This is a genomic window from Candidatus Buchananbacteria bacterium CG10_big_fil_rev_8_21_14_0_10_42_9, from assembly GCA_002773845.1.
In the GTDB taxonomy this organism is placed as follows: domain Bacteria; phylum Patescibacteriota; class Patescibacteriia; order Buchananbacterales; family 21-14-0-10-42-9; genus 21-14-0-10-42-9.
Map to the genome: position 1 here is coordinate 1 of PEZZ01000035.1, position 50555 is coordinate 50555.

Genomic DNA, 50555 nt, shown 5'->3' on the forward strand with positions numbered 1-50555 from the left:
TTGGGCATTCGGGCGCTGGCAAATCAACAATCGTAAATTTGTTGTTGCGTAACCATGACTTAGGCCACGGCAATATTAAAATTGATAATCAAAATATCCAGTCTGTCACGCTAGAGAGTTTATGGCAGAACATAGGGTTAGTTTCTCAAGACCCGATTTTATTTCACCGAACCTTGCGCGAAAATATTCGGTACGGCAAGCCAAAAGCCACTGATGGAGAAGTGGAGCGCGCGGCGAAGTTGGCACATAGCCACGAATTTATCATGGAGATGCCCGAAGGGTATGACACATACGTCGGCGAGCGCGGCGTGAAATTATCTGGCGGTGAACGCCAACGCATTGCGATTGCCCGCGCGATATTAAAAAACGCGCCGATTTTGGTATTGGATGAAGCAACGTCAAGTTTGGATTCGGAATCCGAACATTTAATTCAGGAGGCGTTGCAGGTTTTGATGAAAAACAAGACCGTGATTGTCATCGCTCACCGTTTATCAACAATTATGAAAATGGATAGAATCGTTGTGCTTCAAGAAGGGCAAATAATTGAACAGGGGAGCCACCAGCAATTAATTCGTAAGAAAAAAGGCGTATACAAAGCGCTTTGGGAACGCCAAGTCGGCGGGTTTATAGAATAATGCTCCGATTGTCATCCTGAGGAGCCCGCCAGAGGTGGGCGACGTAAGGATCTCAGGCCTGTCTATTGCCAGAAGAGATTGCCACGTCGTTCGTTTCACTCGCTCCTCGCAATGACCAAGTTTTACTTTAATACATCTAAAAGACGAGAATGAATCCGCGTGCCGTTGCTGGCTATAAATTGCGGGTTAAGGTCATCTAAATCTTCCTGTCCGTCAAAAGTTGTGATTTTAGCGCCGGCTTCGCGGGCAATTAATTTTCCGGCGGCAAAATCATAAATTTCATTGCCGTAGTTTATGATGCCGTCAATTTTTCCAGCCGCGAGCATACCGTAATCTAGCGCCGGCGACCAGTTACTTAAAATACGTTTAACATCCTGAGCATAAAGAATTGTATGAATTTTTTGGATGGTCGTTTCAGGGGTATCGTAATAAGCTTGCGTCGCAATTGTGGCCCGGGGGATTTCAACGGTATTGCTGACAGTAATTTTTGAATTGTTCAAAAATGCACCTTGGCCTTTCACCGCGTAATATGTGTTATTTAAAATAGGCTGGTGCGTGACAGCGTAATGGGCTGCTTTATTTTTAAGCAATACAATATTGACTGAGAAATGCGGTAGCCCGATGACAAAATTATTGGTGCCGTCAAGCGGGTCAATATAGAAAGTCCATTCAGAGTTATTGTCATGCAAGCCGTTTTCCTCACCGTGGATATTGTAATTAGGAAAATGCTTTTTTAAAACTTTGGTAACTGCTTCTTCTGATTCCAAATCAGCTTTAGTTTGAAAATCAGCCGCCATAGATTTTTCTTTCAACTCCAACTCTTGGCCAAAGTATTTTTTCAACACTTTGCCTCCAGCCCCCGCCGCTTGAATGATATATTTGATTGTGGTACTCTTATCCATTACTATTATTGGAGTTTTTGACGGGGTGTAGCGCAGTTGGCTAGCGCGCGTCGTTCGGGACGACGAGGTCGCAGGTTCAAGTCCTGTCACCCCGACATACTAATTTAAAAGCAAGATGCGTTTGCCCCATACCAAGCTATGCTTTGGTGTGGGCCACACCCCGCAAAGGTTATTATAGTATAAGAATAATCTAAAAAAGGGAAGCCGCCGGCGCACGGAGTGCCGGCGGACTGGTGAACTCATTGCCACTTGGCGTTTAAGGCGCTAAGGGCAGCCACCCCAATGACGCAGCACATTAGTGCTGCGGCCCCAAGCCAAAAACGTTGCCAGTTGGTATGCATCCCAAATGAGCTAGTCATGATGGACGCAGAAACTAACATGGCTAAAAGCAGAGCGAGCGCCAAGCACCTTATCACCCTCCCTTTGGTTTTGGTACTCATAGCCACCCCCTAGGTTGGTTTATTTATTTTCCAGTGATTAAGTGTTTTTGTCAATAAATCAGAACGCCGCGCAGCTTGTAGCCGGCGGCGTAGACCTACCTTTCTATGCTCTCGACTTCTTGCCGAGTTTTATCGGCTACTTGAGCGCAGCCGATGAAGCATGCAGCAATAACTAGAAAAATTGCCCATCCTCCATGCCCCGTGGCTTTGATGACCACGCAGCTTATCCAACCTAGTAATGTCAGTCCTAGGCAGGACATAAAACCTGTGATCCACAGACGGATCACTTTCCAGTGTTTGGCATCCATCTGTGGCCTCCCTTTGTAGTTTCAGGTTTATACTTTTAAATTGTTTTTGTCAATAAAAAGGGAAAGGGCCGTGTCGATCGCAATGAAAGACACGGCCCTGGAATCAACCGAAGGACAGTGGCTGGCGGGCACGACATACTTGGCCGCCATCCTACGGTTGACCCTGGCTACTTGAGCCAGGTTTTGGCAAACTGCTTGTCTCGCGCGCGCGTTAGCTTGCGCAAGATCCAAATGAGGACTCCCACCACAAGGGCAGGAACAAGCAGCTTGTTGTACGTCTCGTACTGCGCCGTGATGGCACAGAAGGAGCAAGCCGCCCCTACAAGAAGCACAACGATGAACGCCACGCTGAGAAACGGCGGGTACAACTTAGCTGCCAGCTCCTCTCGGCGGACGTCCTTAATGGTTCGCATTTGGGCTTTTCGTGATGGGATCACGATCTTTCCTCCTGCGGGCACCAATAAATAAATCATACCATATTTTTGAGAAAATGTCAATCCCGTTAGAAGTAAATGTGAAATTTGCATTTTAATTAGCTTTTTCGACTAAAACTTTTAACGGGATCAATAGTTTGATAAGAAACTTAAATAGGCGTAAACTGTAGAGGTTATGCTCGATTTATTTGACCACAAATTAGTTCAAAAAAGGGGTGATTTTGCGCCTTTGGCAGACAAGATGAGGCCTACAACCTTTGACGATTTTGTGGGCCAAAAAAAGGTGGTTGGCCCAGGCACCATGCTTCGCAATGCCATTGAAAAAGACCAAATTCCTTCAATTATATTTTGGGGGCCGCCAGGGGCTGGCAAAACAACTTTAGCCAGGATTATTGCTGAGGCGACTAACTCAAACTTTGTAAAATTTTCGGCTGTAACTTCCGGCGTAAAAGAACTTCGCGAAGTAATTGCCCAAACCAAAGAGCGTTTGAAGTTTAAGAGCCAGCGAACGATTTTATTTATCGACGAAATTCATCGCTGGAGTAAGTCTCAGCAAGATGCTTTGTTACCGTACGTGGAAGATGGAACGGTTGTACTAATTGGCGCCACAACTGAAAATCCTAGTTTTGAAGTCATTTCAGCCTTACTTTCCCGGAGCCGCGTTTTTGTGTTGGAGCAACTAACTGAAAAAGATTTAAAAACAATAATCGCACGGGCCATTAAGCATGGATTTGAAAAAATTGAGATAAAAATTGCCGAAGATGATGTAGCGTTTTTAGCCAAGATGGCAAATGGCGACGCGCGGGTAGCTTTGAACGCGTTGGAGTTTGCGGTTAAATCTGACGGTGGGAATAAAGGAGTAATTACAATTGATCAAAATGCGATTAAGGAGGCCTTACAAAAATCTCACATGCTGTATGATAAAACCGGCGAGCAGCATTACAACATAATTTCGGCGCTACATAAAAGTTTACGTGGTTCTGACCCAGATGCTTCTTTGTATTGGTTAGGACGAATGTTGGAGGCCGGCGAAAAGCCAGAATATGTGGCCCGCCGTTTAGTCAGATTTGCCTCTGAAGATATCGGTATGGCGGACCCGAACGCTTTAACACAAGCAGTAGCCGCTTATCAAGCTTGTCATTTTATTGGCATGCCAGAATGCGATGTAATTTTAGCCCAAGCGGTCGTATATTTAGCTAAGGCGCCAAAATCCAATGCTTTATATTCAGCCTACAAGCAAGTACAAGAAGATGTTAAAACGAGTTTAGATGAACCGGTGCCGCTTCATCTGCGCAATGCTCCCACAAAATTAATGAAAAATCTTGGCTATGGCAAAAATTATAAATATAATCCCAACTATGAACCTGACGACGAGGAAGTATTGGGGCAAGAATATTTGCCGGAAAAATTAGTGGGCAAAATTTATTATGAAGATTAAAAAACAAACAGCGGTTGGCTTCGTAGTTTATTTACCGACTGAGCCAGAAATTAAATATTTACTTTTACGCCACGGCGAACAATGGTTAAGAGTGTTAGACCGAGCCGGCATTACCGAATATTGGAATTTTCCCAAGGGTCGCATTGACGTTAAGGATGCTGACAATTTATCGACTGCCTACCGTGAGCTGGAAGAAGAAACCGGGCTGACAAAAAATGACGTTGAGCTGGATAAAGATTTTGAATATAGGTACGATTATTCGTTCAAGGTACAAGAAGATGAGGGTATTTTCAAAGTTAACAAAACTGCTATTTTTCATATCGCCAAAGCTAAAAGCGATCACATCACCATTTCGCCGGAACATCAAGACTACGGCTGGTTTACTTATGATGAGGCATCTAAAAAGATTAATCGCCCGCAAATTCAGCAATTATTGGACAAGGCGCGAGATCACATTTTGAAAAAGCAGTAGGATTGGTGTAAGATTAAACGATAAGCCCTCGACTGCGCTTGGGCAACAAATAATTAATATGTCATTTCCGTGAAAACGGGAATCTAGAAATCTTGGATCCCCGATCGGGGTCGGGGATGACAATGCGTATGACTGAAGACCGTTGGAAAGAAATTATTGATTTGGTAAACGAGAAATTTGAACTCACCGCCAGGGAAACTCAAGAACTGCCCGAGGAAGACGGAGGCGGTACGATGGAGTATTTAGAATTCACCGGACCAATGGGGCAGATGCGCTTAGAGTTTACCGTTAAGCCTTTAGTGCTGGACAAAAAGGTGATTGGCTCAAAACGCATTGGCAGTGAGTCAACGGTACAGTATACTTATTCAGATACTGAAAAGGCACACATTTTTAAAGTTTACCGTAAACAAGGTGATGAGTGGTCAGAAATGGAGATGCCCAAAGGTGATTTTATATTTTAAAATTAAAGAAATGAAAATATGTATTTTGCCCTAGCCATAATTTTAACCATCATTATTGCAAGCATTCGTCAAATTAATGAATACGAACGCGGGGTTAAATTTCAACTCGGTAAATATAAGCTGATCATGCGTCCTGGTTGGCGGTTGGTTTGGCCGGTTATTCAATCCATGAAGAAGATTGACATGCGCGTGAAGGCGGTCGATGTTCCGGACCAAGACGCAATTACTAAGGATAATGTTTCGGTTAACGTTAACGCTGTTTTATACTATAAAGTTCAAGACGCTAAACTCGCAGTATTAGAAGTTGAGCAATACATGTTTGCCGTGTCACAGCTAGCCCAAACTACAATGCGCGACGTAGTGGGTGAAGTATCTTTGGATGAGTTGTTGTCTAGCCGAGATGAAATATCAAAACGGATTCAAGTTATTATCGACAAGGCGACTGACCCTTGGGGTTTAAAAGTCGTTTCGGTTGATTTAAAACATATTGAACTTCCCGAAGTCATGAAACGAACTATCGCTAAACAAGCCGAAGCTGAACGGGAAAAAAGAGCCGTTATAATTAAGGCAGAAGGGGAGTTAGTGGCCGCAAAGAATTTAGCCAAGGCGGCTGATTTGATGGCCAATTCTTCCGGAGCGTTACATTTACGAACTTTGCAGTCAATTAATGATTTATCTTCAGACCAATCTAACACGGTTATTTTCGCGATTCCGCTGGAGGTGCTAAGAGCGCTTGAAGGGTTGGGTAAGAAGATGGGTAGGTAAAAAATTTCTACCTTAGTTAAAATTCACCTTTGGAACGCCAGGCGTCCCTTTGGCGGACAAAGGAGGTAAATTAAAAAGTAAATATGTTCAAATCAAAAAAAGCTCACCCCAAAGACAAGCTCATGTTGCGTCTGATTGCGCTAGTTTTAATTTTGCTTTTCTTTATTCACTTTTTTACTGATATTGATTTACTTTCGCCGTACAGTTTCTTTATTAACTAAATTCAAAATTTATGGGCAAGAAAATTGTCTGGGTGTTGGTAGCTGTTATCGTACTCGCGGCGGCCGCGGCATTCTTTTTTAATCGTTATTATAAAACACAAACCCCTGATACTTCCTTACCAGATTCGCTGACCGTAACTTTGGGCGAGCTCAATCAGTCTAACGAGTTTGGCGTGGCCACCATAACTGAGCAAAGTGATAAGACGGTAGTTAATGTCAATTTAGAAGGTGAAGTACCAAGTGGCGTCGTTCAACTAGCTCATATTCATAATGGCAGTTGTGACAATCTTGGCGATATCTGGCAAGGGTTAACTTCAGTCATTGATGGGCAATCACAGTCTAATTTAGAAATATCAATGCTAGATATTGCAAATAATTTACCGCTGGCAATTAATGTCCATAAATCTGCTGAAGAACCGCAAGTTTTTGTCGCCTGCGGAAATATATCTTTTTAAATATGCCCGAAGGTGAAAAACCACATCAACCAAACATAGAAAACCCAGATTTTGATTTTGCTAAAGAAAGGTCCAATAGGTCTAAAGAAGCCTTTGCTTCAAGCGGTATCTCTACCATAGATGCTTTGCTAGAAGAAGTCAGGGGCATGGATATGTCTGATAGTTTTGATCCTGAAGAAATTCCTTCAGAGAATCCAAGTTCTAGATTAAGTCACCCAAGCACCACAGCAAGAATGAGGGGCAAGAATGCACCTGAGGCTCAGCGAGAGAGCTTAATCATCCGATTGAAGAGCGCAAGGAATGATTTAGTGAGGTTGGCTGCCAGAGTCGAAGGTATTGTCATGTTAATGGAGACCAGCAAGAAAAGAGAGTAAATTACAACTTACCTAAAAATATCTCAAGGTTGATTTCTTCGCCGTCGCGTACAACAGTTAAATTAATTTGATCGCCGACGCGGTGATCTTGGACCAATAAAGCTAAATCGTTTTGGGCGTCAACTTCTACGCCATTAACTTGCGTAACAATGTCATTTATCTCAATGCCGGCTTGGTCGGCGGGCGATCCGCCGGCAGGACTGCTAGTAATTAAGGCACCTTTGGAGCCAAACTCTAAGAGGCCAATAGTAGTAGCCAAATTTTGGTATTGAACGCCAAGTTCCGGGCGCTCAATAATTTTATCTTTTAAGACAGAAGGAATTTTGTTGATAAAGTAATTGGGGGGTATGGCGACAGACCGATTTTGAATCGTAGTCAGTAGGCCAACGACGGTTCCGCCAAGATTATACACCACAGCACCATCAAAATTTGAATTCGCGTTATCTCTTAAAGCAATATAAACATCAAAGGTTTCAGTATTTCTATTAGTGGCTGGGTCGCTATCCCACATTTTGTTTTCAATATTGGTGACTAAAGTATCGTTAAATGCGTTTATGGCAACCACAGCCTGACCGGCGAACAAAACTTGCCAGTCATTGAAAGTCACGACAGGCAAATTTTGTTTATTTATTTTTAAAAAGGTGGCCCCAGTTAAGCTGTCGCTAGCTAATTCTTCAACCGCGAACGCCTCGTTTTTATAAATAACTTTTAATTGATCGGTAGCCAAATTGCCAGTTACGTCTTGATGGCTAAGCAGCCAGCCATCGCTAGTCAAGATAGTACCATTACCTAAAAAGCTAGATCGGCCAAAAGAAGCACTGGCGCGGTAAATTCCGACGGTTGCTTCCTTGGCTTTATTAACGACTTGATTAACTAAAATATCATTATCCGTGCCGGTAAACTCAGATGACCGCTTAAGTTCCGGAATTGATTTGACTTGATCAGTTGGAGAGTCGGGAAAAATTTCAATCAAAGGTGAGATGTAAGCATCGGCTAAAATTTGCCCTACCACGCCGCCGATAAGGCCAAAAAGTAAAGCGACTAATGTTACTTTAAAGTAGGTTGTCATAGATATTTACTAAAAGCCATTATACCTTAAATCCACTTAGCCGTCACGAGTATAAGGAACAAAGCCGCTAGTGAAATAATTGAATATCGTCTAACAACCTTCTTTTCTAATCGATTAAGCCAAGCATTTCTAACTACTCCCATGGTGGTGTAAAAAACTAAACTTAGTATTGCCGCATTAACAAAAATGCTAGTTGGCATAAAGCTTACGGCAATAAAAGCTTGGGCTAAAATATAAGGCACGGCGATTAAATAACTGGCGCTGTCATCAAATGACATCTCTGTTACCCAAGCTATGTGGTAGGTGGCGGTTAAGGCGAAAAAAATAGTCGGTATGATAAACCAAAGTATCGGAGCGTTAAAAAAAATAATGAACCCGAAACCCGCAGAAAATAAGCCATACAAAGCAATCAAGATTATATAAATTGAAATATTTTGGAGCGAGTAACGTTGAAATTTAGCCGGACGATACAAAAAGACATAGACTTGCTCTAAATAGATGTATAAAAGTAAAGTCGCGCTTATAATAATTAGCTGTCTCAAAATCGCGCCCTGAATAAACACTAAAAAAGCGTACGTTGCCCAAATTACCAGTAACGGCACAACAGATAAGGCGCTAGTTTGCCCCGGTCTAATTTTTTTAATATTTAGCAGCCATACCGAAACAGCAACTATGACTGAAATCGTGGTGGCGATTATAACGATGTGTTTGGGAAAGCGCAGTAGTAATTCTAAACTTAAGCCAAAAATTACAGGCACGGTGTATGGAATGAACAAGTTAATTACCCTCATTAAAGCGTGCGTCCGCTAATAGTTAAGGTGTCTTGGGAAATTTCAATATTATCTATTTGGGCCGAATCGCCCAACTCATCATTAACTGATTTAAGTTGCTGTTCAATCAGATTATTAACTAGGGCACGGACTAGAAATGACGGAATCGAAACCTCACCGACGGAAAATTGTTGGACTTCAATTCCTAATTCATTTTCTTTGATAATTGGTATTGCTTCAAGGGTAAAGTTAGTTGAGAACGGCTTTAGCATCAGCCCTGTAATGCCGATGGTTGATTCTTTGATATCTACTTCGATGTTGGAAAATGACGGGTCAGTTTGACCTTCTGAATAGCCGCTAGCTAAGTCAGTTAACGTCTGTTCGCTAAAGCTTAAGCTAAACGCATTTTGAGCGTTAGTTTCTGAAGGCGCGGTTGAAGTAGCAGTTTCGGTCGGCGCTGATCTGGTGCCTTTGTTTAATAACGGTGTCAAAATAGGAATTTGAACTAAATTGCTTTTAGCCAGCACTCCGGCAATGATGAGCAAGATTAAAATCCAAAATAACAAAAAGCAGGAGCATCTAAACACCATCCAACATCCGTACCGCCGCCGTCTTTTTCGTTTTCTTACCTTATCATTGGATTGGCGCTCTTTAACGCGCTGCAACCGCCGGTATTCAGGCGTGTTGGTGATATTATCTGACATTATTGTAGCCAAGAATTTTCAGATCGGATTTGCTGTAAGCGTTCCAAGGCTAACTGGGAGCCTGTTTGTTCATATTCCAGCATGGCTTGAACAATCGCTAGATGTAGATTTTGATATTCGAAAGGTAAAGTCAAAGCCAATAAATCATTAACTGTGTTTGGCCGATTAGTATTAGCCCAAAATTCGTCGAGTATATTTTTTAAATTATCTTGGTAGTCTTCCGGCCGGTATGACGAAGTCACTCCGTTAATCGCCGGGGCAGTAGTCACAGTTGTGCCAGGCGCAATTGCGCCATTACGATCAGATATTTTTTGGCGGTTATAAAATAAAAAGAACCCTCCAGATACAGTAACTATTAAAATTACGGCCAAGACAATTAATTTTTTTGAGTTCATGATATTATCAAATAGTAGGTTCATTATAGCATAGCTAGTTACTTGGCGGCCTGGGTGAGTAATGTTTGTTAGTAATTTTCCATTTATCCACATACTGTCCAATACCATTATTAGCTAACTTATTGCCAACCTTAACTTTAGTTTGTGACCAGCGCAGTAAGCTTTCAAAGTTTATTTTGTAACGTCCCCGTACTACAATATAGCGTAGCTCGTCTTGGGCAATTGCCCGACGGATAGTTTTTTGGCTCACACCCATTAAGCGGGCGGCCTCGTTGACCGATAGACGGATTAAATTTTCATTTGCCATATAAGTCTAGAAAAGTATGTACATTGCATTAAGAATATTTAGTATAGAGCAAAACTATTACTTTAGGCAAGGTGGCTAATTTTAGCTATATTTATTTAGCAAAATTATATTTACATTAATTACCTTTGACAAAAATAGCATAAAATGACTATAATATGGCCTTAAACTGTAACATTTATAATAAATCAACGTCATAGTAGATGAGCAAGATTAAAGAACAAGTTTTGCTAATTCGGGCGAAAAACGGAGACACGGAAGCTTTTGGCGAGATCTACGACCTGTACGTTGATAGAATTTACCGCTTTATCTTTTTTAAGATATCGTCGCATGAGGAAGCCGAAGATTTAACGGCTGAGGTTTTCCTCAAAGCTTGGCGATACATTCAAGATGAAGCTACCCGGGCAGTTGGAAACTTGAATGCTTTACTGTACCGCACCGCGCGTAACTTAGTGATTGATCATTACCGTACCAGTAACCGCGAGATCTCACTTGAGGCTGAGGAAGTATTAGATGTCTTAGACACTTCTAGCCAGCCTAGCTTGCTAGACCAAGTAGAGGTGCTATCCGAAATTGCTCAGCTAGAAAAATATTTAACCCAATTAAAAGACGAATATAGAGAAATTATTATTTTGCGCTATATTGACGAGCTAGACACAGCTGAAGTAGCCGAAATAATTGAGAAATCTAAAGGAGCCACGCGCGTATTATTACATCGATCACTCGCACAGCTCAAAAAATTGATTGAAGATGACCGATCAAAAACTGATTCAAAAACTTAAGCAATTACGATCCGTTAAGCCCCGATCTGAATGGGTTCATTTAAATCGGGATTTTTTAATGTCTGAAATTCAAGTTTCAGCCAAAACCAAAGCCGGCTTGGGCAAATCTTTGGAAGCTATTTTGGAGGGCGTGTTAGGACAATTTCGCCATGTTATTATGCAGCCGGCAGTAGCAATGTTGGTGATGTTGGCCGTTTTTACCAGTTCAACTTTGGCTGTCAACGGCGCGTTTTACAGTTTGCCGGGGGATAGCCTGTATCCGGTAAAGTTAGGTTTGGAGAAATTGCAGGTTGCCGTCAACATTGCCGATGAAGAAAAAGCGACACTGCGTTTGGAATTTGCCCGTAACCGTTTAAATGAACTGGATCGTTTAGTTGCTCAAAATGATAACGGCGAGTTAGATCAACACGTCAACGCGCTTTTGAGCCGTTTCAATCAAGACATTAGTTTGGTGCGCGCGCATGTTGAACGCCAAAGTGAGCAAGGTAATGTTTTAAAACTAGCGCAATCAGTTGACTCTAACAGCACCGAATTTGCCAAAAAATTAAAAGCAAATAAAAGTAAGATTGCCAAATCATCCGAATCCAAATCAGTCCTAGACCAAGCTACTGCCGAGGCTGAAAGCACAAGCTTGGCGGCCTTGAGGGCTGTAGTTGACGATTCTAGTGACGGCACTTTAGCTATCGCGATGGTTGGGGGCCGGATTGATACGGTCGCGGCCGAAATTGAGGCACTGGCGGCGAGCAATAATTCTGCTAGCGCGCAAGCGGAAATTGACGCGGCGAGATTATTATTGGATGAGGGCGATGTTGACGGCGCGTTGGATAAGTTAGAATCAGCCAGTAAATTAGTTAATCAGCCGGAAGAGGAATTGGATGAAGGCGTATCTGAAGGATCAGAAGATGCCGAAACTGAAACAGAAGTTAATCCTGAATTGGAAGCCGCGGCTGATGTTATTCAACAAGCTACCAGCACCGACATTGAAATTCCGGAGGAAGTAGTTTCTGAAACCACTGAAGAGTTGATTGGTGAATAGGCTAGTTTGCCCACGCCATGCGTGGTTTTGACAATTTTCGCCCAAAGGGACGTCAGACGTCCCAAAGGGCGACCACCCTTTGTGGGTGGAGTAATCCAGGAAGGGATAGCCTTTAGCTGAACCGGCGGTGAGCCCAAATTAATTTTGTTATTAGAGTATTGGCCGGCTACTTTGTAAGCAATGCATTGCTAATACTTTAATAAAAACCAAGTTCCTTAACAGTAGTAACTTTGAACACTCTTGGGTTAAGCACCTTGAGATTATTTAGGAAAGGTCGAAGCTCATGCGGGCTGGCTAGATAATTTCTAGGTCGTATTAAGCTTATTCAACAGCCAAAGTCACTCGTTAACGAACTATAATAAGTAACAAAAACACATGGATAGATTAAAAAAGATTATCGGCTACAGCGTGACTGTTACCACAATTATGTGGTCAGTTGGTTTGTTTGCGATGCCATTAAGTGTGTTTGCCGCCAACCCTGGCGACCTGATTAAAAAGTCAGGCTCTTCGTCAGTCTACTATTTAGGGACTGACAACAAGCGCTATGTCTTCCCGTCAGGTGACGTCTTCTTTACGTGGTACGACAACTTTAATGGTGTTAAAACCTTATCCGACGCTGAAGTAGATGGTTATCCTTTAGGTGGTAACGTTTCTGTCCGCCCTGGTACCAAATTGGTCCAAGCGGTCACGAACGACACCCCTTGGGTTGTGTCAGATCCAAAAGTGTACGCTGTATCTAAAAACGGCACCCTTCGACACATTACCTCAGCTTCTTTAGCTGAAACATTGTTCGGAGCCAACTGGGAAACAATGATTGTTCCAGTTGTGGAAACCGTTTTTGTCGGCTACAACACTGGCAGCGCCGTCAATACTTCGGCCGATTATAATGCGGCTTCAGAAATGAGCGGTGCCACAACGATTAGTGAAGATAAAGGTTTGGGTTCAGGTTCATCTGTTTCCACCGGTTCTTCATTAACTTTGGCATTAGCTCCTGATACGCCAGCAAGCACGTTGGCTCCTAGCAACGCAGCGCGCTTACCTTTCACTAAGGTTAACGCGACCGCTTCTTGTGACGGGGACATTGTGATTGACAGCGCGAAAGTTAAATTAGTTGGTGGTATTGGTAATTCTTCCAAAAACGCCTACAGTGGCGTTGACATTGTTGACGGAAGAACGATGTTGCCGTTTGACACCACCAGCAAGACTTTCAACGCTGACAATATCGCATCCTTTTCTCGTGACATTACCATTCCATCTTGTACCACGGTACCGTTGTACTTAACCGGTTCGTTTGGTTCAAGCAATGGTTCATACGCGGGTGAAGCGCATGCCTTACAGCTTGATTCGGTCGTGTTGAAAGGCGGTGCGGTGATTGGCTCATTGCCAATTGTGGGTAACCCACACACCATTAACGGAACCATTACCATTGCCTCAGCTACCGTTCAACGCGGAGCTTTCAGTAATGCTACTGATTCTTCGTTAGAAGTCGGCACAACCGACTACACCTTCTTCTCATTCAAGATTACGGCTGGTTCGTCTGAAGATGTTAGATTCAATAACATTCGCGTTTACCAAGAAGGTACCGCGAGCTTCTCTGACATCGACAATATAAAGTTGTATCAAGACGGCACTTTCTTGGTCAGTGGAACCGTTGATCCGAATGACAGCAAGTTCATGAATTTTACCTTACCAAGCGGTATTACCATTAATAAGGGTCAGACCGCTCAATTCCAGATTAAAGGTGATGTTGTTAGCGGTTCAGCTAGAACTATTCAATTAGCTATTTACCGCACAACTGATCTGTTAGTTCAAGGACTTGATACTGGCTATAACGCCGTGCCTACTTATACCGGCACAGGTTACATTGGTTCAACTACCGCTAACCCAACCTTGAATGATAATCAATTCACGATTGGTAATGGTACGTTAGTAGTGTCTAAGAGTAATGATGTCCAGGCAGGTAACATTACTATTGGCGACAGCCAAGCTCTTGGCGCCTTCAAATTTAAAGTCGAAGGTGAGCCAATTGAAGTTACCGCTTTGACGTTAACAGTTGCTTCAACTGACGCAACCGACATTACTGTCACTGACGCTACCCGTGGTTACAGGTTAGTCAACTCTAACGGACAAACCGTGGCTGGCCCAACCGACTTAACCACCCATGCCCTAACCGTGGCTTGGACCGACACCTTTACACTGCCAGTTGGTGAAACTGTGTATAAGGTTGTAGCAGATATTGCCAGCAACTCTGGGTTTAGTTCAAACGACACTTTAACTGTATCGTTTAACCCGGGCTCAGCTTTAACTGCCCGCGGGGAAGTAACCGGTAATACTATTACCGCAACTCCATCGGCTAGCATTTCAGCTAACGCTCAAACGATTAAAGCCGCTACCTTGCAGGTGACTCGCGATAGTTCACCTTCATCTAGCACTTTAATTGCCGGTGCGTCACAAGCAACCTTTGGTTCTTGGACCTTTGACGCCACCGACTCGGGTGAAGATGTCCGGGTGACGTCATTGGCAATTGCCGCTTCAGCAACCAACGTTAATAACTTAACGTTGTATGTTGACGAAGTCGCGCAAACCCCAATTAACACTGACCCAGCATCAGGCGGCAGCCGTAACACGACAACTTTCGGCCTTAGTAGCCCAATGGTTGTGACTAAGGGCTCTAAGACAGTAGTTAAGTTGCGCGGTGATATCAGCTCCAGCGCTTCAGCTGGTGAAGTAAGCCAATTCGGCATTACTTCTAACGCGGCCGTTACTGCCACTGGCTTATCCACTGGCAATAGCGCCACTGTTACAGTCACCGCTGATGACGGTGCTGAAATCACGTATGCTGGCCAAGGTACCTTAACGATTGCTAATCACAACACACCTGAACAATCTATTATTTTGTCAGGTACAACTGATGTGACAATCAATAGTTTGCGGCTATCATCGGTGAACGAAGCAGTCGTCTTAGATGACTTAACTGTTCGTATCGCTAATGGAGGCTTAACTGGTACCGGAACTGGTAACTATGCTGATGTGACTAACGTGGCTATCTATAACGGTAGTACAAAGTTAGTTGAATCAAACATTGGTGCTACTGGTAGCTTTAAGTTCAACTTCTCACAAAACTCATCTGCTACGAACTACGTTAAAGTTCCGAAAGATGGTAATGTGACGTTGACAGTGAAGGTTAATACAGCGGAAATTTCAAGCCAAGGAACCGACAACCCTGGTACCCCAAATGCGTCTTTCCAGATTGGATTTGGCGGTGCTAATAGCATTAAAGCTACGGGTGAAGATTCCGGGGCAGCCGCAAGTGAAACTTACAATAGCTCCACTAGTACTGCGCACATCCTGCATGCATCTAAACCTACGATTACCTTGCCGTCTACATCAAATCGGCTAGGCGCTTCGTCAAGTTTGAGCAATGGGGATCTAACGATTTACGCCTTTGATGTCACTGCTGACTCATCCCAAGGCCGACCGGTTATGTTGTATCGTTTCTCATTCCGTGTCGCCACTTCAGGTTCAGCTACCGTCGGTAGCCCGCTATACTTGAAGCAGGATGGCGTAAGTAATAAAGTCTCAAGTGCTGACGCTTCCGCCCTAGACCAATACTATGAAGGTGCTGGCGTCGGACGTGTTTCTTTCATCTTCAATAGCCCTGACTATAGCGAGGGTGATGTCGGTGAACAGCTTGAAGTTTCTTCAGGCAGCACAAAGAGATTCTATCTACATGGTAATATCTCTGGTGCAGATAGCTCTGACTCGGTGACGGTTAACCTATTAGGTGACACCGCTTCAACGATGACCGGTCAATTGACTGGTACCACTGCCTCAGCTTTCGGCGCTAATGACTCTGGCTTGTTCGTTTGGTCAGATGACCACACCAACAAGTCTGGTAGCCAAGACGCCACTGCTGAAAGCACTTGGTTTAACGGCTACTTAGTTGATGGCCTTGAAAAGACCGTGACGACAACTGGTTATACTATTTCTAACTAAGTTGTTCGTCTAGCTGGACAGGTTTCAAATCTGTCCCTACAACTAACGGAAAGGCCCCGCTTCGGCGGGGCTTTTCTATTGAATTTAATCGATGGTTATGGTATAGTTTGATGGCAATTAAATTAAAACTTATGAAAAAATTAAGTTACTTTTTAATACTAGTTTTTGCTTTTAATTTCTTAACGGTAGTTAAAAATACAGCCGCCGCCAACTTAGGTTCATTTATCAAACGTCAAAACAGCAGTGCAATATATTACCTTGGCCAAGACGGCAAGCGCCATCCTTTTCCGTCAGCGGATATTTTTTTGACTTGGCAAGCTGATTTTTCAAATGTGGTAGCGGTCAGCGACGCGGAAGCATTAGGCTATCCGTTAGGGGCGAATGTACCGGTTCGCCCAGGCACAAAGTTGATTCAGGCAGTAACCAATGATACTCCATGGGTCGTTGCCGACCCTAAAGTTTACGCTGTTTCCAACGGTCAAACTTTGCGTCACATCAGTTCCGCTAGCGTTGCCGTTGAACTTTATGGCGCCAATTGGGAGACAATGATCGTGCCGGTGGTTGAGACTGTTTTTACTAATTATCAAATCGGAGAACGCATTGATTCCAAGGCTGATTTTGACCTAACGAATGTTACTAATGTAGCTTCTAGCGTTGAAGCTGAATTGACTTATACTCCAGACCAAACTCCAGAGCCTGCTTTGGAACCAGAGCCAGAACCTGGTCCAGTGGTAACGCCAGATAATTGGCCACAATTTGAACTAGCCAGCGGCCTTAGCCAAGCCATGCAGCCAACGGTTATAACTTTAGATGATAGTTTTGGCGTGAGTTGGCTTGGCCAGAATTCATCAACCAATCAATATGATATTTACTACTCCGCTTTTAACATTGCTGGCACTCAAACTGTTAACCCAACTTTAATTGCAACCAGTTCTGATACAATTAATGAGGTTACCATGGATAGAGGTAGTGATGATTTGGTTTTGGCTTGGGTAACCGACGATGGCGCAGGGCACGGGACGATAATGACAGCTAGAATTGACGCGGCCGGTTCAATTGTCAGTGGGCCGACCGTGGCACTTGATGGCCAATTTGACGTTGTGCCTAATAGTTTATCAGTTCAGTATAATGGAAAGAATTATGGTTTATTGTGGTCAGCCCTAAAGACAGATGAGCCATATAGCCAGATTTATTTTTTGCTTTTAAATTCTTCGGCCGAACCGATTCGTGCAGTTTACCAAGTTAGTGATAGGAGCGAAGATAATATTGAGCCAGACATGACTTGGAACGGATCAAGTTTTGGCGTCGCTTGGAGGTCAGCAAATGAAATAGAATCAAATATATTTTTTATCCCCCTTGATGATTTTGGGGAAAAAACTTTGTCTTATAATGAAACGCAAATAAACAACGGAAATTTCTTACACCCCAGTCAACCTTCCATTACAGGACATTACAACGAGTTTGTTATCAGCTGGTATGATTTTATCACTATTTCTGGAGGCCAGCGTCAGCAAATTTTATTGGAGAGGGTAGGCGAAAATTTGGTTACTTATCTTGATGACTTTGAGCTAACTGACTACGATCAGTCATTTGACGGATTTGAACCGCAAGTTTTTTTGGCTGATGCCAAAAATAATATCGTATGGCGCCGTGACGACACTGATATATTCTTTTCAAGTTACGCCGATGATTTGACCTATAGCCGTTTTCGTGAAAAAATTGCCACTGGTAACGGCATTCACGATTTATCCGTTAGTAATTTAGGTGAAACATATGCCGTCGCTTGGACTGGTAAAGAGGGGAATAATAACCAGGTTTACTATACCTTAGGTAAGTAGTAAATTATGACAAAACTTAACCAAGTTAAAAATCTAAATACATTAATTTTTATTGCCAGCGTCGTCGTAGCAATTGCTATTGTCGCTGTCGTGTTATTTTTTTCTGACGCTCAAAAAGCCAGCACTTATACGGTTGCAGATTTTCCTGACGCGGCATCCGTGGTGGGCGATCCTGAGGTTATCCAAACACGGGTGGATAAAATTAATGAATATTATTCGCAATTAGGAAGTAATGGGGGCGCCGATGATTTTATTTATTGGATGAATATTGGATTGATGAAAAGAAATTTAGCTGATTACCGCGGTGCTGAAGGGGCTTGGCAGGAGGCTTTGAATCATGGTCGCAATTCGGTTGTATTTGGCAATTTGGCCAGTCTTTATTTTTATGAATTTAAAGAACCGGTGAAGGCGATTGAGTATTATAACGAGGCCATTAGAATTAACCCCCACAACTTTAGTTACTATCAAGATTTGGCCGGAGTTTATCGCTATGAGCTTAATCAATTTGACAAGGTGGAAGAAGTGATGCTGGAAGCCGCCCAAAGAGACGTCGCCCAAGATAATAATTATTATTTGTATTTAGTTGATTTTTACGATGAGCAGGGTAATGAGGACAAGTTTCAAGAGTATTTGAATAAAATTTTGAGTAATAATCCAAATCAAAATATTTTAGATTCGCTAGAAAGTAGCGGCTATACCAGCACATAGAGATGACTTCACAGCTTGAGAAAACCTATCTTCGTTTGTTGAATTTAGGTTTTTTTATAATTTTGTTTTTGATGCCACTAGTGGTTACTAATAAGTTTTATTTTCCATTCACGTTTTCAAAAGCCACCCTGTTCCGCCTTACCGTTGAATTAATGCTTCTTATTTACCTTTTGCTCGCGTATAGCAGCAGGCAGTATCGGTTAAGAATTACCCCGCTGACGTGGCTGTATGCAATTTGGATAGGATTTACCTTTATATCTTCACTTTTAGGAGCAAATTTTTATTTAAGTTTTTGGGGTGACTTTGAGCGTAGCGAGGGGATATTATTACATTTACATTTGCTGGTATTTTTAATAATTTTAACCTCGGCCGTTAAAGAAGGGCGGCACTGGAAGATGCTGCTTAATTTTTTGTTTGGCGCGGGGATTTTGTCGGCATTCATTGCCATGGGGCAGTATTTTAATTTGAGTTTTATTTTAAATACGCAAGGAGAAAGGTTGTCAGGCGCTATCGGCAATCCAGGATTTTTTGCCGCCTATTTAATATTTAACATATTTTTCGCACTTTATTTGGCCAGCCAGACTGGTAATCGTTATTTAAAAATTATTTATGTTTTAACTTCTTTAGTTTTTGTCTTTTTAGTTTATGCAACCGCTACCCGCGGCGCGATGGTCGCTTTGATTTTAACTTTTATATTAAGTGGGCTGTTTGTCGGTTTTAGCCGCGGCCGCAGTCGTAGGTTTAAGATTGGCTTTAGTGTGCTTTTACTTTTATTTATAGTCACGAGTATTTTTATCAGGACTCAAAAAGATAGCGATTGGATTACCGCCTACGGCCCTTTGCATAGAATTGCTAGATTATCATTTCAGGAACGTACAGTCCAAACTCGTTTGATGGCTTGGGAAATATCAGTCAAGGGCTGGAAGGAGCATCCGGTTTTAGGTAACGGCTTAGAGAATTTTAATATAGTCTTTAATAAATATTTTAACCCTTTGTTTTATCAAGATGAGGGGTCAGTAGTTTGGTTTGATCGGGCCCACAATGTAGTATTTGAGCGTTTGGTCACCGGTGGTTTAGTTGGATTTATCTCATATTTTGCAATCATTGGTTATGCGCTTTACTTTTTAACGTTTAAAGTGTGGCGTGAAAGTCGAGATCGAGATGCTGGCTTGCTCTTAGCGCTGTTAGTTGTTGCGCATCTGGTCCAAAATTTATTTATTTTTGATTCAGTTGTCACAAATGTGCTGTTTATTTTTACTTTGGGTTTTATTTCGCAGTATGAAAAGGATGACGTACGATTTGTAAAATTATTTCCTAGTAAAACACTTTACGTAGGGCTATTGGCCGCGTACATAATACTTATTTTGCCAATTTTGAATTTTATTGTAATCAAGCCGGCTAAAGCGAGTAATTTAGCCGCGCAATCATTTTCAGCCCAAGCCCAACTAAACTACAGTGACAACACAACCTTCCATCTTGCTGAAATAGCGTTTGATAAGTTAGAGCAAGCTATCAGACTTGGTACATACGGCAATCAGGAATTAAGAGTCCAGTTGGCTCAATATGTTGATACTTTAATTGCAAATAATTACTCTGACCGCGGGTTGATTGGTGAGGCGGTTATAAAGGTAAACGAAAACATCGCCAGACAATTGCAAGAAGAGCCGCAAAATGTTGCGAATTATTTGCTTGCTATGCGCCATTATAATTTTGCCAGAGAGATTAACCCTGGATATCTCAACCAAAGCTTATCAATTTTTAAGCAAGCTATCCCTTTGAGTCCGGCCAGAGTTCATTTATACCAAGAAGCCGGGTATTCAGAGGTGTTTTTAGCTCAAATAGCCGAAGATGGTGGAGACCCGGAGGCGGCGGCTGAGCACTATAAACAAGCACTTATTTACTTCCAGCAAACAATTGACCTTAACCCAGCCGTGATTGAGTCATACATTAATAAAGTGATGGCGTACCTATCTTCGGGGCAACTGGAACAAGTGGATTCCGTGCTGGAAGAGATGGATAGCCAGGGAATCAATTATCATGACCGCATCTATTTACGTAAAATGGCTAGCCTGGCAGTAAAATATGGTCATTATAATTACGCTAATCAGTTTTTACAGGAGCTTTTTGCGCTTGACGAAAATAATAAAAAGAACGCCATTGATTTAGCTTTATCGTACGCGTGCATTGGTGAAGACGAGAAGGCAATTGAGCTTGCCCAAAGTATCGCTGAACAATTTCCGGAGAACCAAACTGATGCCGATAATTTTATCCAAAGCGTTCAGGGCGGGATATTTCGTGACGGCGGAAAGGCTTGCCAACAATAAATTATGAAAGCCACCAAAGTAAATTTGTGGATTATTGCCGCCGGGCTCGCGGTTATTTGCGCCGTGCCGCTTGTGGTCGGCAGTGGCTATTTATTCCCATACATTTTTCCGAAGAATTTAATTTTTAGAATTGTTACAGAAATTATTTTTTTGGCATATTTACTTTTGGCGTACCGGGACAAGAATTATAGATTGAAGTTAAGCTGGGTGCATATTATATTTTTTCTTTTTGTGCTGGCCTCTTTTGCGTCTTCAATATTTGGCCCAAATTTTTACTTGAGTTTTTGGGGCGATATTGAAAGAAGCGAGGGCCTGATAACTTGGCTGCATTTAGTAATGCTGTTCGTAGTAGTAACTGGCACATTAAAGCATAAAAAGGAGTGGTTGATGTTGTTGGATGTCTTTGTAGTTTTATCCGTCCCAATTATGACGGTTGGCTTGCTACAATGGCAAGGAGTTGAATGGATTGCCAATACCACCGGCGATAGAATTTCATCCACTGTCGGCAATGCGGCTTTTTTTGCAGGTTATTTAATTTTTGTACTCGGGTTTGCTTTGTATCTATTTTTTCAACGGACAAATCTTTTGGCGAGAATTTATTACGGACTTGTTAGTTTTTGGGCCGTGGCGATGATTTTACTTTCTGGAACGCGCGGCGCAGTGTTGGCCTTATTAGCGGCGGGTTTTTTAAGCTTGCTGACCATCATCGTTTATTCTCAGAGCAAAAAAATAAAGATTGGCTTTTCTGTTGGTACAATCATAATTGTTCTTTTTTTGGCATGGGTAGTGACTTTTGGTTCATCAAGCGCACTGGTCCAGCAATCAAATGTTTTAAACCGGTTGTCTGGCTTGTCTGTGAAGTCAAGAACCGCACAGACGAGGTTGTGGACATGGGGAAGTGCCTGGAAGGGGTTTTTGGATCGCCCTATTTTAGGATACGGTAATGAAAATTTCACCGTCCCGTTTGATAAATATTTTGACCCTAGGATAATCGAGGATGAAGGTTCGGTTATATGGTTTGACCGGGCGCATAACATTGTTTTTGATCGTCTGATACCGGGCGGATTGATTGGCTTTGGCTTGTATGCCATTCTTTTAGGCTATGCTTTTTTTATTATATGGCGCAAGCATAAAGCCGAAGATGGCCATCCGGAGATTGTTTTATTTATTTTGCTGGTCGCCTATGTTGTCCAAAATCTTTTTGTCTTTGACTCTATCAGCACCTTTATTCCGTGGATTTTTATTTTGAGTTGGGTTGCCTATTATTCACCCAAATTTGAATACACTATTAGCAAAGAAATACATTTAGGAGTTTTGGCTATTTTTTTCTTGGTTTTTGTTTTCTCGTTTAACGCGGTTAATCTTAAGCCGGCTAAAGCGGTAAAGTTATCGGCTAAGGCTTTGCGTAGCGTAACGCCGTACGATTACCGCGAAACAATTGATAATTTTAATCAAGCGTTAAATCTTCAAAGTTACGCAAGCCAAGAGATTAGGGTGCAGATGGTCAATACCATGAACCCGGTGGTGGCTAACGGCTCTAGCAGTGATAGAGAAATTGCTAACCTGGCTGCTGATTTAGAACAACTGACAGACGAACAGTTAGCCGAAAACGATGTGATGGTTAGAAATTATAAACTTGCCATTGAAGCCTTAGATACCGGTTCGCGCTTTGCCGCATACCGGCTTGATAAAGCTATTGATTTGGCCAATAAAGCAATTGCATTAAGCCCCAAAAGGATACCGCTGTATTATGACCTCGGATTGCTTCACATTAAAAAAGCATTAGATTTTAAAGATAGCGGCGATCTTGACTTGGCGGCAGCAGAATTTCAATTAGCGGAAAAAGCTCAGCTTGAAGCCATTGCCCTTAATCCGCCAGTTGTTGAATCACATGTCGGATTAGTCGCTTTGTATATAGCTGAAGGTAATGACGACAGGGCAATTCAGGCTTTGGCTGATTTAGAAGGTAACGAAACAATTGGTGATAATTATCCTCAGCCCAGGCACCTATTGGCGCTCGGCCAGTGGTCGGAACAGCTGGCAGCTTATCGGTGGATTAAGAAATTTTATCAGGACTTATTAGAGTTTGAGCCGCGCAATGTTAACTATATGGTTAAATTAGCTACCGCGCATGCTTTCTTGGGCGAAGACGAGGAAGCTATTAGTTTAGCCGAACACATTGCCGCTTATAACTTGGAACCATATGTCACCCAATCTCAAAAGTTTATCGAGCAAGTTAAAAATGGTTTTTTCAAGGCGTTGTGATCGGCAAAGGCAAGGCGGCGAGGCTGGCTGTATACTTATGCACAGGTTGAAATTGAAGAAAAAATGGTTTCTTTTTAAGCAATCGTCCAGTCGCCAGGTAAAAAATCACTTATTTTAGCTGAATTTGAAGTGGATAACTTCACGCGCATTCTTTATTTTTATGATATAATATACCTAGTTTAAAAAATTTCAAAAAATTAACATCAAAATCATATGCGGTATAAAGAGTTTTTCAACGTTCGTAAATCAAACAGAATCAACAAGACGCTTAGCATTCTCGCGGCGTTTATTTCTTTTTTGGTGGTTGGTAGCGTGTTATACGCGGCAACTACAATTGGCGATAACATTAACACCGGCGGTACATTAGATGTGACTGGTTTGTCCACTTTTAGTCGCGCCACTAGTACTTCTGCCACTACCACTGACTATTTGTATGTTGGTTCAGATTTTACAGCACCACCGGGCTTGGATTATAGTGGCGACCTTTTTGTCTTTGATGACTTAGTGGTTAATAGCCAATCAACCTCAACTGTTTCATTGTGGGTAGGCTCGGGCGGAACAGCTGATATTATTAATGTTGCAGGAGGGGACTTATATGTTCAAAATGACGGTGAAATTGATGGCAATTTATTTGTCGGCGGAACATCAAGTACGACTGCTAAAATTGTATTAGGCGCCGGTCAAACTGCTGACGCTACCAGTACAATTATTTTGGGAGATGAAATCGCTGAATCGGCAACCTGCATTAAACTTAGAACAACTGCAGGTGATTGGGTTTATGCTTACGCCACCTCTAGTAGCGCGACGGTGGCACTCGGTTTGACGTGGACCACAACCAGTTGTGAATAGCTTCAACCAATAATCTCTAATGAAATAATGTTTAGCCTAAACAAGAGGATTACAAATTTATTTATTGCGGTACTGTTATTTGCGTTAGCTTTTCCCGCGGCAGTTTTAGCTGAAGTCACGATTAGCGGCAACATTACTATAAATATACCTGATGCTGGTATTAATCTCACGGTAAGCTCGGCTACTGGAATTGATGATTTTGCTGTTTCTGGCCCATCGGTGACCTTTACACTATCTGCCAATGATACAGTCACCGTGGTGCCGCCGAATGGATATACTTTGAGTAATGACATAGGTGCAAGTAATAACTGTTCTGGGCAAGTAACTTTTACCGCTACAGTTGTTGTCACACCAATCCAATGCACTGGGCCGACCGGTGGCAGCGGTAGTAGCGCAGGGGGAGGCGGCGGCTTATCAGTAGTCATGCCTACCAATGCGGTTGTAGAAATAAACAATGGTGCAACTGAAACTCAGGTTCGGACCGTAGCGTTGAGTTTGAATGCTGTCAGTGCGAGTCAAATGATCATCTCAAATAATTCTGATTTTACTGGCGCTAGTTTTGAAAGTTTTCAAAAGACTAAGACATGGGTACTGAGCGAGGGAGCCGGTGAAAAAACTGTTTATGTTAAATTTCGCAGTGTTAGCGGAGGGGAATCCGCAGTTGTAAGTGATAAGATCACTTACTTAGGAGAGTCGGGCGAAACGGTTGCAGTAGTAGTAAATTTGGATGATGTTCCTGCCGTAAAAACTGCCATAGGTGCATTAGTAAAATCAACAGTAAGCGCATCAACTTATTTTATAGGCGGCGACGGGAAGCGCTATATTTTTCCCTCTTATGATATTTATAGAACCTGGTTTGGCGAAAGTTTTTCTGGTTTAATAACTCAGAGTGAAGATGACGTAACGGCTTTTCCTTTGGGTGGTAATGTAAAAGTTAGGCCAGGTTTACGGTTGGTACAGGCTGTAACTAATGATACGCCTTGGCAAGTTGCTGATCCTAAGGTTTACGCAGTAGCCGGCGGCAGTGTTTTAAGGCATGTATCTAACGCAGAGGTGGCGGTTGCACTCTATGGCGAAAATTGGGAATCGCTGATCGTTCCGGTGGTGGAAACTGTTTTTACTGGTTATGAGATTGGGGCTCCAATTACGACAGCGGCAGATTTTGATCCTTTGGCGGAGGCTTTGGCTTACGACAGTATCAACAAAAATTTTGATTTGCCGGAAGAAAATAAAAATTCTAATCCTACGGTAGTGAATTCTACTCAGCCCGGGACCAGCTCAGAAAGTAGTTTAGCCGAAGGTAATTTTGTCAGCCTTTTAACCGTTGGCTCAGCCGGTGATGAAGTTAGGCAGTTACAGGATGTTTTAAAAGCGGAAGGTTTTTTGGAAACTGACATTGATTCAACTGGGTATTTTGGGCCTTTGACTGAAACGGCGGTTAAAAAATTTCAAGCGGCCAACGGCATTGACGCGCTGGGTTACGTTGGTCCGGCGACCCGGGCGGCCTTGAACAATTTGTAACAATTTAGTAATAGCTTAAAGTTTCGGTAAGCATTTTTTCTAAAGTAAATTTTACACCCACTCGCTTTGTAGCATTGGCACCAAGAGCCAATGCTTTTTGTTTGTCGTTAAGTAGCGCGGAAATGGATTTGGCTAAGGCTTGCGAATTTTTTGGTTCAACTAAAATTCCAGAATTTTCATCCAGCATTTCAGGTAAGCCGCCAACGTTAGTACTCACAATTGGCAGGCCAGCTGACATAGCTTCTAAAACCGAGTAGGGGAATCCTTCTTTGATTGATGAGCAAACATAAATATCAAATGCCTTTAAAACTTTAACGGGAGTTCTTTGGTTAGTTATTATTTTAACCCGATCCCGCAATTTCATCTGACCAATTTTTTTATTTAATTCGCTTGCCTGCCTTCCATTTCCAATTATTACCAGTAAAATTTCATCAGCAATGTTTTTTAACGATTCAATTAAAAATTCAAAGCCTTTGTTGGGGTAAAGATAGCCAATTGAACCGATGATTATTTTATCTTGAGGCAAATCTAGCCTACTTCTGGCTTCCCGTTTGCTTAAAAGTAAATTTTTATCAAAGCTAAGACCATTGCGTACTACACCCATTTGATTTTCGGTCACAATTTTTTTCTCAAGCGCGGAATTGTAATCAAATTGTGACACGCAAATAATGACGTCTTTAAATTTGGCTGTAGCCCTTTCTGATATTTGGTAAAATTTCTTCTTAACTTTGTTAAGCGGTTCATTAAATACCCAGCCATGCGCTGTATATACAACTTTAATATTACGGTCGATTGATTTAGCCGCGACTGAGCCAATAACGCCGGCCTTGGAACTATTAAGGTGGACAATATGTGGTTGCTCATGCTTGATCACTTTGCGCAATTCAAACAAAGCCTGGACTTCTTTAAGGGCGTTGATTGGTCGAATCAAATGGTTTAATTTAATAGTTTTGATGTTGGCTTGGGTAAGATTTTTAAAAAGAGAACCATTGCCCCCGGCGGCGACAACAACCTCAAATTGGTCTTTGGGCAAATTTGTGGCTAAATCAAAAACATAGCGTTGGGCGCCGCCCATTTCAGATTGGGTTACAACGAATAGAATTTTGCGTTTGTTCATTCAGTAGATTACTTGACCTGGTTAGAGATTAATGTGAAAAATTGATTTAAAGCTTTTAATACAGTCAAAGCCATGTGTTGATAACTTTCAATAACTTATGCATCTCTAGCGGGGTTGACTAATTAGCCATTTTTTATAATAATAGTACGGTATTATTAGTTAACAGGCAAGGAAGAATTACTCTAAATTATGATGATTTTAGTAACCGGCTGTGCCGGTTTTATTGGATACCATGCCACGAGGGCGTTATTAGAGCGCGGCGACACGGTAATTGGCGTAGATAATTTTAACGATTACTATGACACGGGCTTAAAAGAGGCTCGCATTACCGCTTTGGGCAACCAAAACAAATTCACCCTACACAAAATCAACATTGAAGACAAGCCAGCGCTAGCAAAACTTTTTGCCAAAAACAAATTTGATGCAGTCTGCCACTTAGCTGCTCAAGCTGGTGTTCGGTACTCATTAGAAAATCCGGATGTTTATATTAGCACCAATGTTGCTGGCACGCATAACCTTTTTGAATTAGCCCGTGAGCATAAAGTGCCGAAGTTTATTTTAGCTTCGTCGGCTTCGGTGTATGGCGGTAATACTAAAGTGCCCTTTAGCGAAACCGATGCGGTTGATAAGCCACTATCATTATACGCCGCCACTAAACGGTATAACGAACTGGAAGCTCACGCGTATCATTCTTTGTACGGCCTGAACGTATATTGTTTACGTTTTTTTAACGTCATAGGAACTTGGGGCCGGCCCGACCAGGCGCTGTATAAATTTACCAAAGCGATACTGGCCGATGAACAAATTGACGTATACAACAACGGAGAGCACAAGCGAGATTTTACCTATGTGGACGATATTGCAGCCGGAGTGCTTGCCGCAATTGATGGGTGCAATGGTTATGAGATTATAAATTTAGGCAATCATAAACCAGTTGATTTAGAATATTTTATTTCCCTCATTGAAAAAAGCTTAGGCAAAACCGCTACCAAAAATTATTTGCCGTTGCAGCCTGGGGACGTGGTAGAAACCTACGCCGACAACAGCAAGGCTAAAAAATTATTAGGATGGCAACCGAGCACAAATATTGAGCAGGGAGTTGAAAAATTTATTGAATGGTACAAATCATATGGAGCATAAAGTTTGTGTCGTTGGTTTAGGCTATGTCGGTATTCCTTTAGCCGCGCTTTTATCAAAACATTTTACAGTTTACGGTTATGACAAAGATAAAAGCAAGATTGAAGAACTAAATAGGGGTTTTGACCGGACCCATGAAGTTGAAAATATTAAAAATTTTAATATTGAGTTTTCCGACGATCCAGCCATTATCCAAAAAGCAAATTTTATTATTGTGGCAGTTCCGACCCCGGTTGATGACCGCAAACGGCCAAATTTAAGCTTGATGGAATCGGCGGCAGAAGCTGTGGGAAAAAATTTACAGCCAGGAAGCGTTGTCGTTTTTGAAAGCACGGTGTATCCAGGTGCGACAGAGGAAGTATGCGTGCCTGTTTTAGAACATCATTCTAAGTTAAAAATAGGGGAAGGTTTTAAAGTCGGGTATTCTCCGGAACGCGTCAATCCGGGCGATAAAACACACACCATTGATAAAATTGTAAAGATTGTTTCCGGCAATGACGATGAGGCGCTTGAGCGCGTGGCAGAGGTATACGGTGCGATAACCACCCTGCACAAGGCACCGTCAATCAAAGTGGCAGAAGCGGGTAAGGTTATTGAAAATATTCAACGCGACTTGAACATTGCTTTAATGAATGAATTAGCGTTAATTTTTGACAAAATGGGAATAGACACCAAAGACGTGGTTGCGGCGGCCGGGACAAAGTGGAACTTTCATAAATACACGCCCGGATTAGTTGGCGGGCATTGCATTGGCGTAGATCCATATTATTTAGCGCATAAAGCTAAGCAGGTTGGCTACAAACCGCAAGTGATATTAGTTGGGCGAAACGTGAATGAATATATGGCTAAGCATGTGGCAGGAAAATTAAAGGATAAAAAGAAGGTTTTAATTTTAGGCATTACTTTTAAAGAGAACGTGCCTGATATTCGCAATAGCAAGGCTAAAGAGATTACGGCCATATTGCAAAAAAATGGCAGTGAAATTTTTTACTATGATCCAGTCGCAGAAGGCCAAGACGGTTTTGGGGAACAAATTAAAGAATGGCCGCCGCAAGAAAAGTTTGACGCTGTTATAGTTTTTAGCCCGCATGAAGAGTTTAGATCTATCACCCTGGAAGAATTGAAATCACTGACTACCGACGATGCTATTTTATTTGATATTAAAGGTGGCTTATACTCTCGGGTTGATAGCGAGGCGGCGGGCTTTAGGTATTTGACGCTATAATGCCCGTGACAAGACGTAACATTTTAATTTTCTCTTTAACTTTTTATCCCTATGTGGGTGGAGCAGAAGTAGCGATTAAGGAAATTACTGATCGTCTACCTCATTACAATTGGACGATGATTACGGCTCGCCTAGATAAAAAAAATCCGGCTGAAGAGCAAATGGGCAATATCAAGGTGATTCGAGTCGGTTGGGGAGGCAAGCTGGATAAATATTTGTTTCCCTGGCTTGCAGTAAAAAAAGCTAAAACATTGCATGCCAAAAAAAACTTTAAAGTAGCGTGGGGAATGATGGCGTTTTGGGCTGGATGGGCGGCATTGAAGTTTAAAGAAATGTTTCCTGAAGTTAAATATGTTTTGACTTTGCAAAGCGGAGACTCCGATGAGTTTATTAGAAGGCGGACCTGGTTTTGGGCTAAGCGTTATGCTCAGATTTATCAAAAACCAGATTACATTACGGCTATTAGCAATTATTTAATTGAAAGAGCGAAAAAGTTCGGTTACGCCGGTGATATCACGCGCATTCCGAATGGAGTAGATTTGAAATTATTTATGTGCCGCCCAGGTGTCCCTCATAAAGATAAGGCCGTGATTGTTACTACCTCTAGACTGGTTGAAAAAAATGGAATTGAGGATTTAATTAAGTCCAGTGAATATTTACAGATACCGCATGAAATTAGAATCATCGGGGCCGGGAAATTGGAGAATAGCTTAAAAGCTATGGCAGGTGAGCATGTTAAGTTTTTGGGTAATTTAAATCATGATGAAATTGTAGATAATTTGTGCGAAGCCGATGTTTTTGCGCGGCCGTCATTGTCTGAAGGATTAGGTAATGCCTTTTTAGAAGCGATGGCTGTTGGCGTGCCCGTTGTAGGGACAAAAGTAGGGGGTATTCCTGATTTTTTAGAAGACAGGAAGACAGGCTTATTTTGTGAAGTGAGCAATCCCCAAAGCATTGCCGAAAAAATTGAAGAGTTACTAAATGACAAAGCTCTGCGCGGAACAATAGTAAAAAGTGCGCGAGAGTTGATTGAAAAATACTATGGTTGGGATCAAATTAGCCAATCTATGGATAAGGTGTTTCAGGAAGTAGCTTCATAAATATTTAAAATGGTAAAACGAGTAAAAGTTGAATTAATGTTCCCTCTCCTAGCGGGAGAGGGGCAGGGTGAGGTAGGGAATTGGAATATTTTAACCAACCCTCACCTTAATCTTCTCTCTTTCAAATGGGGAGGAGGGATGGTGGTATGAAAATAGTGATTGCGGCTGAAATTTATCCGCCGGACATTGGCGGGCCGGCAACTTATAGCCAAAACTTAGCCGGTGAATTAGTAAGCCGCGGGCACTATGTGTCGTTGATTTGTTACGGCGAAGCAGCATCGGAGGATAAGGTTTCAAAGTTTTCAATTACTAGAATCACCCGTGAGTTACCAAGGCGAAAACGCTATTCTGAATATCGTAAGCAGTTGTCTAGCCTGGCAAAAAATTGCGATATGATTTACGCCATGGGCCCGGTGAGTTCCGGCTGGAACGTGTATAAAGTTGCCAAAAAATTACATAAGCCTTTTGTCGTAAAAGTGGTTGGTAATTATGCGTGGGAACAGGCGGCGAATATGGGCGTAACTAAAACTTTACCTGATACTTTTGACGATGAATGGCGTTTGCCGTTTAGAATTTGGTTTTTGAAATACATTCAAGCTATCGTGTGCCAAAAAGCCAACAAAATTATTACGCCGAGTGAATACTTAAAAGGTTTGGTTAAAAATTGGGGTGTGGGCGATGACACGATTGAAGTGATTTACAACGCTGTGCCGGCAATGGCGCACACAGAGCGAATTCCGCGCCATCCGATTATTTTAGCCGTTGGCCGATTAGTGACGTGGAAAGGTTTTGAAACGCTGATTGAAGTAATGCCAGAAATCATTGAGACAGAACCGCAAATGAAATTGGTAATTGTTGGCGCAGGCCCTTTGGAACGTGTGCTGGAAGAGAAGATAAAAGACATGCATTTAGAAAAATGTGTCCGCCTAACGGGCAAATTAGAAAAAAATCACGTAGCTACTCATTATCAGCATGCCATGTTATTTGTGCTTAACAGCGGTTATGAAGGCTTGCCGCATACTGTTTTGGAAGCGATGAGTTTTGGTACGCCGGTGATCGTATCTAATATCGGTGGCAATCCGGAAGTTATTGAGAATGAAAAAAACGGCTTATTATTTGAGTACAATAATAAAGCGCAACTAAGGGAGGCAATTTTAAAATTGATTCGCAGCCCAAAGTTAAGCCGCCGGTTGGCGGCCAACGCGCACGAAACATTGCAGCGATTTAAGCCGGAAATAATGTACGATAAAACAATTAAAGTTTTGGAGTCTGTCGTATGAGAATAGATTTACTAAAAATTCCTCTCCCCTTGAGGGAGAGGATGAAATCCGTCAGACGGGGTGAAGGTGAGGGGTTATTGTTTAACTCACACTGCCAAGGGGGACGCAGGGGGTTTATCCCTCCTTTCCTAAAGGAGGTGGCGAGCTTGCGAGCCGGAGGATTTGTTAACACTAGCAAATCCCTCCCCCCGACGTACCGTCGGGGTACTCCCTTTAAAAAGGGAGAATTAACCTGTCCGACCCTGCCTACCGGCAGGCATGCTCCCCTTAACAAGGGAGGAATATGATATGAATGTCTTAATGTTATCAATTGACAGGGGATTGCTTGGGAAAGGGCAGCTTGGCGATGTGGTTGAGCGCCACATTGAATATGGCAAACGGGTGGAAAGGCTCGATATTATTGTCATGTCTAAAAAAGGTTACGACATAAATAAAATTTCTGACAATGTAACAGCGTACCCGACAAATTCAAACGGCACGATTGGATTTATTTTAGATGCAATAAAAATAGGCAAGAAGTTTAAAGGCATTGATTTAATTGTTTGCCAAGATCCGATTGTTGGACTAGCCGGGTATTTTATTAAAAAGAAAACCGGCGCAAAGCTTTTAATTAATCTTCATGGAGATTACGTTGGAAATAAATTATCGAAAGATAGGCGATACAATTCATGGTGGGGGAGCTTGATTTCAAAATTTGTACTGAACAGAGCCGATGCTATTAGAGTTATGAGCCAAGGCATGATGGATCGATTAATTAAAATGGGATTTGATTCTAATAAAATAAAAGTTATATCAACTCCGGTGGACATAGAAAGGTTTATTCGTTATCCCGACGTTAAACAGGAGAATAAAAAGCAAATAGAAAGTCTTGCTAGCTCTAAAATGCAGAAGGGTAAAAAGCATATATTAATGGTTGGTAGAAAAGATAAGGTTAAAGATTTTGATACATTATGCAGGGCAATAAATCTGGTGCATGATAAATATAAAAATGTTGGATTATGGCTGGTAGGTAATTATCATTTTGGTCCGGAAGGTGTAGGGACTCTGCCCCTTAAGCAAGAAATAAAGGACAGCATTGTCGTAAGTTTTAATGAAAAATCGAAAGATTTGCCTGCATATTACTACTCGTCCTATTTAACAGTTTTATCCTCGACCTCAGAAAGCTTTGGAAAAGTCTTAGTAGAAGCTAACGCGTGCGGAAAGCCGGTGGTGGCAACGGAAACGACTGGCGCGAAAGAAATTGTTCAAGACGGTTATAATGGATTTTTAGTACCAATTGGCGATGCCGAAGCGTTAGCTGAAAAGATTTTTGAGTTGTTAAATGATCCAAAGAAAGCCAAAAAGATGGGCGAGGACGGTAGGAAGTTGGTTAAGGAGAAGTTTAGCAATAACACGCAAAAGATTATCACATATTGGAAGGAGATTGTGGCATGAAATTATTATCGCTAAAAAACATTAACTGGAACCCAGAAACGGTAACTTTACTTTTACTTGGCTTGAGCTTTTTTGTTGGCATTTGGCACGGACTGCCACAGCTGACTATCATTGCGGATGAAAATTATTTTGTCGGTGGGGTGTTACGCGCGATGGAGAATAAAACAATTTTGCCGGCGCCCGACGATGTGCCATACGGCACGTTGACCTATTTTTTTAGTTATGTGGCAATTGCGTTTTATTTGGTCATATTGTCACCATTTTTTGGGTTTAACTTAGATGCTTTGAAATCCTTTTTAATCCAATCGCCGGAATTTGTGTATATAATCCCGCGGGCGTTAAGCGCCATATTTGCAATGGGCTATTTATACTTTATTTATAAGTTGTTAAAGCGTGAAGTTGATGATCGGGGCGTGCGCACGGTATTTTTAATTTTGCTATTTACCAACATGCTGACTGTTTTGATTTTGCATACGGGCAAGATGTGGGTTTTAAGCACACTTTTGGCTGTGATGTCGTTTTATTATTTGTACCAAACGATTATGGCAAATGATGAAATCTCGGCCAAGCGGCACTCTTTAAAAAGTATTGTTTTAGGATTTTTGGCGGCCGCTAATTTCCCACTCAATGCAATTTTTTTAATTAATATTCCAGTACTTTTGATTTGGTTTAGAAAAAATAAAAAGTTGTTGGGTAAATTGGTTTTATTCAGTTTAATTGGTTTAATAATTTACGCAGGGATTACAGCGCTTAATTTTACGAGTGTCAAAAACCAAGTCATAAGTATTTTTACTAACTACAACCCGGTGCTAGATACTAATACGGCCCCTGAAGCTAGCGTACTGCAATCATTTGGCGCACAGCTTACAAAGATCTTTGCTTTTTTCCCATTGTTATTGGCGATGCTGCCATTTGGCATTGCGCGCAGAGTAAAAAACAAAAAACTTTTGGTTATTTCACTTGTTTATTTTCTGACTTATTTTATAAGTATCAGCGTCGTTGCTAACTGGGCGACTGATTTATACTCATACACACGCTACTCATTCCCCTTAGTATTTTTTATATTTTTTATAATTTTAAGTTTTAATTATTCGTTTAGCAGATGGTTTTACGGAGTTGCCGCAATTTCAGTACTCTATTTTGTGTTTACGATTTATTATTTAGCCGCGCCAACAACTTATAACTTAGCTGAAATATACGTGGCCCAAAATCTAAACAAAGAAAACGCAGTCGTTGTTAACGAAATTTGGACCTTACAACTGCCAAAAAACAAAGCGTCTTACGAGCTTAACCAAGAATATTTTTGCGCCAGTAAATGCCAAAACGTTATTGCCAATGATTTATATTCAGATATTAAGCCGTTAATTATTGATAAACATACCCAAGAGACTTTTGAGTTGCCGAAAGATAAAACAATTTATTATCTCAAAAATGAGCTCCAAGATGAGAAAAATTACAAATTGCTAGCGAGCTTTTCTAACGATGTCGGATTACATTTTGGCGTTGAGGGCCGGATGGCAAATTATTTTGATTGGGATTTATTCCTGGCTAAGCATTTTGGGTCTAATATATACATTTATGAACAGTTATAAAAATAATTCCTCTCCCTTGATGGGAGAGGATAAAGATGAGGGTGAAAATTTTTCTTTTTCTACCTCACCCAGCCCTCTCCTGCCAGGAGGGTGGTTAAATGTTATCTTATGAAGTTATTAATGGTTACTAGAAAAGTTGACAAAGGCGATGCGTTGGCGGGGTTTAGTTATACGTGGGTTAAAAAAATCGCTCAGCATGTGAACGACCTAAAGGTAATTTGTTTAGAAAAGGGCAATACCGAGGGGTTGCCAGATAATGTTAAAATTTATTCTTTGGGCAAAGAAGGTAACAACTCACGTTTTGCCAGGTTTAAATTATGGAATAAATATTGTTTGAAGCATGTGTCAGAAGTTGACGGAATTTTTTGCCATCAAAATCCAGAATATACAATCGCCATGTGGCCATATGCGTTATTGCGGCGTAAGAAAATTATTTCTTGGTACACTCATCGCGCGGTCACTTGGAAAACTAAGCTTATGGCTATGATGGCTGCTAAAGTGTTGACCGCTTCGGTTGATAGCTTTCGCATCAACACCGCCAAAAAGTTAGTTGTGGGCCATGGCATTGATTTAGACCGTTTTAAAACCTCAGACACTAAGCACGTTGACGAACGCTTTAATATTGTGACCGTTGGACGCATCTCGCCGACTAAAGATTATGAAACGATGATCTTGGCGGTTAAGAAGTTAGTCCAGGAAAACGATTCCAATATTCATCTTTCTATTATAGGCGGGGTACCAATAGAGTCGCAACGAAGTTATTACGACGCTTTATTAAAAATTGTTGCCAACCACAATTTAAGAGATAATATTTCATTTAAGGGCTGGGTTCCAAACGAGAAAATTGTCGATGAATTGAAAAAATCTGATTTATTTATCAATTTATCAGGCACAGGCAGTTTAGATAAAGCCATTTTAGAAGCCATGGCCGCCCGTTGCCTGGTTTTGACATCCAACGAAGCATTTAAGGATTTTTTACCAGTCACGTTAATGGTTGAAGCTAATAATCCTGAGGCGTTAGCCAGAAAGATATCAGAGCTTATGAGATTACCAACCATAGAATTAGAAAATATATTAGACAGTATGTTCCAGGTGGTTTCAAGCCAACATAATTTAGATAACTTGGTAAAAAAGATTATTCAACAATTTGGGACATGACAATTTGTGTTGTGGCATATAAATTTGGCACGGAAAAAGAGATTGGCGAGCATCTTGGTTCGTATCATTATTTTATTCAAAAGATGAGAGTCTTGGTAGAAAAAGGCCATAAAGTTTTCGTGGTCGCTCCTTGGTTATCATTTACAAAAAAAGGAAGTGAAAATATTGATGGAGTTAAAGTTATTCGATACTACCCACCAATGTTAAACAAAGCCAAGGTATTTCCTGTTAATAGGATTATTCGATGGGTATATATAAAACAAACCCAAAGACAAGTTTTAAAATTAGACCAACAAGAAAATTTAGATGTAGTCTATGTTTGGCAGGCCAGAGAAACCGGATACGCCATATCTAAAATTAAGTCAAAACTCAAAGCCCCGTTTATATTTCGTCAAATTACTGCTTGGCACTGGCATTTTAATCGCCCAATTCAAGAAATTTTAGCGCATGATACGCTATTCAAGATAATGGCAAAATTGTCCCGGTCTTTGGCTAATCAATTTGGATTATTTTTGCTAGACCGCAAAACGCATAAGAAATATGCCGATGTAATTTACGAAAAGGCTGATAAAATTGTTTTCTTAAGCCAAGCCGCAATTGAAGAAGGCAAAAAGTTAGGACTTGATGAATCTAAAGCCGAAATTATTGGAGTCGCGATTGAAGAGGATGAATTTAAGCCCATGCATGACAAAAGGTCGTTGAGGCAAAAGCTAGGCCTAGACGATAAATTAACGATTTTATTCGTTGGGCGTGTTAACTTCGCTGAAAAAGGCGTAGGTATTTTGCTTGAAGCATCGACTCAGGCTAGGAAAAAAATAAATGATTTTCAACTAATTTTAATCGGCGGCGGAGAGGACGACAAGATGAAATCAGAGATTGATAAGCTTAGTATTATGGAGATAGCCAAGCCTATAGGTAAAAAATCTTTTAGTGAATTAGTAGAATACATAAATGCGGCTGATGCGGTGGTGGTGCCTTCAATTTGGATGGAAGCTTTTGGTATGATAACGATTGAAGCGATGAGTTGCGGGGTGCCTGTCATTACGTCTGATGCCGGAGCGAGTCCCGAAATTAACATTAACGATGAAACCGGATTTGTAGTGCCAAAAAATAATGCCGAAGCATTGAGCCAAGCCATTGTTAAAATGTTAAAAGATAAACCAATGAGAGAAAAATTTGGCAAACAGGCGCGCGAACGAGTATTACAAAATTATACTTACGAAGTTTTAGTTAATAAATTTTTAAATATAGTACAACATACTAGACAGTAAATAAAATTGTCATCGCGAGGAGCGCTAGCGACGTGGCGATCTCTCGTTATGAAAAAATATTACATATATCTATTAACAAATAAAGTGCATACAGTTCTGTATACTGGAGTTACCAGCAATCTAGCAAATAGGGTGTGTCAACATAAAGAAAAAGTCGTTGAAGGCTTTACTAAGAGATATAATGTCGATAAATTGGTTTATTATGAGGAGTATGATAATGTTCAAGATGCTTTAAGTAGAGAAAAGCAGATAAAAAATTATAGCAGAAAAAGAAAAGAAATTCTTATTAATAGCGTAAATAATCGATGGGAGGATTTAAGCTATCGATTGTAGAGATTGCGACGCTTCGCTCGCAATGACAGTAACATGATAAAAAAAGTTTTAATTACCGGTGTTAACGGTTTTGTTGGCACTCATTTGGTCAAGTATCTAGCCCAAGAGCATCCTGGAGTGGAAATTTTTGGTCTGGTTTTAAAAGATGTTAACGATGTCATAAAAAAATTGAGTGTTAATATTTTGCAATGCAATATTTTAGACAAAGACAGATTAAAAACTATTATTAGTGAAATTAGACCGGATGCTATTTTTCATCTGGCGGCTCAAAGTTATGTCAGTACATCTTGGGAAAATCCGGAAAAAACTCTGGAGACTAATATTATTGGGCAATCTAATTTACTGGAAGCTATTCGGGCAATTAAAGATGATGCCTTTGGTCCAGTTGTTCTGATTGCCGGTTCTTGCGAAGAGTACGGCACAATCGCCGAAGATGAAAATCCAGTGAGTGAAAATAACCCTCTCAGGCCGCTTTCGCCTTACGCGATATCCAAAGTTGCTCAGGATTTTATGGGCTATCAATATTATACAAATTACGGATTAAAAATAATACGCATCCGGGCTTTCCAGCATACCGGACCCGGCCGCCCACCAGTGTTTGGCATTTCAAATTTTGCTAAGCAAGTAGCCGAAATTGAGGCAGGTAAAAAAGAACCAGAAATAAGAGTACGTGATGACAGCGCGGTGCGAGATTTTAGCGATGTGCGTGACGTGGTGAGAGCATATTGGCTAGCGGTCAATCAATGCCAGCCGGGCCATGTCTATAACGTTTGTTCGGGCAAAGGCACTTCTATCAAAGATATTTTAGAAAAATTGATTTCAATTTCTAAAGTTAAAGATATAAAAATCGTTAGAGATGAAAAAGACAGACGCCCGACAGACGGCGGAGTGATGATAGGGGATAATGGTAAGTTTATTGCAGCAACGCGCTGGAGACCGGAAATTGATTTTTTAGACGAGACAGTACCTTCTATTTTAGATTATTGGCGCAAGCAAATGTAATATGACAGTTTGTTACTTTGGCATTTTTGATCCTGATTATCCGCGCAATAGAATTTTATTAGACGGCTTAAAACAAAACGGCGTGGAAATAATAATGTGTAATTCACGGGCAAAAGGTTTTAAAAAGTATTCGGAATTAATTAATCGGCATAAAGAAATAAAGGATCAGTACGATGTTATGGTGGTTGGGTATATGGGGCATTTAATTATGCCGTTAGCCAAAGTGTTATCCCGTAAGCCCATTATTTTTGATGCTTTTTTATCGCTTTATAATACAATGGTTTATGATCGCCAAGTATGCAGTCCAAAATCGCCAAAAGCATGGTATTATTATGTATTAGATTGGTTGGCATGCCGATTGGCAGATCATGTTGTAATTGATACGCAAGCGCATATTGATTATTTTGTTAAAACGTTTAAGGCTAAGCCGAAAAGGTTTTCCCGAATATGGATTGGGGCGCACGATAAATTTTATTATTCTGGCAAAAAGTCATCCGGTAGGTTTAAGGTTTTATGGTGGGGCTGGATGACGCCGCTACACGGGATAGAAACAATGCTCGGAGCAGCCAAAAAGCTTCAGGATAAAGGTGTGCAATTTGTATTTGTGGGCGGCGGCAAGAAAATGAAAGATGGGAAAAAGTTGCAGCAGGTGCAAAATATTTCTAATGTTGAATGGCATGAGCCAGCCCAAGGCGATGAATTATTAAAATATATTCATGATGCTGATGTTTGCTTGGGGTTATTTGGCAAGTCATCTAAAGTGCAATTAGTTATACCGAATAAAATTTACGAGGCATTTGCCTGCCAAAAGTCGGTGGTGACGGCGCGAAGCCTGGCGGCAGATGAAATTTTAAAAGATGGTGTGCATTGCTTATTTTGCGAGGTTGATGATGGGACAGATTTGGCAGATAAAATAATGATGTTAAAAAACGATAAGCAGTTATTGGAAAAAATAGCGCAAAATGGTAAAGAATTATATGAACAAGAATTTAATCCCAACGCATTAGGTAACCAGTTTAAACATATTATAGAAAATTATGTCTAATTGTAATGAGCATCAGTGGGAGCCCTGGGATAGTGACAAGGGCATTATCTATTGCCGTAAGTGTAATGCCAGGACTACTCAGTATGAACTTTCATATAGGACTGGGCAAGATCGCAAAACTAATATAATAATTGTTATTGGTTTAGCGACTTTATTAGTAGCTACCTTATCTATAGTTATCCAATTATTTTATGAGTAATATATCGAGTATATGCGAGGCGCATGAATCAACGTTCCCTCTCCCTTGGGGAGAGGGGCAGGGTGAGGTAGGGAAATCCCTCTGTCAAGGGGGATATAGGGGGTTAACAAAACCCCTCCACTCTTCCCTTAACAGGGGAGGATTACCCAATTCCGGGAAAGGGTCTATAGAAATAACTCTTAAATTAATATGAGCAAAATAATTGTCACCGGTGGAGCGGGGTTTATCGGGTCACATGTTGTGGACGCATTAATTGAGCGTGGTCACGAAGTTGTGGCTTTGGATGATTTAAGCGGTGGGTTTAAAGAGAATGTGAATCCTAAAGCCGAATTTGTTGAGGGCAGCGTTAATGATGAGGAATTAATCAATAGATTATTTAATGAGCACAAGTTTGAATACGTTTTTCATTTAGCGGCTTACGCGGCCGAAGGCTTGAGTCATTTTATTCGTAAGTTCAATTACAATAACAATGTGTTGGGCAGTATTAATTTGATAAACGCTTCGGTGAATCACAATGTCAAATGTTTTGTGTTTACTTCCTCAATCGCAGTGTACGGCGCCGGGCAATCGCCGATGACCGAGGATATGAAGCCAGAACCAGAAGACCCGTACGGCATTGCCAAATATGCCGTGGAATTAGATTTGCAAAACGCGAAGCGGATGTTTGATTTAAATCATGTGATTTTTCGGCCCCATAATGTGTATGGTGAAAGGCAAAATATTGGTGATAGATATCGTAATGTGATCGGAATTTTTATGAACCAAGCCATGCGAGGAGAACCGTTTACAATTTTTGGAGACGGTGAACAACAGCGGGCGTTTAGCTATATTGGCGACGTAGCACCCGTAATTGCCGATGCGGCATTTAATGAAAAAGCGTATAACCAAATTTTTAATGTCGGCGCTGATGAGCCATTTACTGTAAATCATCTGGCTAATTTAGTATCCAAAGAGTTTGGCATTAATGCGCCGAACATCACTTACTTGCCGGAACGCAATGAAGTGAAGGTTGCTTTTTCCGACCATTCAAAAATGAATAATGTGCTAAGGTTTAAAGCGCAGACTAGTTTTGAAGAGGGGATTAAAAGAATGGCGTCATGGGCAAAAGAAGTTGGCGCCAAACAGAGTAAGAGGTTTGACAACATTGAGATACTTAAAAATTTACCGCCATTGTGGAAAGAATGAAATAATCACCCTCACCTTATTCCTCTCCCATCAAGGGAGAGGAAATACTACTTTCATGAATTTATTATATATTGCCAATATCAGAATCCCGACCGAAAAGGCGCACGGCTATCAAATTTTTAAAATGTGCGAAGCTTTTGCTAATGCCGGCTTGTCGGTAAAACTTATTACGCCAACCAGGCGCAACCCCAACTTTAAAAGTATTGGCCCATTTGAGCATTACCATAGCCAAAAGAATTTTACTTTAATGCAATTAAAAACTTTTGATCCGCATTGGTTAATAAAGTTACCCAACGGAATTTATATTAAATTTCAGATTTTTTTCTTCCTTTTAATGCTGGTGCCATTTTTACTAAAGCATCCAAAAACTAATACTGTGGTTTATACTCGGGACGCGTACTTGTTACCGATTTTACAAAAGTTTTTCAAGAAGGTAGTGTGGGAAGGGCATTCGCTGCCCGGGCGCAAGGACCTGTATTTAAAGTATTATAAACTTTGTCATCACATAATTGTAGTGACCGGGGAGTTAAAGCGTCAATTAGTAAAAATGGGTGTGGGCGAAGATAAAATCCTAGTAGCCCACGATGGAGTTGATTTAGCAACATTTGCTGTAGACATTAGTCAAGCACAAGCACGACAAGAACTTAAATTACCAGCCGATAAAATTATTTTAGGATACACCGGCAGTTATCGAACTAAAAATATGGACAAAGGCATTGCCGATATTTTAAAGGCGCTGAAAATTTTAATCCCCAATATTCCTAATATACAGTTTGTGGCTGTGGGTGGTGATATTAGAGATATTAGTTTTTATCAAGATGTGGTAAGCCAAATACAAGTTGGCAACCACGTCACTTTATTACCGCGCGTGGGCCAAGATAAGCTCGCTCAATACCAGCAGGCTTTTGATATTTTAATGATGCCGTTTCCGGACACAACGCATTTTCGTCACTATATGTCGCCGATGAAAATGTTTGAGTATATGGCGGCTAAGCGGCCGATTGTAGCGACGACCTTGCCGAGTACGCTTGAAGTTTTAAACGATTCAAACGCGCTTTTAGTCTCACCGGATAATTCAGAAGAGTTAGCCGAAGGTTTACAAAAACTGATTAAAGATAAACAATTACGAAATAAGCTCGCCCAAAAAGCTTTTGAGGATGTGCAAGAATATACTTGGGCCAAACGGGCAGCTAGCATTAAAGCAGTTTTATGAATTTAAAGAGGTTATTCAATCGAATAGTTCGGCGTAAAAATAGCGGTGTTAAGATTGCGATTGGCATAGTTGTGGTTTTTGTTGGTATTGGCCTAGTTGCCATTCCGATGTTTAAATCATTAACCAGTCCAAGTTATCGCGCCAAGCTACTGCGGGAGAATCCAGCCCTGGTGCGCCTATTGCCTTTGTATTGGAAGTTACGTAAAGTTTCTGATTTGACTTATTTCGCGTATGCTTTTAAAAAAGATGAAATTCCAACCTATGATCTTGAAATAAAACCAGAAGATATCCTAACGCTAAATGATAGTTTGCCGGAAGGTTTTGGTAACGTGATTTACACCGATCCGGTTTGGGTGCCTGCAAAATTTAGTTACGGCGGCGAGGAGTATGATGTTGACGTAAGGTATAGGGGCGCTAACGCAATTCATTGGAACGCACCAAAGAAATCGTATTTAGTAAAATTTGATAAAGACAAACTATTTAATGGCATTAGGCGTTTAAGCTTTATCATTGTGGATGACCGTTACTTTGCGATGGAGCAATTGAATAATTATCGCGCCGATAAGCTTGGTTTATTGCACCCGCCAAGCAGCTTTGCCAATTTGCATGTTAACGGCCGTAACCATGGCGCCTATTTTGTGATAGAAAATTGGAGCCAAGAGATGCTAGCAAAGTGGGAAGTGCCAGACGAAACCAATTTTTATGGAGAGGAAAATTTAGGGGAAGATGGCATAACTCGTTCCGATACTTTGTGGGATAATTTAGACCGCTGGGAAAAATTGGTTGACGACAGCCAATTCAATTATGATCATTATTCTGAACTTTATACTTTGCTTGATTTGTTGCATAATGCTTCGGATGAGCAATTTAACCGGCAAATTTTTACATTAGTTGACCAAGAAAATTTTTACAACTGGCAAGTGCATCAAGAATTAATTAATTCTGCCCATCAAGTCTTTGGCAATGTGCGATTGCTATTTAACAATACGTCCGGCAAATTTTATTTTGTGCCTTGGGATGTGGAGAGTGATTATGCGTATCGCAATAATGTTGGCTTGTACGGGACTTTAGCTCGCCGTATTTTTAGTAACCCAAAATTTTTACATAAAAAGAATAAACTTTTGTACACCTATGCCAGCGATAAGGATAACTTGGAAGACGACCTAAATTATTACGACGAAACATACGATAAAATTAAAACCTCGGTTTATAAAGACAGGCTGAAAGTTTACACTAACCGTTTTGCCGATAGCGTTTACCAAGACCATCGTGAAAAGATAATTAACAATTTTAATCGAGCCAGCGATATTTTTGATGATTTCATAATATTTGTAGATGTCAATGTAACGGATGATAATAGCCAAACATTTTTGGGCCAAAGCGTTTTAGCTTATTTTGATGCCCACGTGCAAAGCTTGGCTGATTTTTTTGTGCGGGAAGTTGATGTTGAATTTGTTGATGAGGAAGTATTTAGCGATTTCAAACTTTATTATGACTACAATAATAACGGCGAACTTGATAATAGCGACACATTAATTAGTGAGCCAAGTGATGCTCTTTTATCTACCAAACGTGTATCACCTAATAATAATCAACAATACACAACAGAACTAACACGCCACCGAATTTTTATCGTTAGTCAAAATATTACAAGCGAACAATTTTCTAGCCGCTTAGCTGATGTCTCATTTAATTTTGTTAATGCGATAACAGACAGAAAAGTTAAAAAAGGAGACGTCAGGGTGAAAATTATAAATGGCCAAGCTTTGGCAAGGCTTGCAGCTATTACTGACGTTGAGGGCTTTAAGTCTAGCTATCCCCAATTTTTGATTAATGAAAGTAGTAAAGAAATAATCTTACCGGCTGGAAGCTATTTTTTTACTAACACTGTAATTGTGCCGCAAGGTTACACCTTGCGGTTACTACCCGGGACGGTCATACGATTGTCGGGGGGTACATCAATAATCAGTTACAGCAACGTGATTGCTGAAGGCACACCTGTAGCGCCAATTCAAATTATTGGCTTGACAACTGAACCTTGGGGAGTTTTTGGTGTGTTAAATAGTGATTTAGAGAGCCGATTTCGATATTTTATTGTTGACAATGGCAAGGACGCTTATGTGAATGGCGTGTATATGTCTGGTATGCTGTCAATTTATCATAACGATGTTGTAATTGAACGCCTTACCGCCTCCCGGGCAAACGCCGATGATGCGCTAAACGTTAAATCAGCTAAAGCTAAATTGTCCAATAGCACTTTCACAGTTAATAGCGCCGATGCGGTTGACTTTGATTTTATAAAAGAGGGTGAGATCTCAAACAATTTGTTTGTTAATAACGGAAATGATGGCATTGATTTGAGCGGCTCAACGGTTTTGATTAATCAAAATACAATTCACGGCTCTGGTGATAAATGTATTAGCGTGGGAGAGAGATCAGTTGATACGGTAATTTACAACAATGTATTAAATGAGTGCTTGATTGGCATAGAAATTAAAGACGCGTCTGATGTACAAATTATAAACAATGTGATTGTCAATAATGATATTGGACTGAACGCTTATGTTAAAAAGCCGGTTTTTGGCGGTGGGGTGGGCCGCGTTTATAACAGCATTATTTGGGATAATCAAATTGATGTTCAAGTTGACGAACAATCTGAAATTAATGTTAATTTTAGCGATATAAAAGATTATGAAGGGGAGGGGAATATAAACATATATCCGGTTTTAAGCCAAGACTTTACAATTAGCCCAGCAACCGATACTATATTGTTTGTAAATAGTGGGAATAAACAGGTGCTGAAGGATTGGTTAGGCATAGATTGGGCAGAGGCACCGATTGGTTTAAATTTATAATATGGAAAAAGCTAAATTACATTTTCAAAGATACGAATTCAAGTATTATTTACCCAAAGCCAAGGCTGACAAGTTGATCCCAACGCTTTTAAAATACATGGCGTGGGATCCTTATATTCAAGCAACTGACCAGGATTTCTATCAAGTTAATAGCTTGTATTTTGATAGCCCTGATTACGGTTGTTTTTGGGATAAGGAAAGCGGTATTGTGGATAGGAAAAAATTGCGCTTTCGCTACTACAATAATTTAACTTTAGGCGTTACTCCTATTTTTGCCGAGATAAAAAGAAAAAATGATGCCCTGGCAATTAAAGACAGAATTAAGCTGACAGCCGACCAAGCCGCTAGGGAGAATTTTGATAATTCATTAAGGCAACTGCTTCGTCAAGATCCAGAGGATATGTTTTTAAGTGAATTACTTTGGTTCAAGCAACGTAATTCAATGCAACCAAAATTGTTTATAAGCTATGACCGCAAAGCTTTAATTAGCAAGCGGGATCAAAGATTCAGAGTCACTTTTGATTACAACATTAAAGCCAGACGTCAGCACGATTTAAACGATGTACATGGACGACTGGTTGAAGTTTATCCTGAAGGAACTGTGCTGGAATTAAAATATAATAATATCTTGCCTGTTTGGTTTCACAAAATTATTCAAAAATATCAATTGCAACGCCTAGCTTACTCAAAATATTGTAATGCGCTTAGGCACAATATGCCGCGATTTGATGATAATAATTATAAAGTAACATAACATATGCCTACTGATTTTTTTACCAGCGGATTAACGCTCGAACCAGCTAATTTAACAATTGCGGTATTTAATATTATTTTAGCTTTTATATTATCTTATATTATTGCGTTGACGTATCGGAATACGCATCGAGGCTTGTCTTATTCGCAAGGGTTTACTTTTACTTTAATTTTAATTGGCGTTTTGATCGCGGTAATTATGATGGTAATTGGCAATAGTGTGGCGCGCGCTTTTGGGGCATTTGGCGCATTTTCGTTAATTAGATTTAGAACGGCGATTAAAGATAGCAAAGACATTGCTTTTATTTTGTTGGTCGTAGCAATTGGACTTGCCACGGGCACGAATAATTACGGCATCGCGATAGTAACAACTATTTTCGCAGTAATTATTATTTATGCATTAACTAAGATGAATTTTGGTTCAATTCGTAAATATGATTATGTTTTAAATTTCACAGCCCACTCCGATAGATTTTCTAACGATAAAATGCGTGACATTTTTAATAAATATTTGAAATATGATAATTTGCTTAATGTGTCAGCTAAAGAAAGCGGGCGGAGGTTAGAGTACAGTTTTAATGTCAAATTTATCAAGGTGGCCGACATTGATGTTTTTACAAAGTCTTTAAGTGAACTTGATGGAATATCAGATGTCGATTTAATCAGTGCCAAAAACGATATTGAGTATTAATGCCAGTTAATAAGTCACAGCTGGGGGTGGGCAGTCTGGAAATTAGCCCGCTTGCTAAGCGCTACATCAACCAGGTTTTAAGTTCTAAGCGGCTTTCTTACGGGCCGTTTATTCAGCGTTTTGAAAGGCAGTTCAGCCAAGCCCACGGAGCAAAATTTGGCGTGATGGTAAATAGCGGGACCGGCGCATTACGTATAGCTGTGGCTTGCTTGAAGGAGGTAGAAAAGTGGCAAGATGGCGATGAAGTAATTTGCCCGGCTATTACTTTTGTAGCTACCGCCAATGTAATTGTTGATCATAATTTAAAACCGGTTTTTGTTGATGTTGACTCACAAACATACAATATAGACCCAGACAAAATTGAAGCTAAAATAACTAAGCACACCAAAGCGATTATGGCTGTACATTTGTTTGGCCAGCCAGCCGCAATGGATAAAATTTTAAAGATTGCCAGCAAGTACAAGTTGAAAGTTATAGAGGATTCGGCAGAAACTATGTATGCTAAATATCAAGGCAAGCGGGTTGGCAGTTTTGGTGATATCGCTTGCTTTTCAACCTACGTGGCTCATTTAATTGTTACGGGAGTAGGTGGCCTGGCCCTAACAAGCAATAAAAAGTATGCAGAAGTTTTAAGAAGCTTGGCCAATCACGGCCGGGATAATATTTATATCAGCATTGATGATGATGAAGGTAAGTTTGGCCGAGATTTACAAGAAGTAATTTCTCGGCGATTTAATTTTGTTAGGCCGGGCTATAGTTTTCGCGTAACCGAATTAGAAGGAGCTTTGGGTTGCGCCCAGCTTAAAACAATTAATAAAACTATAGCTACGCGAAGAAAGAATGCATCTTATTTAATCAGCTGCCTAAAAGATCTTGAAAAAGATTTACAATTACCGATTCGGGCGAAAGGGGCGGAGCATTCATTTATGATTTTTCCGATAGCCATTAAGAAAGGTAGCCGGGCCAACAAACAGAGTTTAGTCTATGCGTTGGAAAAAAAAGGAATTGAAACACGCGATATGTTTCCCTTAATCACTCAGCCGTTTTATAAAAAAACTTATAAGTTAAAAGAGAATAATTTTCCGGTGGCCAAATGGATAAATAGCAATGGTTTTTATATAGGATGCCACCAAGGAATGAGAAAAGCGGAGCTTGACTATATTGTAAAAACAGTTAAAGATTACATAGCTAAACTATGACCCGCTAGAAATTGCGGGGTAAAAAAGTGAAGAGTAAATTAACATTTATTTCCAATGTGGTATGAAAAAAGCACTTATTACAGGCATTAACGGCCAGGACGGATCATATCTGGCGGAGTTTCTATTAGATAAAGGCTATGAAGTGCATGGTATAATTCGTCGCTCATCAACGTTTAACCGATGGCGGATTGAGCATTTACACCATCATTTATTTGACCGTAACCCTAATTTCTATCTAGATTACGGAGACTTAACTGATTCTTCAAGCTTGCTTAGGATTATTAAACGTGTCGCGCCAGATGAAATTTATAATTTAGGTGCCCAGTCCCATGTTCAAGTGTCTTTTGAAACCCCTGAATACACCGCTAATGTTGATGGCGTTGGCGTATTACGCATGATTGAGGCGGTAAGAATTTTGGGTTTGGAAAAAAAGACCAAATTCTTCCAAGCCTCAACCAGTGAGATGTTTGGCAAGGCCGTAGAAACGCCACAAAATGAAAACACGCCATTTTATCCCCGCAGTCCTTACGGCGCGGCCAAGGTGTATGCGTATTGGATTATAAAAAATTATCGGGAAGCTTATGGTATACACGCAACGAACGCAACGATGTTCAACCATGAATCGCCACGGCGCGGAGAAAATTTTGTCACCAAGAAAATCACTCAAAGCTTGGCAAAAGTTAAGTTAGGCAAGCAGGAGATTTTAAAGCTTGGCAATCTGGAAGCCAAGCGTGATTGGGGTTATGCCAAGGAGTACATGGAAGTGGCTTGGAAAATTATGCAGCAACCAAAGCCAGATGATTACGTTATCGCTACAGGTGAATCACATACGGTTAGGGAGTTTGTTGAAGAAACCTGCCGGCATATGGACTTTAATTTAGAATGGCAAGGCCAGGGGAGAGACGAAAAGGGAATTGACAAAAAGACAGGTAAAACCATTATTGAACTTGATGACAGATATTTGCGGCCGTCAGAGGTTGATCATTTGCAAGGCGATGCCAGCAAGGCTAAAAAAACGCTTAACTGGGAGCCTAAAGTAAAATTTAAAGAGTTAGTCAAGATGATGGCTGAATACGATTTGAAAAACGAGGAAAATAATAATGCTAAACTAATTGATTAATGGCACGGCGCAAGAAAAAAATATTGATTACTGGAGCCGCAGGTTTTGTAGGATTGCATTTAATTGAACAGCTGAGAAATATAAACCATCAGCTTTTTTTAACCACCCGGAAAAAAAAATTTACCGCCCCGGGCGTAAAAGTATATTATGGAAAATTAGAGGATAAACAATTTTGCCAAAAGATATTGAAGGATATTGATGAAGTTTATTATTTAGCTGGCTATAAGAAGAATATTGCCTATCACACTAAGTATCCATTCGAATTTTTTGATGGTAATGTTAAGCCGTTAATGCAGTTTCTCGCAGCCCTAGGCAAATCAAAAGTCAAGAAGGTAGTGTATCTAAGTTCGGCGATTGTTAATTATATGGAAGCGCAGGGGAGTAATGACGGTTATATTTTAGGCAAATACGCTAACGAGGTTGCAATCAAAGCCTTTAATCAACAATCAAAAATTCCAGTTGTGATAGTGAGGTCAGCCGCTATTTACGGCCCGGGTGATAACTTCGATCCCAAAACAGCTAATTTTATACCCGCCATTATTGATCGAATTTCTAAAAGCAATAACAGTTTAACAATTTGGGGCAAGGGAATTCGTAAAATGCAATTTGTGTACATTGATGATTTAGTGTCGAATTTATTGGCGGCTATGCGCGGCAAAAAACTTTTGTATATTGTCGGCAACGCTAAAAGTTACACCGTTAATCAGGTGGTAGCCAAGATTTTGAAAATTTGCGGCAAGCCTTTAAAGATTGAACATGATTTAAGCAAGCCTGACAAGCCGACAAATAAAATAATTTTTAAAAATGCGGTTAAACCTAAGGTTAATTTAGAAAAAGGGTTGGAAAAGGCGGTGGATTATTACATTCAAAAATATGTCTAAGATTTTAGTGATTGTGCCAACTTACAATGAAGAAGGGACAATAGGTGAATTATTAGATCGGCTTTTAAAGCTTGATTTAGAGTTAGATATTTTGGTGGTGGATGACGGCGATGATTTGACAGGGAATATCGTGAATGAAAAGCAACGCCAGCATAAAAATATTTACTTAATAAAGCGCCAATCTAAATCGGGCAGAGGCACAGCTGTGCTGGAAGGGTTGCTATTTGGCTTAAAACAAGATTATGATTACTTTGTAGAAATGGATGCGGATTTTTCTCATCCGCCTGAAGAATTGCCAGAACTTATGAAATTAGCCGAACCAAACAAAGTTGTTATTGCCTCACGCTATATCAAAGGCAGCCGAATCGAGAATTGGCCAATTAGGCGCAGGCTTTTTAGCCACATGGCAAATTTTTACGCTAAATTGGTTTTAGGTATCCCAATCCATGATTACACAACGGGCTACCGGGTGTATGGCCGCACTGCGATTGAAAGCTTGGACTTTGAAAAGTTTAAATCAGCGGGTTATATTGTTTTATCTGAGATTGCATACCAGTTATATAAAAATGGGGTGCAGTTTGCTGAACGTAAAACAGTGTTTGTTAATCGTGAAAGAGGGGAGTCCAGCTTTTCTTTGCAAGAAGTTAAGGAAGCATTTGCGGCTGTATGGAGAATCAAAAAAGAGTTTAAATAAGGACAGGCTTTAAGCCTGCCCATGTGGTTACTGTTTTTCTACAAAATCTTTCTCCAAGAATTGCGCGCCAATTGACCATCGATATCGCCCTAAGCGCATAGGCTTGAAACCGTGGTAGAATGGCGCTTTTGAATCGTAAATCAAGCAAGAATTTTTCAAGTTAGTTGGTTCAAAAATAACATCGTCTCCCATTGCGTCGTTGGTTAACGTTAGTCCTCCGGCATTTTTACCTCCGTTGCCATTAACAAAGAAAAATACGTTGATAACGTTTTGAGCTAGATCATTGTTGTATATTCCGTCACGATGGGGCACAACTTGCGTCCCGGGATATGATTTGTGCATCGCGAAAGAATACGAAACAAAATCTTTATCTTTGCCAATAAAATTTTTAATGCGGTTTTGGAATTTTTCTGTCCGTAAGTAGTCGAGCATTTTTTTCACTGTTGGGTGGTATTTAAAACTTTCGGGCACAGGCTCACCATACGACCAAGCCATACCTCGGTCGTAATTTTTGGTAATTTTTGTTGGCGGTTCAAGCCAATACCTTTTAGGCCAATACTTGATTAATTCTTTATAGAAAGATTGGTCAAATATGTTTTCTACAA

At 40.8% G+C, this 50555-nt stretch carries 47 protein-coding genes and 1 tRNA gene; 37 read left to right on the forward strand and 11 right to left on the reverse strand.

The window, feature by feature from the left end:
* The coding region (locus tag COT81_04460) for a hypothetical protein (GenBank protein PIS04772.1) at positions 1–635 on the forward strand (635 nt) is incomplete at its 5' end.
* A gap of 122 nt (positions 636–757) precedes the next feature.
* Here COT81_04460 and COT81_04465 read toward each other — a convergent pair.
* Positions 758–1537, reverse strand: coding sequence for an inositol monophosphatase (locus tag COT81_04465; protein PIS04773.1), 780 nt, complete (start codon positions 1535–1537; stop codon positions 758–760).
* A gap of 21 nt (positions 1538–1558) precedes the next feature.
* Here COT81_04465 and COT81_04470 point away from each other — a divergent pair.
* A tRNA-Pro gene (locus COT81_04470) sits at positions 1559–1632 on the forward strand.
* 144 nt (positions 1633–1776) lie between these two features.
* Here COT81_04470 and COT81_04475 read toward each other — a convergent pair.
* From COT81_04475 to COT81_04485, 3 genes are all read right to left on the reverse strand, one after another.
* Positions 1777–1977 (reverse strand): hypothetical protein, encoded by a 201-nt coding sequence (locus tag COT81_04475; protein ID PIS04774.1) that lies wholly within the window; start codon positions 1975–1977, stop codon positions 1777–1779.
* A 95-nt stretch (positions 1978–2072) separates the two neighbouring features.
* Entirely contained in the window at positions 2073–2285 is a 213-nt protein-coding gene (locus tag COT81_04480) for a hypothetical protein (protein ID PIS04775.1), read from the reverse strand.
* Between the two features lie 167 nt (positions 2286–2452).
* Positions 2453–2812 (reverse strand): hypothetical protein, encoded by a 360-nt coding sequence (locus COT81_04485; protein PIS04776.1) that lies wholly within the window; start codon positions 2810–2812, stop codon positions 2453–2455.
* An 82-nt stretch (positions 2813–2894) separates the two neighbouring features.
* Here COT81_04485 and COT81_04490 point away from each other — a divergent pair, with 82 nt between their 5' ends.
* The 6 genes from COT81_04490 to COT81_04515 all read left to right on the forward strand — a co-directional run bounded on the left by COT81_04490 (position 2895) and on the right by COT81_04515 (position 6905).
* The gene (locus tag COT81_04490; protein PIS04777.1) at positions 2895–4157 is read left to right on the forward strand and encodes an AAA family ATPase; all 1263 of its coding nucleotides are present in this window, start codon (positions 2895–2897) and stop codon (positions 4155–4157) included.
* A complete protein-coding gene (locus COT81_04495; GenBank protein PIS04778.1) occupies positions 4147–4629 on the forward strand; it encodes a hypothetical protein in 483 nt (160 codons plus the stop codon). Before COT81_04490 ends, COT81_04495 begins: the two co-directional genes overlap by 11 nt.
* Before the next feature lie 128 nt (positions 4630–4757).
* Entirely contained in the window at positions 4758–5090 is a 333-nt protein-coding gene (locus COT81_04500) for a hypothetical protein (protein ID PIS04779.1), read from the forward strand.
* 18 nt (positions 5091–5108) lie between these two features.
* Positions 5109–5855 carry a hypothetical protein gene (locus COT81_04505; GenBank protein ID PIS04780.1) on the forward strand — a complete coding sequence of 249 codons (747 nt, stop codon included), beginning with the start codon at positions 5109–5111 and terminating at the stop codon, positions 5853–5855.
* Between the two features lie 232 nt (positions 5856–6087).
* A complete protein-coding gene (locus COT81_04510) occupies positions 6088–6531 on the forward strand; it encodes a hypothetical protein (protein PIS04781.1) in 444 nt (147 codons plus the stop codon).
* Positions 6532–6533: 2 nt separating this feature from the next.
* Entirely contained in the window at positions 6534–6905 is a 372-nt protein-coding gene (locus tag COT81_04515; GenBank protein PIS04782.1) for a hypothetical protein, read from the forward strand.
* Position 6906: 1 nt separating this feature from the next.
* Here the strand turns inward: COT81_04515 and COT81_04520 are convergent, their stop codons facing one another.
* Genes COT81_04520 through COT81_04540 form a run of 5 tightly spaced genes read right to left on the reverse strand, consistent with a single transcriptional unit; the run spans position 6907 to position 10150 of the window.
* Complete coding sequence (locus COT81_04520) at positions 6907–7974, reverse strand: hypothetical protein (GenBank protein PIS04783.1); 1068 nt, start codon at positions 7972–7974, stop codon at positions 6907–6909.
* A gap of 26 nt (positions 7975–8000) precedes the next feature.
* On the reverse strand, positions 8001–8765 hold the full coding sequence (locus COT81_04525) for a hypothetical protein (protein PIS04784.1): 765 nt from the start codon (positions 8763–8765) through the stop codon (positions 8001–8003).
* Positions 8765–9448 carry a hypothetical protein gene (locus COT81_04530; protein PIS04785.1) on the reverse strand — a complete coding sequence of 228 codons (684 nt, stop codon included), beginning with the start codon at positions 9446–9448 and terminating at the stop codon, positions 8765–8767. Before COT81_04530 ends, COT81_04525 begins: the two co-directional genes overlap by 1 nt.
* Positions 9448–9843 (reverse strand): hypothetical protein, encoded by a 396-nt coding sequence (locus tag COT81_04535; protein PIS04786.1) that lies wholly within the window; start codon positions 9841–9843, stop codon positions 9448–9450. Before COT81_04535 ends, COT81_04530 begins: the two co-directional genes overlap by 1 nt.
* A 34-nt stretch (positions 9844–9877) precedes the next feature.
* A complete protein-coding gene (locus tag COT81_04540; GenBank protein ID PIS04787.1) occupies positions 9878–10150 on the reverse strand; it encodes a hypothetical protein in 273 nt (90 codons plus the stop codon).
* A gap of 200 nt (positions 10151–10350) precedes the next feature.
* On the opposite strand from COT81_04540, the gene COT81_04545 reads away from it, so the two are divergent.
* The 9 genes from COT81_04545 (at position 10351) to COT81_04585 (ending at position 25466) form a co-directional block, all read left to right on the forward strand.
* Positions 10351–10929 carry a hypothetical protein gene (locus COT81_04545; GenBank protein PIS04788.1) on the forward strand — a complete coding sequence of 193 codons (579 nt, stop codon included), beginning with the start codon at positions 10351–10353 and terminating at the stop codon, positions 10927–10929.
* Positions 10898–11965 (forward strand): hypothetical protein, encoded by a 1068-nt coding sequence (locus COT81_04550; protein ID PIS04789.1) that lies wholly within the window; start codon positions 10898–10900, stop codon positions 11963–11965. The genes COT81_04545 and COT81_04550 overlap by 32 nt, the downstream gene beginning before the upstream one ends.
* A 375-nt stretch (positions 11966–12340) precedes the next feature.
* On the forward strand, positions 12341–15961 hold the full coding sequence (locus COT81_04555) for a hypothetical protein (protein PIS04790.1): 3621 nt from the start codon (positions 12341–12343) through the stop codon (positions 15959–15961).
* A gap of 110 nt (positions 15962–16071) precedes the next feature.
* Entirely contained in the window at positions 16072–17799 is a 1728-nt protein-coding gene (locus tag COT81_04560) for a hypothetical protein (GenBank protein ID PIS04791.1), read from the forward strand.
* Positions 17800–17805: 6 nt separating this feature from the next.
* Complete coding sequence (locus tag COT81_04565) at positions 17806–18507, forward strand: hypothetical protein (protein PIS04792.1); 702 nt, start codon at positions 17806–17808, stop codon at positions 18505–18507.
* A 2-nt stretch (positions 18508–18509) separates the two neighbouring features.
* Positions 18510–20831, forward strand: coding sequence for a hypothetical protein (locus COT81_04570; GenBank protein ID PIS04793.1), 2322 nt, complete (start codon positions 18510–18512; stop codon positions 20829–20831).
* 3 nt (positions 20832–20834) lie between these two features.
* Positions 20835–23096 carry a hypothetical protein gene (locus tag COT81_04575; protein PIS04794.1) on the forward strand — a complete coding sequence of 754 codons (2262 nt, stop codon included), beginning with the start codon at positions 20835–20837 and terminating at the stop codon, positions 23094–23096.
* Between the two features lie 213 nt (positions 23097–23309).
* Complete coding sequence (locus tag COT81_04580; GenBank protein PIS04795.1) at positions 23310–23945, forward strand: hypothetical protein; 636 nt, start codon at positions 23310–23312, stop codon at positions 23943–23945.
* Between the two features lie 27 nt (positions 23946–23972).
* Entirely contained in the window at positions 23973–25466 is a 1494-nt protein-coding gene (locus tag COT81_04585; protein ID PIS04796.1) for a hypothetical protein, read from the forward strand.
* Positions 25467–25470: 4 nt separating this feature from the next.
* On the opposite strand, the gene COT81_04590 is transcribed toward COT81_04585, so the two are convergent.
* On the reverse strand, positions 25471–26583 hold the full coding sequence (locus tag COT81_04590) for a hypothetical protein (protein ID PIS04797.1): 1113 nt from the start codon (positions 26581–26583) through the stop codon (positions 25471–25473).
* A 189-nt stretch (positions 26584–26772) separates the two neighbouring features.
* On the opposite strand from COT81_04590, the gene COT81_04595 reads away from it, so the two are divergent.
* The 20 genes from COT81_04595 to COT81_04690 all read left to right on the forward strand — a co-directional run bounded on the left by COT81_04595 (position 26773) and on the right by COT81_04690 (position 49950).
* Positions 26773–27723, forward strand: a complete 951-nt coding sequence (locus COT81_04595) for a hypothetical protein (GenBank protein PIS04798.1) — start codon at positions 26773–26775, stop codon at positions 27721–27723.
* Positions 27713–28945 (forward strand): nucleotide sugar dehydrogenase, encoded by a 1233-nt coding sequence (locus COT81_04600; GenBank protein ID PIS04799.1) that lies wholly within the window; start codon positions 27713–27715, stop codon positions 28943–28945. The genes COT81_04595 and COT81_04600 overlap by 11 nt, the downstream gene beginning before the upstream one ends.
* Positions 28945–30045, forward strand: coding sequence for a hypothetical protein (locus COT81_04605; GenBank protein PIS04800.1), 1101 nt, complete (start codon positions 28945–28947; stop codon positions 30043–30045). Before COT81_04600 ends, COT81_04605 begins: the two co-directional genes overlap by 1 nt.
* Positions 30046–30170: 125 nt before the next feature.
* Positions 30171–31325: a hypothetical protein gene (locus COT81_04610; protein ID PIS04801.1), complete on the forward strand. Its 1155-nt coding sequence runs from the start codon at positions 30171–30173 to the stop codon at positions 31323–31325.
* Positions 31326–31583: 258 nt separating this feature from the next.
* A complete protein-coding gene (locus COT81_04615; protein ID PIS04802.1) occupies positions 31584–32759 on the forward strand; it encodes a hypothetical protein in 1176 nt (391 codons plus the stop codon).
* Positions 32756–34351 (forward strand): hypothetical protein, encoded by a 1596-nt coding sequence (locus COT81_04620; GenBank protein ID PIS04803.1) that lies wholly within the window; start codon positions 32756–32758, stop codon positions 34349–34351. Before COT81_04615 ends, COT81_04620 begins: the two co-directional genes overlap by 4 nt.
* A 108-nt stretch (positions 34352–34459) precedes the next feature.
* Complete coding sequence (locus COT81_04625; GenBank protein PIS04804.1) at positions 34460–35509, forward strand: hypothetical protein; 1050 nt, start codon at positions 34460–34462, stop codon at positions 35507–35509.
* Positions 35506–36780 carry a hypothetical protein gene (locus tag COT81_04630; protein ID PIS04805.1) on the forward strand — a complete coding sequence of 425 codons (1275 nt, stop codon included), beginning with the start codon at positions 35506–35508 and terminating at the stop codon, positions 36778–36780. The genes COT81_04625 and COT81_04630 overlap by 4 nt, the downstream gene beginning before the upstream one ends.
* Before the next feature lie 48 nt (positions 36781–36828).
* The gene (locus COT81_04635; GenBank protein PIS04806.1) at positions 36829–37113 is read left to right on the forward strand and encodes an excinuclease ABC subunit C; all 285 of its coding nucleotides are present in this window, start codon (positions 36829–36831) and stop codon (positions 37111–37113) included.
* A gap of 36 nt (positions 37114–37149) precedes the next feature.
* Positions 37150–38115, forward strand: a complete 966-nt coding sequence (locus COT81_04640; protein ID PIS04818.1) for a GDP-mannose 4,6-dehydratase — start codon at positions 37150–37152, stop codon at positions 38113–38115.
* 1 nt (position 38116) lies between these two features.
* Complete coding sequence (locus COT81_04645; GenBank protein PIS04807.1) at positions 38117–39160, forward strand: hypothetical protein; 1044 nt, start codon at positions 38117–38119, stop codon at positions 39158–39160.
* Positions 39161–39548: 388 nt separating this feature from the next.
* A complete protein-coding gene (locus COT81_04650) occupies positions 39549–40544 on the forward strand; it encodes a UDP-glucose 4-epimerase (protein ID PIS04808.1) in 996 nt (331 codons plus the stop codon).
* A gap of 55 nt (positions 40545–40599) precedes the next feature.
* A complete protein-coding gene (locus tag COT81_04655; GenBank protein ID PIS04809.1) occupies positions 40600–41757 on the forward strand; it encodes a hypothetical protein in 1158 nt (385 codons plus the stop codon).
* Entirely contained in the window at positions 41754–44612 is a 2859-nt protein-coding gene (locus COT81_04660; protein PIS04810.1) for a hypothetical protein, read from the forward strand. Before COT81_04655 ends, COT81_04660 begins: the two co-directional genes overlap by 4 nt.
* A 1-nt stretch (position 44613) precedes the next feature.
* Positions 44614–45366, forward strand: coding sequence for a hypothetical protein (locus COT81_04665; protein PIS04811.1), 753 nt, complete (start codon positions 44614–44616; stop codon positions 45364–45366).
* 3 nt (positions 45367–45369) lie between these two features.
* Positions 45370–46056, forward strand: coding sequence for a hypothetical protein (locus tag COT81_04670; GenBank protein PIS04812.1), 687 nt, complete (start codon positions 45370–45372; stop codon positions 46054–46056).
* Entirely contained in the window at positions 46056–47255 is a 1200-nt protein-coding gene (locus tag COT81_04675) for a hypothetical protein (protein PIS04813.1), read from the forward strand. The genes COT81_04670 and COT81_04675 overlap by 1 nt, the downstream gene beginning before the upstream one ends.
* 61 nt (positions 47256–47316) lie before the next feature.
* On the forward strand, positions 47317–48375 hold the full coding sequence (gene gmd, locus COT81_04680; protein ID PIS04814.1) for a GDP-mannose 4,6-dehydratase: 1059 nt from the start codon (positions 47317–47319) through the stop codon (positions 48373–48375).
* Positions 48375–49256, forward strand: coding sequence for a hypothetical protein (locus COT81_04685; GenBank protein ID PIS04815.1), 882 nt, complete (start codon positions 48375–48377; stop codon positions 49254–49256). The genes gmd and COT81_04685 overlap by 1 nt, the downstream gene beginning before the upstream one ends.
* Positions 49249–49950: a dolichyl-phosphate beta-D-mannosyltransferase gene (locus COT81_04690; protein ID PIS04816.1), complete on the forward strand. Its 702-nt coding sequence runs from the start codon at positions 49249–49251 to the stop codon at positions 49948–49950. Before COT81_04685 ends, COT81_04690 begins: the two co-directional genes overlap by 8 nt.
* Before the next feature lie 27 nt (positions 49951–49977).
* Here COT81_04690 and COT81_04695 read toward each other — a convergent pair.
* The coding region (locus tag COT81_04695; protein PIS04817.1) for a hypothetical protein at positions 49978–50555 on the reverse strand (578 nt) is incomplete at its 5' end.

Coding starts and splice junctions, on each gene's coding strand:
- COT81_04465 (PIS04773.1), bottom strand. CDS start 1,537: ATGGATAAGAGTACCACAATCAAATATATCATTCAAGCGGCGGGGGCT.
- COT81_04475 (PIS04774.1), bottom strand. CDS start 1,977: ATGAGTACCAAAACCAAAGGGAGGGTGATAAGGTGCTTGGCGCTCGCT.
- COT81_04480 (PIS04775.1), bottom strand. CDS start 2,285: ATGGATGCCAAACACTGGAAAGTGATCCGTCTGTGGATCACAGGTTTT.
- COT81_04485 (PIS04776.1), bottom strand. CDS start 2,812: ATGCAAATTTCACATTTACTTCTAACGGGATTGACATTTTCTCAAAAA.
- COT81_04490 (PIS04777.1), top strand. CDS start 2,895: ATGCTCGATTTATTTGACCACAAATTAGTTCAAAAAAGGGGTGATTTT.
- COT81_04495 (PIS04778.1), top strand. CDS start 4,147: ATGAAGATTAAAAAACAAACAGCGGTTGGCTTCGTAGTTTATTTACCG.
- COT81_04500 (PIS04779.1), top strand. CDS start 4,758: ATGACTGAAGACCGTTGGAAAGAAATTATTGATTTGGTAAACGAGAAA.
- COT81_04505 (PIS04780.1), top strand. CDS start 5,109: ATGTATTTTGCCCTAGCCATAATTTTAACCATCATTATTGCAAGCATT.
- COT81_04510 (PIS04781.1), top strand. CDS start 6,088: ATGGGCAAGAAAATTGTCTGGGTGTTGGTAGCTGTTATCGTACTCGCG.
- COT81_04515 (PIS04782.1), top strand. CDS start 6,534: ATGCCCGAAGGTGAAAAACCACATCAACCAAACATAGAAAACCCAGAT.
- COT81_04520 (PIS04783.1), bottom strand. CDS start 7,974: ATGACAACCTACTTTAAAGTAACATTAGTCGCTTTACTTTTTGGCCTT.
- COT81_04525 (PIS04784.1), bottom strand. CDS start 8,765: ATGAGGGTAATTAACTTGTTCATTCCATACACCGTGCCTGTAATTTTT.
- COT81_04530 (PIS04785.1), bottom strand. CDS start 9,448: ATGTCAGATAATATCACCAACACGCCTGAATACCGGCGGTTGCAGCGC.
- COT81_04535 (PIS04786.1), bottom strand. CDS start 9,843: ATGAACTCAAAAAAATTAATTGTCTTGGCCGTAATTTTAATAGTTACT.
- COT81_04540 (PIS04787.1), bottom strand. CDS start 10,150: ATGGCAAATGAAAATTTAATCCGTCTATCGGTCAACGAGGCCGCCCGC.
- COT81_04545 (PIS04788.1), top strand. CDS start 10,351: ATGAGCAAGATTAAAGAACAAGTTTTGCTAATTCGGGCGAAAAACGGA.
- COT81_04550 (PIS04789.1), top strand. CDS start 10,898: ATGACCGATCAAAAACTGATTCAAAAACTTAAGCAATTACGATCCGTT.
- COT81_04555 (PIS04790.1), top strand. CDS start 12,341: ATGGATAGATTAAAAAAGATTATCGGCTACAGCGTGACTGTTACCACA.
- COT81_04560 (PIS04791.1), top strand. CDS start 16,072: ATGGCAATTAAATTAAAACTTATGAAAAAATTAAGTTACTTTTTAATA.
- COT81_04565 (PIS04792.1), top strand. CDS start 17,806: ATGACAAAACTTAACCAAGTTAAAAATCTAAATACATTAATTTTTATT.
- COT81_04570 (PIS04793.1), top strand. CDS start 18,510: ATGACTTCACAGCTTGAGAAAACCTATCTTCGTTTGTTGAATTTAGGT.
- COT81_04575 (PIS04794.1), top strand. CDS start 20,835: ATGAAAGCCACCAAAGTAAATTTGTGGATTATTGCCGCCGGGCTCGCG.
- COT81_04580 (PIS04795.1), top strand. CDS start 23,310: ATGCGGTATAAAGAGTTTTTCAACGTTCGTAAATCAAACAGAATCAAC.
- COT81_04585 (PIS04796.1), top strand. CDS start 23,973: ATGTTTAGCCTAAACAAGAGGATTACAAATTTATTTATTGCGGTACTG.
- COT81_04590 (PIS04797.1), bottom strand. CDS start 26,583: ATGAACAAACGCAAAATTCTATTCGTTGTAACCCAATCTGAAATGGGC.
- COT81_04595 (PIS04798.1), top strand. CDS start 26,773: ATGATGATTTTAGTAACCGGCTGTGCCGGTTTTATTGGATACCATGCC.
- COT81_04600 (PIS04799.1), top strand. CDS start 27,713: ATGGAGCATAAAGTTTGTGTCGTTGGTTTAGGCTATGTCGGTATTCCT.
- COT81_04605 (PIS04800.1), top strand. CDS start 28,945: ATGCCCGTGACAAGACGTAACATTTTAATTTTCTCTTTAACTTTTTAT.
- COT81_04610 (PIS04801.1), top strand. CDS start 30,171: ATGGGGAGGAGGGATGGTGGTATGAAAATAGTGATTGCGGCTGAAATT.
- COT81_04615 (PIS04802.1), top strand. CDS start 31,584: ATGCTCCCCTTAACAAGGGAGGAATATGATATGAATGTCTTAATGTTA.
- COT81_04620 (PIS04803.1), top strand. CDS start 32,756: ATGAAATTATTATCGCTAAAAAACATTAACTGGAACCCAGAAACGGTA.
- COT81_04625 (PIS04804.1), top strand. CDS start 34,460: ATGAAGTTATTAATGGTTACTAGAAAAGTTGACAAAGGCGATGCGTTG.
- COT81_04630 (PIS04805.1), top strand. CDS start 35,506: ATGACAATTTGTGTTGTGGCATATAAATTTGGCACGGAAAAAGAGATT.
- COT81_04635 (PIS04806.1), top strand. CDS start 36,829: ATGAAAAAATATTACATATATCTATTAACAAATAAAGTGCATACAGTT.
- COT81_04645 (PIS04807.1), top strand. CDS start 38,117: ATGACAGTTTGTTACTTTGGCATTTTTGATCCTGATTATCCGCGCAAT.
- COT81_04650 (PIS04808.1), top strand. CDS start 39,549: ATGAGCAAAATAATTGTCACCGGTGGAGCGGGGTTTATCGGGTCACAT.
- COT81_04655 (PIS04809.1), top strand. CDS start 40,600: ATGAATTTATTATATATTGCCAATATCAGAATCCCGACCGAAAAGGCG.
- COT81_04660 (PIS04810.1), top strand. CDS start 41,754: ATGAATTTAAAGAGGTTATTCAATCGAATAGTTCGGCGTAAAAATAGC.
- COT81_04665 (PIS04811.1), top strand. CDS start 44,614: ATGGAAAAAGCTAAATTACATTTTCAAAGATACGAATTCAAGTATTAT.
- COT81_04670 (PIS04812.1), top strand. CDS start 45,370: ATGCCTACTGATTTTTTTACCAGCGGATTAACGCTCGAACCAGCTAAT.
- COT81_04675 (PIS04813.1), top strand. CDS start 46,056: ATGCCAGTTAATAAGTCACAGCTGGGGGTGGGCAGTCTGGAAATTAGC.
- gmd (PIS04814.1), top strand. CDS start 47,317: ATGAAAAAAGCACTTATTACAGGCATTAACGGCCAGGACGGATCATAT.
- COT81_04685 (PIS04815.1), top strand. CDS start 48,375: ATGGCACGGCGCAAGAAAAAAATATTGATTACTGGAGCCGCAGGTTTT.
- COT81_04690 (PIS04816.1), top strand. CDS start 49,249: ATGTCTAAGATTTTAGTGATTGTGCCAACTTACAATGAAGAAGGGACA.